58 protein-coding genes and 1 pseudogene (1 of these 59 cut by a window edge) are annotated in these 55327 nt (G+C 60.3%); 31 read left to right on the plus strand and 28 right to left on the minus strand.

Annotated elements, in window-relative coordinates; translation table 11 throughout:
- Positions 1-402: 402 nt before the first annotated feature.
- Positions 403-624 (minus strand): hypothetical protein, encoded by a 222-nt coding sequence (locus tag U862_RS30845; protein WP_177327314.1) that lies wholly within the window; start codon positions 622-624, stop codon positions 403-405.
- Here U862_RS30845 and U862_RS0105040 point away from each other — a divergent pair.
- Together U862_RS0105040 and U862_RS0105045 are read left to right on the plus strand one after the other, a co-directional pair.
- The gene (locus U862_RS0105040) at positions 593-1567 is read left to right on the plus strand and encodes a D-glycerate dehydrogenase (RefSeq protein WP_025109386.1); all 975 of its coding nucleotides are present in this window, start codon (positions 593-595) and stop codon (positions 1565-1567) included. The genes U862_RS30845 and U862_RS0105040 overlap by 32 nt on opposite strands.
- A gap of 156 nt (positions 1568-1723) precedes the next feature.
- A complete protein-coding gene (locus U862_RS0105045) occupies positions 1724-2233 on the plus strand; it encodes a DUF2165 domain-containing protein (RefSeq protein WP_025109387.1) in 510 nt (169 codons plus the stop codon).
- A 24-nt stretch (positions 2234-2257) separates the two neighbouring features.
- Here the strand turns inward: U862_RS0105045 and U862_RS0105050 are convergent, their stop codons facing one another.
- Positions 2258-3157, minus strand: coding sequence for a DMT family transporter (locus U862_RS0105050; RefSeq protein ID WP_025109388.1), 900 nt, complete (start codon positions 3155-3157; stop codon positions 2258-2260).
- A gap of 139 nt (positions 3158-3296) precedes the next feature.
- Here U862_RS0105050 and U862_RS0105055 point away from each other — a divergent pair, with 139 nt between their 5' ends.
- Complete coding sequence (locus U862_RS0105055; RefSeq protein ID WP_025109389.1) at positions 3297-4172, plus strand: AraC family transcriptional regulator; 876 nt, start codon at positions 3297-3299, stop codon at positions 4170-4172.
- Positions 4173-4329: 157 nt separating this feature from the next.
- Here the strand turns inward: U862_RS0105055 and U862_RS0105060 are convergent, their stop codons facing one another.
- From U862_RS0105060 to U862_RS0105085, 6 genes are all read right to left on the minus strand, one after another.
- Positions 4330-6759, minus strand: coding sequence for a TonB-dependent receptor (locus U862_RS0105060; RefSeq protein WP_025109390.1), 2430 nt, complete (start codon positions 6757-6759; stop codon positions 4330-4332).
- A 213-nt stretch (positions 6760-6972) separates the two neighbouring features.
- Positions 6973-7962 (minus strand): FecR family protein, encoded by a 990-nt coding sequence (locus U862_RS0105065; protein WP_025109391.1) that lies wholly within the window; start codon positions 7960-7962, stop codon positions 6973-6975.
- A complete protein-coding gene (locus tag U862_RS0105070; protein ID WP_029977467.1) occupies positions 7959-8525 on the minus strand; it encodes an RNA polymerase sigma factor in 567 nt (188 codons plus the stop codon). The genes U862_RS0105065 and U862_RS0105070 overlap by 4 nt, the downstream gene beginning before the upstream one ends.
- A 2-nt stretch (positions 8526-8527) precedes the next feature.
- Entirely contained in the window at positions 8528-8854 is a 327-nt protein-coding gene (locus U862_RS0105075) for a DUF3325 domain-containing protein (protein WP_025109393.1), read from the minus strand.
- Positions 8854-10443 carry a PepSY domain-containing protein gene (locus U862_RS0105080; protein ID WP_025109394.1) on the minus strand — a complete coding sequence of 530 codons (1590 nt, stop codon included), beginning with the start codon at positions 10441-10443 and terminating at the stop codon, positions 8854-8856. The genes U862_RS0105075 and U862_RS0105080 overlap by 1 nt, the downstream gene beginning before the upstream one ends.
- The gene (locus tag U862_RS0105085; RefSeq protein ID WP_025109395.1) at positions 10440-10745 is read right to left on the minus strand and encodes a DUF3649 domain-containing protein; all 306 of its coding nucleotides are present in this window, start codon (positions 10743-10745) and stop codon (positions 10440-10442) included. The genes U862_RS0105080 and U862_RS0105085 overlap by 4 nt, the downstream gene beginning before the upstream one ends.
- Before the next feature lie 178 nt (positions 10746-10923).
- On the opposite strand from U862_RS0105085, the gene U862_RS0105090 reads away from it, so the two are divergent.
- The 3 genes from U862_RS0105090 to fecA all read left to right on the plus strand — a co-directional run bounded on the left by U862_RS0105090 (position 10924) and on the right by fecA (position 14763).
- Positions 10924-11412: a sigma-70 family RNA polymerase sigma factor gene (locus U862_RS0105090; protein WP_025109396.1), complete on the plus strand. Its 489-nt coding sequence runs from the start codon at positions 10924-10926 to the stop codon at positions 11410-11412.
- Positions 11409-12341 carry a DUF4880 domain-containing protein gene (locus U862_RS0105095; RefSeq protein ID WP_025109397.1) on the plus strand — a complete coding sequence of 311 codons (933 nt, stop codon included), beginning with the start codon at positions 11409-11411 and terminating at the stop codon, positions 12339-12341. Before U862_RS0105090 ends, U862_RS0105095 begins: the two co-directional genes overlap by 4 nt.
- Positions 12342-12432: 91 nt before the next feature.
- Positions 12433-14763, plus strand: a complete 2331-nt coding sequence (fecA, locus tag U862_RS0105100; protein ID WP_025109398.1) for a TonB-dependent Fe(3+) dicitrate receptor FecA — start codon at positions 12433-12435, stop codon at positions 14761-14763.
- Between the two features lie 288 nt (positions 14764-15051).
- On the opposite strand, the gene U862_RS0105105 is transcribed toward fecA, so the two are convergent.
- On the minus strand, positions 15052-15459 hold the full coding sequence (locus tag U862_RS0105105) for an HPF/RaiA family ribosome-associated protein (RefSeq protein WP_025109399.1): 408 nt from the start codon (positions 15457-15459) through the stop codon (positions 15052-15054).
- A gap of 198 nt (positions 15460-15657) precedes the next feature.
- The gene (locus tag U862_RS0105110; RefSeq protein WP_025109400.1) at positions 15658-16605 is read right to left on the minus strand and encodes a LysR substrate-binding domain-containing protein; all 948 of its coding nucleotides are present in this window, start codon (positions 16603-16605) and stop codon (positions 15658-15660) included.
- Positions 16606-16740: 135 nt separating this feature from the next.
- Between U862_RS0105110 and U862_RS0105115 the strand changes: the two genes are divergently transcribed.
- The 3 genes from U862_RS0105115 to U862_RS0105125 all read left to right on the plus strand — a co-directional run bounded on the left by U862_RS0105115 (position 16741) and on the right by U862_RS0105125 (position 20121).
- The gene (locus U862_RS0105115; RefSeq protein WP_025109401.1) at positions 16741-18117 is read left to right on the plus strand and encodes an L-serine ammonia-lyase; all 1377 of its coding nucleotides are present in this window, start codon (positions 16741-16743) and stop codon (positions 18115-18117) included.
- An 86-nt stretch (positions 18118-18203) separates the two neighbouring features.
- Positions 18204-19505, plus strand: coding sequence for an HAAAP family serine/threonine permease (locus U862_RS0105120; protein ID WP_025109402.1), 1302 nt, complete (start codon positions 18204-18206; stop codon positions 19503-19505).
- A 298-nt stretch (positions 19506-19803) separates the two neighbouring features.
- Positions 19804-20121, plus strand: a complete 318-nt coding sequence (locus U862_RS0105125) for a DUF3509 domain-containing protein (RefSeq protein ID WP_025109403.1) — start codon at positions 19804-19806, stop codon at positions 20119-20121.
- On the opposite strand, the gene U862_RS0105130 is transcribed toward U862_RS0105125, so the two are convergent.
- Both U862_RS0105130 and U862_RS0105135 read right to left on the minus strand, forming a co-directional pair.
- Entirely contained in the window at positions 20118-20618 is a 501-nt protein-coding gene (locus U862_RS0105130) for a phosphate-starvation-inducible protein PsiE (RefSeq protein ID WP_003221775.1), read from the minus strand. The two genes, U862_RS0105125 and U862_RS0105130, sit on opposite strands and share 4 nt — an antisense overlap.
- Before the next feature lie 324 nt (positions 20619-20942).
- Complete coding sequence (locus U862_RS0105135; protein ID WP_025109404.1) at positions 20943-21662, minus strand: autoinducer binding domain-containing protein; 720 nt, start codon at positions 21660-21662, stop codon at positions 20943-20945.
- A 155-nt stretch (positions 21663-21817) separates the two neighbouring features.
- On the opposite strand from U862_RS0105135, the gene U862_RS0105140 reads away from it, so the two are divergent.
- The 5 genes and pseudogenes from U862_RS0105140 to U862_RS0105160 all read left to right on the plus strand — a co-directional run.
- Positions 21818-22372: an acyl-homoserine-lactone synthase gene (locus U862_RS0105140; protein ID WP_025109405.1), complete on the plus strand. Its 555-nt coding sequence runs from the start codon at positions 21818-21820 to the stop codon at positions 22370-22372.
- A 135-nt stretch (positions 22373-22507) separates the two neighbouring features.
- Positions 22508-23752 (plus strand): AfsA-related hotdog domain-containing protein, encoded by a 1245-nt coding sequence (locus U862_RS0105145; RefSeq protein ID WP_025109406.1) that lies wholly within the window; start codon positions 22508-22510, stop codon positions 23750-23752.
- Positions 23749-24897, plus strand: coding sequence for an NADH:flavin oxidoreductase (locus U862_RS0105150; protein WP_025109407.1), 1149 nt, complete (start codon positions 23749-23751; stop codon positions 24895-24897). The genes U862_RS0105145 and U862_RS0105150 overlap by 4 nt, the downstream gene beginning before the upstream one ends.
- 13 nt (positions 24898-24910) lie before the next feature.
- Positions 24911-25681 (plus strand): SDR family NAD(P)-dependent oxidoreductase, encoded by a 771-nt coding sequence (locus U862_RS0105155; protein WP_025109408.1) that lies wholly within the window; start codon positions 24911-24913, stop codon positions 25679-25681.
- A 187-nt stretch (positions 25682-25868) separates the two neighbouring features.
- Positions 25869-26123, plus strand: a pseudogene (locus U862_RS0105160) (YebG family protein); the annotation flags it as partial.
- Positions 26124-26274: 151 nt separating this feature from the next.
- Here the strand turns inward: U862_RS0105160 and U862_RS0105165 are convergent.
- Positions 26275-27294, minus strand: a complete 1020-nt coding sequence (locus U862_RS0105165) for a Glu/Leu/Phe/Val dehydrogenase dimerization domain-containing protein (protein ID WP_025109410.1) — start codon at positions 27292-27294, stop codon at positions 26275-26277.
- A gap of 172 nt (positions 27295-27466) precedes the next feature.
- On the opposite strand from U862_RS0105165, the gene U862_RS0105170 reads away from it, so the two are divergent.
- Entirely contained in the window at positions 27467-28270 is an 804-nt protein-coding gene (locus U862_RS0105170) for a SirB1 family protein (RefSeq protein ID WP_025109411.1), read from the plus strand.
- Between the two features lie 579 nt (positions 28271-28849).
- On the opposite strand, the gene U862_RS0105175 is transcribed toward U862_RS0105170, so the two are convergent.
- From U862_RS0105175 to hmgA, 4 genes are all read right to left on the minus strand, one after another.
- Entirely contained in the window at positions 28850-30220 is a 1371-nt protein-coding gene (locus U862_RS0105175; RefSeq protein WP_025109412.1) for an aromatic acid/H+ symport family MFS transporter, read from the minus strand.
- Between the two features lie 159 nt (positions 30221-30379).
- Positions 30380-31015, minus strand: a complete 636-nt coding sequence (gene maiA, locus U862_RS0105180; RefSeq protein WP_025109413.1) for a maleylacetoacetate isomerase — start codon at positions 31013-31015, stop codon at positions 30380-30382.
- Positions 31016-31027: 12 nt separating this feature from the next.
- Positions 31028-32332, minus strand: coding sequence for a fumarylacetoacetase (gene fahA / locus U862_RS0105185; protein ID WP_025109414.1), 1305 nt, complete (start codon positions 32330-32332; stop codon positions 31028-31030).
- A gap of 3 nt (positions 32333-32335) precedes the next feature.
- Positions 32336-33640 carry a homogentisate 1,2-dioxygenase gene (gene hmgA / locus U862_RS0105190; RefSeq protein WP_025109415.1) on the minus strand — a complete coding sequence of 435 codons (1305 nt, stop codon included), beginning with the start codon at positions 33638-33640 and terminating at the stop codon, positions 32336-32338.
- A gap of 165 nt (positions 33641-33805) precedes the next feature.
- Between hmgA and U862_RS0105195 the strand changes: the two genes are divergently transcribed.
- The 3 genes from U862_RS0105195 (at position 33806) to U862_RS0105205 (ending at position 37508) form a co-directional block, all read left to right on the plus strand.
- A complete protein-coding gene (locus U862_RS0105195) occupies positions 33806-34600 on the plus strand; it encodes an IclR family transcriptional regulator (RefSeq protein WP_025109416.1) in 795 nt (264 codons plus the stop codon).
- Positions 34601-35187: 587 nt separating this feature from the next.
- Positions 35188-37254 carry an S-type pyocin domain-containing protein gene (locus tag U862_RS29390; protein WP_025109417.1) on the plus strand — a complete coding sequence of 689 codons (2067 nt, stop codon included), beginning with the start codon at positions 35188-35190 and terminating at the stop codon, positions 37252-37254.
- Entirely contained in the window at positions 37251-37508 is a 258-nt protein-coding gene (locus U862_RS0105205) for a hypothetical protein (RefSeq protein ID WP_025109418.1), read from the plus strand. The genes U862_RS29390 and U862_RS0105205 overlap by 4 nt, the downstream gene beginning before the upstream one ends.
- Before the next feature lie 51 nt (positions 37509-37559).
- Here the strand turns inward: U862_RS0105205 and U862_RS0105210 are convergent, their stop codons facing one another.
- The 5 genes from U862_RS0105210 to U862_RS0105230 all read right to left on the minus strand — a co-directional run bounded on the left by U862_RS0105210 (position 37560) and on the right by U862_RS0105230 (position 41503).
- The gene (locus tag U862_RS0105210) at positions 37560-38471 is read right to left on the minus strand and encodes an SDR family oxidoreductase (RefSeq protein WP_025109419.1); all 912 of its coding nucleotides are present in this window, start codon (positions 38469-38471) and stop codon (positions 37560-37562) included.
- Between the two features lie 153 nt (positions 38472-38624).
- Positions 38625-39527 (minus strand): alpha/beta fold hydrolase, encoded by a 903-nt coding sequence (locus U862_RS0105215; protein ID WP_025109420.1) that lies wholly within the window; start codon positions 39525-39527, stop codon positions 38625-38627.
- Entirely contained in the window at positions 39527-40309 is a 783-nt protein-coding gene (locus U862_RS0105220; RefSeq protein WP_025109421.1) for a class II aldolase/adducin family protein, read from the minus strand. The genes U862_RS0105215 and U862_RS0105220 overlap by 1 nt, the downstream gene beginning before the upstream one ends.
- A 131-nt stretch (positions 40310-40440) precedes the next feature.
- A complete protein-coding gene (locus U862_RS0105225; RefSeq protein WP_025109422.1) occupies positions 40441-41127 on the minus strand; it encodes an LrgB family protein in 687 nt (228 codons plus the stop codon).
- A complete protein-coding gene (locus U862_RS0105230) occupies positions 41117-41503 on the minus strand; it encodes a CidA/LrgA family protein (protein ID WP_025109423.1) in 387 nt (128 codons plus the stop codon). Before U862_RS0105230 ends, U862_RS0105225 begins: the two co-directional genes overlap by 11 nt.
- A 96-nt stretch (positions 41504-41599) precedes the next feature.
- On the opposite strand from U862_RS0105230, the gene U862_RS0105235 reads away from it, so the two are divergent.
- On the plus strand, positions 41600-42487 hold the full coding sequence (locus tag U862_RS0105235; protein ID WP_025109424.1) for a LysR family transcriptional regulator: 888 nt from the start codon (positions 41600-41602) through the stop codon (positions 42485-42487).
- Here the strand turns inward: U862_RS0105235 and U862_RS0105240 are convergent.
- On the minus strand, positions 42477-42932 hold the full coding sequence (locus U862_RS0105240) for a flavodoxin (RefSeq protein ID WP_025109425.1): 456 nt from the start codon (positions 42930-42932) through the stop codon (positions 42477-42479). The genes U862_RS0105235 and U862_RS0105240 overlap by 11 nt on opposite strands.
- A 153-nt stretch (positions 42933-43085) precedes the next feature.
- On the opposite strand from U862_RS0105240, the gene U862_RS0105245 reads away from it, so the two are divergent.
- Positions 43086-43562 carry a PAS domain-containing protein gene (locus tag U862_RS0105245; protein ID WP_025109426.1) on the plus strand — a complete coding sequence of 159 codons (477 nt, stop codon included), beginning with the start codon at positions 43086-43088 and terminating at the stop codon, positions 43560-43562.
- 55 nt (positions 43563-43617) lie between these two features.
- Positions 43618-44223, plus strand: a complete 606-nt coding sequence (locus U862_RS0105250) for a hypothetical protein (protein ID WP_025109427.1) — start codon at positions 43618-43620, stop codon at positions 44221-44223.
- 3 nt (positions 44224-44226) lie between these two features.
- On the opposite strand, the gene U862_RS0105255 is transcribed toward U862_RS0105250, so the two are convergent.
- On the minus strand, positions 44227-45186 hold the full coding sequence (locus tag U862_RS0105255) for a MerR family transcriptional regulator (RefSeq protein WP_025109428.1): 960 nt from the start codon (positions 45184-45186) through the stop codon (positions 44227-44229).
- A gap of 211 nt (positions 45187-45397) precedes the next feature.
- Here U862_RS0105255 and U862_RS0105260 point away from each other — a divergent pair, with 211 nt between their 5' ends.
- The 6 genes from U862_RS0105260 (at position 45398) to U862_RS0105285 (ending at position 48508) form a co-directional block, all read left to right on the plus strand.
- Positions 45398-45967, plus strand: a complete 570-nt coding sequence (locus U862_RS0105260; RefSeq protein ID WP_025109429.1) for an antibiotic biosynthesis monooxygenase — start codon at positions 45398-45400, stop codon at positions 45965-45967.
- 180 nt (positions 45968-46147) lie between these two features.
- Entirely contained in the window at positions 46148-46858 is a 711-nt protein-coding gene (folM, locus tag U862_RS0105265) for a dihydromonapterin reductase (protein WP_025109430.1), read from the plus strand.
- Positions 46859-46879: 21 nt separating this feature from the next.
- Complete coding sequence (gene folE, locus U862_RS0105270) at positions 46880-47440, plus strand: GTP cyclohydrolase I FolE (protein WP_025109431.1); 561 nt, start codon at positions 46880-46882, stop codon at positions 47438-47440.
- Complete coding sequence (folX, locus tag U862_RS0105275; RefSeq protein ID WP_025109432.1) at positions 47441-47812, plus strand: dihydroneopterin triphosphate 2'-epimerase; 372 nt, start codon at positions 47441-47443, stop codon at positions 47810-47812.
- 68 nt (positions 47813-47880) lie between these two features.
- Positions 47881-48177 carry a DUF1244 domain-containing protein gene (locus U862_RS0105280; RefSeq protein ID WP_025109433.1) on the plus strand — a complete coding sequence of 99 codons (297 nt, stop codon included), beginning with the start codon at positions 47881-47883 and terminating at the stop codon, positions 48175-48177.
- Positions 48170-48508 carry a HopJ type III effector protein gene (locus U862_RS0105285; protein WP_025109434.1) on the plus strand — a complete coding sequence of 113 codons (339 nt, stop codon included), beginning with the start codon at positions 48170-48172 and terminating at the stop codon, positions 48506-48508. The genes U862_RS0105280 and U862_RS0105285 overlap by 8 nt, the downstream gene beginning before the upstream one ends.
- A 186-nt stretch (positions 48509-48694) precedes the next feature.
- Here U862_RS0105285 and trxB read toward each other — a convergent pair whose 3' ends face one another.
- Positions 48695-49657, minus strand: a complete 963-nt coding sequence (gene trxB / locus U862_RS0105290) for a thioredoxin-disulfide reductase (RefSeq protein WP_003221727.1) — start codon at positions 49655-49657, stop codon at positions 48695-48697.
- Positions 49658-49968: 311 nt separating this feature from the next.
- On the opposite strand from trxB, the gene cysZ reads away from it, so the two are divergent.
- Positions 49969-50721, plus strand: coding sequence for a sulfate transporter CysZ (gene cysZ / locus U862_RS0105295; RefSeq protein ID WP_025109435.1), 753 nt, complete (start codon positions 49969-49971; stop codon positions 50719-50721).
- 55 nt (positions 50722-50776) lie between these two features.
- Entirely contained in the window at positions 50777-51976 is a 1200-nt protein-coding gene (locus tag U862_RS0105300) for a glycosyltransferase family 1 protein (RefSeq protein ID WP_025109436.1), read from the plus strand.
- 121 nt (positions 51977-52097) lie between these two features.
- Here U862_RS0105300 and U862_RS0105305 read toward each other — a convergent pair whose 3' ends face one another.
- From U862_RS0105305 to U862_RS0105320, 3 genes are all read right to left on the minus strand, one after another.
- Positions 52098-53201, minus strand: a complete 1104-nt coding sequence (locus U862_RS0105305; RefSeq protein ID WP_025109437.1) for an NADH:flavin oxidoreductase — start codon at positions 53199-53201, stop codon at positions 52098-52100.
- A gap of 158 nt (positions 53202-53359) precedes the next feature.
- The gene (locus U862_RS0105310) at positions 53360-53842 is read right to left on the minus strand and encodes a glutathione peroxidase (RefSeq protein WP_025109438.1); all 483 of its coding nucleotides are present in this window, start codon (positions 53840-53842) and stop codon (positions 53360-53362) included.
- A gap of 123 nt (positions 53843-53965) precedes the next feature.
- Positions 53966-54451: a peptidylprolyl isomerase gene (locus tag U862_RS0105320; protein ID WP_025109439.1), complete on the minus strand. Its 486-nt coding sequence runs from the start codon at positions 54449-54451 to the stop codon at positions 53966-53968.
- Here U862_RS0105320 and U862_RS29400 point away from each other — a divergent pair.
- Together U862_RS29400 and pta are read left to right on the plus strand one after the other, a co-directional pair.
- Positions 54420-54746, plus strand: a complete 327-nt coding sequence (locus U862_RS29400; protein ID WP_081794848.1) for a DUF3565 domain-containing protein — start codon at positions 54420-54422, stop codon at positions 54744-54746. The genes U862_RS0105320 and U862_RS29400 overlap by 32 nt on opposite strands.
- Positions 54747-54807: 61 nt before the next feature.
- A protein-coding gene (pta, locus tag U862_RS0105330; RefSeq protein ID WP_025109441.1) for a phosphate acetyltransferase crosses the window boundary here: on the plus strand, positions 54808-55327 show its 5' end (the start). The gene runs 1580 nt beyond the window's last position; only the first 520 of its 2100 coding nucleotides appear in the window; it begins with the start codon at positions 54808-54810; its stop codon lies off the right edge, out of view.

Raw genomic sequence — 55327 nt, forward strand, 5'->3', positions numbered from 1 at the left:
CGCCTTCGCTGGCAGGCCAGCTCCCACAATTGGATTTGGGTGTGTTCAGTTGGGGGGGGTGGTCGGCTCGTAGGCCGCCATCGCGAGCAGGCTCACTCCTACAATTGGACTGGGTGTGTTCAGGTGGGGATTGGTCGGCTGTCAGGCCGCCTCCATGCGGCAAAGCCGCCCCACTCAACAGGATGAGCGCAAGCTCGGCTGCAGCTTTTGATCTGCAGGCCCCTTCGGCAGGCTGAGTGGAGGGGTTTATCCGGGGGTGGGAGCGCAGCGACCGTTTGGCGCAGCCAAACACATCGAGAGGAGGTGCAGCGAAGCAAACCGTAGACGATGCCCCCGGATGAACCCCGCAACGAAGGAACCCGAGCCTAAGCGAGGGCCGAACGCCGGGGCCCAGCCTTTTGGTTACTTTTTGGCGTCTGAAAAAGTGACCCTCTGTAAGAGCGGAACCGCCAGCAGCAACCCCCAAAACAACGGATATACACCCAAAACCCCAAGAACATGGTCGGCCCAGAGGCCGCCAAGACAAGCCAACCCCCCCAAAGAAATGTTAGCTTGCTTGGCAATAAAGCCCAGAAGCCCGAGCCCCAGCCCAATGAAAAAAACAGTCCTGGCCTTCAGCCGCATCACCCCCCCCATGATCGAACGCCTCCAGCAAGAATTCGACGTCATCGTCCCCAACCCAAAAAACGGCGACATCAACGCCCAATTCAACGAAGCCCTCCCCCACGCCCATGGCCTCATCGGCGTCGGCCGCAAACTCGGCAAACCCCAACTCGAAACCGCTACCCGACTCGAAGTGGTCTCCAGCGTCTCCGTCGGCTACGACAACTACGACCTCGACTACTTCAATCAACGCGGGATCATGCTCACCAACACCCCCGACGTCCTCACCGAAAGCACCGCCGACCTCGCCTTCGCTTTGATCATGAGCAGCGCCCGCCGCGTCGCCGAACTCGACGCCTGGACCAAGGCTGGCCAGTGGCAAGCCAGCGTCGGCGCACCGCTGTTCGGCTGTGACGTCCACGGCAAAACCCTCGGCATCGTCGGCATGGGCAACATCGGCGCCGCCGTCGCCCGCCGCGGCCACTTCGGCTTCAACATGCCGATCCTCTACAGCGGCAACAGCCGCAAGACCGAACTGGAACAACAACTCGGCGCGCAATTTCGCAGCCTCGACCAACTGCTCGCCGAAGCCGACTTCGTCTGCCTGGTGGTGCCGCTCAGCGACAAGACCCGCCACCTGATCAGCCACCGAGAACTGGCCCTGATGAAGCCCGGCGCAATTCTGGTCAACATCTCCCGTGGTCCGGTGGTCGATGAACCCGCGCTGATCGAAGCCCTGCAAAACAACCGTATCCGCGGCGCAGGCCTGGATGTCTACGAAAAAGAACCGCTGGCCGAATCGCCGCTGTTCCAGCTGAAAAACGCCGTGACATTGCCGCACATCGGCTCGGCCACAAACGAAACTCGCGAAGCCATGGCCAACCGTGCCCTCGCCAACCTGCGCAGCGCGCTGCTCGGCGAACGCCCGCAAGACCTGGTCAATCCGCAAGTCTGGCGCGGCTGACAAAACGGGCAAGTGCTGCATCGGCACCTGCCCGTTCAACCCGATTGCGGGCCAGGCGTTACATAACTTGCAACTCAAGCATCAACTAAAAGCCCAGCGTCAAACATTAAACTCTCCGGACTTATCGAACGCACGACAAACTCCCCGGAGAAAACCTTGAACAACCTGAACACGCAAAAAATCATTCGCTACAGCAAAGTAATTCTAATGGCTTACATAAGTTTTTTCGGCCTGCTGGTGATGTACAGCAACTTCACCGATTACACGTCGAACTACGAATATGTCGGTCACATTCTCAGCATGGACACCACCCAGACCCACCCCGGCATCCGTTACCGAGCAATCGAATCACCGATACTGCACCACCGCATCTATTGGTTCATCATCACCCTGGAAGTGACCTGGACTGCATGTTGCCTGATCGGCACCTACCACCTTCTACGCAAGATAAACGCGTCAGAACAAGACTTTCATGAAGCCAAGCGGTTTTCGATTGTCGGGTTATTAATGGCAATGTTTGTTTATTACATCTGCCTGCAAGTCATCGGCGTGGAATGGTTCGACATGGACACTTCGCAAACCTGGAATGCCAAGGACTGGGCGCGACATATTGTTGATTTTTTATTCCCGCTTTTAATTTATATCGTAATCAAAGTGGAGCGCTGAGGCACTAACGCTCCAACTGAATATTCACGCTAATTTGGTTTTTGTCAGTACCGCCGCGCGCGGCTTACGAAACACCAACACATTGCCGAGCATCACCAATACCAACCCAAGCAACGCCGGCGCCGTCCACTGATAACCTTCGGCAAACGCTGACACGTTCAGCGCCACCACCGGAAACAACACCGTGCAATACGCTGCCCGCTCCGGCCCCATGCGCCCAACCAGCGTCAGGTACGCGGTGAAGCCGATCACAGAACCCGGAATCACCAGGTACAGCAGCGCGCCGACGTAACGCGGCGACCAGTCCATGTCGAACGGAATGCCTTTGACCAGACACCACACCGACAACATTGCCGCGCCATAGGCCATGCCCCAGGCGTTGGTGGTCAGGGGTTTCAGACCGGCTTTCTGCTGCAGGCTCGACAGCATGTTGCCCGCCGAGAAACACAGCGTGCCGCACAGCGCCAGACCAAGACCGAGCAAGGTCTGCGGGCTGGCGTGATGGCCGGCCAGTTCCGGCCAGAACAACATGCCCAGACCGAACAAACCGAGCGCGCCGCCCATCAGCACGTTGCGCGCAATGCGCTGGCCGAAGAACACCCGTGCATTGAGCGCGTTCCACAACGTGGCCGTGGAAAACACCACCGCCACCAGACCGCTGGGAATCCACTGGCTGGCCGTGAGGAAACACATGAAGTTGACGCAGAACAGGCACAAGCCCTGTGCCACGCAAATCAGATGGCCACGGCGGTTCATCGGTTGCAGCCGGCGGCTGAGCAGCAACACCACGAACAACACCAGCGCGGCGAGGCCGAAGCGATAGACGATCGACACAGGAATCGCCACCACCCCCAATTGCCATTTCAGGGCAATCCAGGTGGTACCCCAGATCAGCACGGTCAGCAGATACAGCGAAAGGTTCATGGCGCACACTCCTCAATTGGCTTTCAGTGTCCGCCACCCCCTCTAGGCCTCGCTTGCAAAATCTTGCGCTTTTGTTGCCCGACAGGTCGGCAGCGCGAAGGCTACGGAGTAGGATGCAAGGCGTTGGAGAGAACCGAACATGGCCGCTATCGATACCCTGCAAGTCTTTCAAGCCCTCAACCGCTCGCAGAACGCACGCCTTGTGCACAGCGCCGAGCTCGGTGACGGCTTGTCTGCGGCCGTGTGGACCAACCACCACGACGCCCAGGAATACCAGGCGCCGAGCCATCACACCCTGTCCTGTTACATCGCGGGTGGCACCGGCACCTTTCGCCGTGACCAACCCGGGCAAAAGGGTGGGCCGGACAAGCTGTGCATCCTGCCTGTCGATCACCAGTCCGGCTGGGTGATCAATGGCGACATTCGCCTCGCTCATCTGTATTTCAGCGCCGAGCAATTTGCCCTGGGTTGCGTCACCTTGCTGGATCGCGAGCCGCGAGAAATGCAGTTGCGCGAGCAGACTTTTCTCGAAGACCCGCAACAGGCGCGGCGCTTTCGGCAGTTACTGACGCTCAATTGGGATGAGCCGGCCGAGCGCCTGCTGACCAGCAGCCTCGCGCATGAATTGATCAGCCATACCTTGCTCAGCCAGGTCGGGGCCCGTCAGGGCTTGCGCCTCAAGGGCGGACTGGCGCCCCATCAGCGTCGACAACTGGTGGAGTTCATCGACAGTCAGCTGGCCGAACCGATCAGCCTCGGGCAACTCGCCGGGCTGTGCGCGCTGTCGGAATACCACTTTGCGCGGATGTTCCGCACCAGTTTCGGTTTGCCGCCGCATCAGTATGTGCTGGCGCGACGCTTGAGCCGGGCGCGGGAGTTGTTGCGCAGCACGGCGTTGCCGCTGGGGGAGATTGCGCTGGCGTGCGGATTTGCCAGCGCCAGTCATTTCACCAACCGGTTTCGGCAGGTGCTGGGCGGGACACCGGGGGAATATCGGCAGGCGTTTTTGCGTTAACGCCGAGACTTTTATCGCCTGTTATGACCTCTTCGCGAGCAGGCTCGCTCCCACGGGTGAACACATGTCCAATGTGGGAGCGACTTACTCCCACGGGTGAACACATGTCCAATGTGGGAGCGGGCTTGCTCGCGAAGAACGATGACGCGGTCAGGGATCAGAACTCCAGCGTGCTCGACAACGAAATCTGCCGCGAATCACCCATCGACACAAAGAACCGGCTCGCCGCCGAGGTGTAGTAAGTGCGATCGAACAGGTTCTTCACATTGAGCTGGAACTTGACCTTCTGCCCTTCGAGCCTGGTGTCGTAAGTGGCAAACGCGTCGGCCACGGTGTAGCTCGGCAGGTCGAAATCATTCACCGCGTTGCCCGCTCGCTCGCCGACGTACCGCGCCCCGGCGCCGACCCGCAGTTGATCGCCACCGATCACGCTGCCGAAGTCATACACCGCTGACAAGGAGCCGCTGTTCTTCGCCACGTTTTGCAGGCGATTGCCTTTGTAGTCCGGGTCTTCGGTGACTTCGGCGTCAGTGTAGGCATAGGCGCCGATCATGCTCCACCGGTCGCTCAGTTGGCCGGTCAGGTCCAGTTCCAGCCCCCGGGAACGCACTTCGCCGGCGGCGCTGTAGATCGTGGTCGGACCTTCTGAGTTGGCCACCAGCACGTTGCGTTTCTTGATGTCGAACAGCGCGATATTGCCGGTGATGCGCCCCGGCATGTCCAGCCGCGCGCCCAGCTCCCACGACTTGGCTTCTTCTGGCGCAATGCTGCCGTCGAGCACGGTGCTGCTGCCGCTGAGCGGTGCGATGGTCGAGTTGGGTTTGAACGACTCGGTGTAGCTGCCGTAGAACGAAAGCTCGTCGGTGTAGCGATACACCAGACCGGCGCGCGGCACGAATTTCTGCCCGTTACTGTCGGTGTTGGCCTTGAACGGCACGCCTTTGCCGGCGTACTGGTCGTACTCCTGGAAGCGTCCGCCGGCGACCAGGATCCACTGGTCGTTGAGGTGGATCGAGTCCTGCAGGAACACCGAATCGCTGCGCAGCAGATCGGTCTGTGCGCTGTCGGCCGGGCTGACCGTGGTGCCCTCAACTTCACGGCCATACACCGGATTGACGTAACTGAAGGTGCTCAGGCTTTTTTGGCGGATCAGGTCGGCGCGGTAGATCTTGCGGTACTCGTCGTCGACGCCGAACACCAGGTCATGCTGCATGCCCAGCAGATTGACCTTGCCTTCGAGGCTGGCGGTGGTGAAGCGGTCGGTGCTGATCGCGCCTTGCGTGCCGTCCATGCTGCGGGTCAGCGTGCCTTTTTTGGTGTCGATGGCGGTCACGCGCACTTGGCTGGCGTCGTAGGTTTCGCGGTTCCAGCTGTAGCCGAAGTGGGCTTTCCAGTCATCGTTGAGTTCGTGGTCGGCCTCGAAGTGGTACAGGTCGGAACGGCCTTCCATGTCGTTGAACGGCTCGTCCAGACGCTCGTTGCGCGAGATGTCCAGCGGATGGTTGGTGCGTGGATCGATCACCGTGCCACGGTCGAACGGCGTGAGGAACTCGCGATGTTCGTAGCCGAACGACAGCTTGGTGCGCTCGCCGAACCAGGCCAGCGACGGCGCGATCAGCGTCTCGCGGTGGGTGCCGTAATTGCGCCAGTAATCTTCGTCTTCGTGATCGAGCACCAGCCGATAGGCCAGCCCGGACTCACCGAGTGCACCGGTGCTGTCGAAAGTGCCGCCGCTGCCATTCTTGCCGTCGCCGTAGCTCGAGCCGCGCAGGGTCAGGGCGTTGTATTGGGTCAATTCCGGCTTCTTGCTGACCAGGTTGACCACGCCACCCGGGTCCTGGATTCCGTAGAGCAAAGACGCCGGGCCCTTGAGCACTTCGACACGATCGACCGTGGCGTTCATGCCGCGGCCCTGCACGATCGGCATGCCGTCACGCATGATCGAGCCGTTGCGGTTGTCGCCGAAACCGCGGGTCATCACCGAATCCTGAGTGCTGCCCAACGTGTTGCCCTGGGTGATGCCGCTGACGTTGGCCAGCGCATCGTCGAGATTGCGCGGAGCCTGATCGCGGATGACCTGAGCCGGGATCACGTTGACGGTCTGCGGGATCTCCTGCAGCGAGGCCGAGGAGCGCATCACCGAACTGGTTTCCGGCGGCTGGTAGCTCATCGACTCGTCGCGCATCGAGCTGATGGTGGTGGCGCCGAGATTGAGCGTACCCTCGGTGGGTTGCGGCTCCAGCGCCAGGGTGTGGCTGTCGGTGCGGCGGAAGGTCATGCCGGAGCCGCTGAGCAAGCGTTGCAACGCTTGTTCCGCGCTCATCTGGCCGCTGACGGCCGGGGCGTTAATGCCGTAAGGCGCTTCGTCGGTGTAGACCACGCTTTGCCCGGTAACGCGGCTGAAGTCGCTCAGGGCTTGCGGCAACGGTTTGGCACTCAGGGAGAAATTGAACTGCTTTTGCGCAGGGCTGCTGACCGTTTCAGCGGCGAGCGCCACGCTCATCGGCAACAGAGCCAACGCGGAAAAACTCAATGCCGAAACGCCCAACCACTGTTTGACCGAACCCGATTTTGCCCTGGACTTCATTGCTCAATGACCTGTGTAGAACCGCAACGGATGCGAATGACTCGCAGTTTCAGTCACTACACGGATGGGCCTGTGGTTTACCTCACCACAATTTTGAAAATATTTTCAGAACGTTGTGTTGTCGGGTCTGGCGCCATCGCGAACAGGCTCACGCCTACAGGGGAATGCACTTCAAATGCAGGAGTGAGCCTGCTCGCGATGGCACCAGTAGCGTCAACGCAAAATGATCAGATGCCCCAGAACCTGATGCTGCTCAAACCCCAAAACACCCTGCAAAGAACTCAACACAACCTGCGGATCCTTGCTCGGAAAACTCCCGCTGACCTTGCGCGCGCCCAATTCATCGTTGAGCAGCACTATCCGCCCCGGGTAGTGGCGCCGCAAATCCTGCACCACCTCGGCCAGCGACGACTTGTAGTAATTCAGCCAACCCTGACGCCAGGCCAGTTGCGCATCGCTGTCCACGGCCTGCAGTGTTCCTGCGCGGCCCTGCCCGTAAACCACTTGCTGGCCGGCGGTGAGAATCTGCTGTTCAACGTTGCGATCCGCCGTCACGCCAACGCGTCCGGACAACACTGTGACCCGCGCGCCATGCGGTTGCAGACGCACTTCAAACTGCGTGCCGAGGACCTGCGCCTGACCTTTTTCAGCCGCGACCACAAACGGCTCGCCGGTGTGCGTCACACTGAAAAACCCGGCGCCACGACGCAACTGCACCCGCCGCTCGCCATGGCTGAAATCCACGGCAATGGCGCTGTCGGCGTCCAGCGTGACTTGCGATTGATCGGCCAGGATCACTGTGCGGATTTCCCCCGGTGCCGAGACGTAATCGGCACCCAGATCATCAATCCAGCGCTGCGGCTGCCATCCCGTGCCGAGGCTGATCATCAGCAACAGACACGCGGCCATTGCCAGCGCACCCGACCAGCGCACCAGCGGTGAGCGACGCGGACGATCCATCGCATTGAGGTAGCCCTGCAACGCAAACGCTTCTTCATCGGCCAGGGTGCGCGCCGGGCTTTCACTCAATTCCCAGAGCACCTGCGCCTGGGCATAGGCTTCGGCGTGGGCCGGATCGGCGCGCAGCCATTGGCTGAACGTCAGTTGATCGCCGGTGCTTGGGCGGTCGTGCAACAGGCTCAGCCAGGCGAGCGCGGCGTGTTCCTGAGCGGGCGTCGGGGTGACGCGGTCGGTGTGCTTCACGGTGCTTTCCCTGGCAGGCGTGGCGCGGGTTCGCGCAGGCTGGCCTTGCAGGCCTCGAGGGCGCGCATCATATGTTTTTCCACGGCGCTTTGGGACAGGCCCATGGCCTTGGCGATGTCCGCGTACTTGCGGCCGTGGATGCGATTGAGCAAAAAGATCTGCCGGGTACGCTCGGGCAAGGCGCGCAACGCCGCTTCGACATGGCGCAAGTCATTGCCCGCTTCAAGTGCGGCTTGCGGCTCGCTGCCGTGGCTGTCCGGCTCGTCCGGTTGCCAGCCCTCGTTGACCCGCACCCGCGTGCCTTCGCTGCGCAAATGATCGATGGCAATGTTGCCGGCGCAACGCAAAAGGTAGGTGCTGAGCTCCTCGACCTGCACCAGCGGCCGACGCCAGAAGCGCAGGAACAGATCCTGCACCAGATCCGCCGCCGTGGCCCGGCAGCCGACGCGCCGGTTCACCAGCGCTTCCATCTGCGAGCGCTGCGACAGGAACACCTGAAGGAAATGCGCACGCGCGCCGTGTGGCTCGTCGTCGCGCGATTCCGGGGGATGACCGATCAGCATGTTCAGCACTGCGCCCAGGTGACGATCGGAGTGGCCAGCAGACAGAGTGCCGCCAGCATCAAGGCCAGTTTCGGTCGGTATGGCATCAGCAGCACCAGCGCCAAGGCGCTGCACATCAACACCGCGAACCAATCCACCAGGCCGAAGCCCCAGCCATTGGCAGCCACCGCAGCCCACAGTGAACAACCGAGCATCAGCCATCCGACAAGTTTCAGATGTCGTGCGCGTCGGGTCGAAGGTTTGTGGCCCAGCAATTGATCGTGGTGGCGCGGCATCGACAGACACAACGCGGTGAACCCGGCATAGCACAGCAGAAGCGCCAGCAGCATCAGTGGCTCCCCTGCTCAAGCGTGTTGGACCGGGCCGCTGCGCGAGGGGATTTTTTCACCCGCACGCTGTGGCTCGCGCGCTGCATTTTCCAGGCGGCCCACGCCAGGAACAGACCCGCGCCGAAGCAGGTCAGGTCGAACCCGGCCAGTGCCCAGTCACCCTGCGCCAGCGTGACGCCAAGGTGATGCGCGGTGGTCAACGCATTGAGCAGTGGCACGCTGATGAACAACACCGCTGCCAGCGTCAGTTGCTCGACCCAGGCCTTGCGCCCCGGGCGCAGTAGCGCGTGGAGCACGCTCAACCCCCAGGCGATGAAGAATCCGTTCACTTCCCAATCCGCGCGCCCGCTCAAGCTCAGCGGCAACAGACGGTTGCCCCAGAAGAACACCGCCACCGCCACAACCAGTCCGGCCATGCTGGCGATGTTCAGCACTTCCACCAGCCGCAACTCGAACGGCATCACGCCGCTCTTGGCATGCTTGAGCTGTCGCTTGCCGAGCCAGATCACCAGCCCGGTGCCAATCATCGCCGTGCCGGCCAGGCCACAGATGAAGTACAGCCAACGCAGGGTCGGCCCGGCGAAGTGGCCGATGTGCAACCCGTAGAAACCTCCGGCAATGGTCATCGGCAACGGCTTGTCAGGCGTGGCACCGAGCATTTGCCCGGTGACGCCGTTGAAGGTCACATCGCTACCGTATTCATAGGCGATCTTGTCGGAACTGGCGCGCGACACCTGCACCGAGGCATTGGCGTCCCCCGGATTGATCACCGACACGCGTGTGGCGTGGCCACCGGCCCAGTGCTCATTGGCGCGAGCCAGAAGCGGCGCGATCGGCGGCAAGCTCACGGGTTGAGCCGCACGCTCGGGAATCGGCGTCTCTGGAAACACCTCCTCGTAAAACGCCCCGAGGTTGTTGCCGTAGGACGCCAGAATGCTCGCCGGCATGACCATCGACATGAAAATCACCAGGCTGCTGTAGGTGATCATCAGGTGAAACGGCAGCACCAGCACACCGACCGCGTTATGCCCGTCGAGCCATGAACGCTGGCCCTTGCGCGGGCGGAAGGTGAAGAAGTCCTTGAAGATTTTCTTGTGGGTGATGATTCCGCTGATCAGCGCGACGAACATCACCATCGCGGCAATCGTCGCCAGCCAGCGGCCCCACGGATAGGGCATTTGCAGCTGAAAGTGGAAGCGGTAGAAAAACTCGCCGCCCATGCTTTCCCTCGGTTGTATTTCAGCACCGGTCTGCGCATCGAGGGTCTTTTGCGTGAAGCGTCCACGTTTACCGGGCTCGGCGGGAGCGTCCTGCCAACGCACGGATAGCGCGGGATCACGGGCGTTCGGCAGATCGATCAGCCAACGCGAGGCATCAGGGGCGTGCTGCTGCAGATAACCTTGCGCCAGGCTCAGGCTGGCCACTGAGTCGATCGCATGCGCGGGGATCTCCGGCTGCATCCAGTGGCTGATCTCATCCTTGAAATAGGCCAGCGTCCCGGTCAGGAAAATCGCGAACAGCAGCCAGCCGAACACCAGGCCGGTCCAGGTGTGCAGCCAGGCCATGGCCTGGCGGAAACCTTCTTTCATGCGTAGCCCAAGCCCCGCGCAGCACCGGAAACTGTCGCCAGAATCACGCTCGGCACCAGCAAACCGACCCACGCCGACCACGCCGTGCGACAGGCGAAACACCAGAGCACTGCGACCAGATAGACCAAAAAGGAAATGGTCATGCCGGTCACCACCGCTTCGGCGCGGCTCAACGGCAGCCACAGCGTCAGGGTGACACTGGCCAGCGCCGCGACCAGATAGCCGCCAAACACCGCTGCCAGCACCCGTGAGGTGACGGCCAGACGATAGGACATGGGAAGTGAGGCGAGTTTGCCTTTCATGTTTCGACCCTGAAACGAAAAAACGTCCGGCCGACAAGCCGAACCAACAGGCGAGCAATATTAATGATAAATATTCTCATACGCAAAAGCATCTGATTGCCGGGCGACCACGCACCCCCATACAATGCGAACAGTTCTTGTTCTCTAACGCGTGTCGCATGCGCCCGGAGTAGTACCGTTGCCGTCCGTCCATCCCGTCGAATCGCTCTACCACGACCACCACAGCTGGCTCACCGGCTGGTTGCGGCGCAGACTCGGCTGCCCGGACAGCGCGGCGGATCTGGCCCAGGACACTTTCATTCGTGTGCTCAGCGCCCGCGAGCCAGCGCTGATCATCGAGCCGCGCGCCTTCCTCACCACCCTCGCCAAACGCGTACTGTTCAATCATTACCGCCGCCAGGACCTGGAACGCGCCTACCTCGAAACCCTGGCGCAGATGCCGGAAGTAGTCGCGCCTTCGGAAGAAGACAAAGCGATCATTCTGCAAACACTGATCGAGCTGGATCAGTTGCTCGACGGCCTGCCGCGCCTGGTCAAGCGCGCCTTCCTGCTGGCGCAGGTCGATGGCCTGACCTACCCGCAGATCGCCGCTGAACTGGACATCTCGGTGGCCACGGTCAAACGTCATCTGAACAAGGCAGCGATGCGCTGCTACTTCGCCCTATGAGCCGCGTCCCGGATTTCTCTGCACAAGTGGCCGAGCAGGCCGTGCACTGGCTGATGGAAATGCAGCAAGGCACGCTGACCCCGCGCCAGCAACAGGCCTGGCAACAATGGCTGGACGCGCACAGCGAGCATCGCCGGGCGTGGGAACACATTCAGCGGGTCAATCAGCGCTTGCGCGGTGTGTCCTCGCCGCTGGCACATGCGGCGTTGAACGGGCCGAAATCCAGCAGCCGCCGTCAGACGCTGAAACTGCTGCTGATTCTCGGCGCGGGCTCGGCCGTCACCTGGAGCGTGCGCGAGCACAATCCGCTGCCGGCGCTGCTCGCCGATTACCGCAGCCCGGTGGGTGAGCGACGTACGGTGGCGCTGGGCGCAGGTAATCAGTTGCAGCTCAACACCGCGAGTGCGGCGGACGTGGACGGCGTACAACGGCTGATCCGTTTGCGGGAAGGCGAGATTCTGCTGACGGCTGCACAAGCGTTCGAAGTACACACAGCACAAGGTGTGTTGAAAACCCAGGCAGCCCGACTCAACGTGCGGCAATTTGCCGATCGCACGCAGGTGGCGCTGTTCGAGGGTCAGGTCGAACTGATCAGCCACGAGCGCGCGCCGATGCGGTTGCCCGTCGCCCGTCAGTTGAGTTTCAGCGCGACGTCGATCAGCGAAACCCAACCGCTGGACGCCAACAGCGGCGCCTGGGCCGATGGCATGCTGGTCGCCGCGCACATGCGCCTGGGCGACTTCCTCGAAGAGCTCGGCCGTTACCGTCGCGGCCAGCTACATTGCGATGCAAACGTGGCCGACCTGCTGATCTCCGGCACGTATCCACTGGACGACAGCGAACGCATTCTGGACCTGCTGCAAATCAGTTTGCCGGTGAAGGTGCGGCGCTTTACCCGCTATTGGGTGAGCGTCGAAGCGCGGGTTTGAAACAAGATCAAAAATAAATGAGCCGTTTTTCAGATCTGGCGTGACAGAGAAGGAAAGCCCCCTTGATACAACCTTCTCAGGATCATCGTTCATGCACCCCACCCGCCTCACGCCACTGGCCCGCAGCCTGCGCAATCTCGTCCTGGGCGCCAGCCTGAGCTTCAGCGCCCTGCCCGTTTTGGCCACCGAAACCAAGGCTTACCACATCGCCCCGGCGTCGCTGGAAACTGCCCTCAACCAGTTTGGTCGTGAGGCGGGCGTGCTGATTTCTTTCGGTTCACAGATCACCAGCGGCGTGCAAAGCCGTGGCCTGGAAGGCAGCTACACCGCCGCACAAGGTCTCGACGCACTGCTCGAAGGCACCGGTCTGCAAGCCCGCGCCGAAGGCAACAATGCATTCAGCCTGCAACCTGTGGCCGACACCGCACTTGAGCTGGACACCTCGAAAGTCGTTGGCGACTGGCTCGGCGATGCGGCGCAGGTCAACGTCTTCGAACATCCGGGCGCCCGCGACGTGATCCGTCGCGAAGACTTCGAACGCCAGGGCGCGACTCAGGCGCGGGACGTGCTCAACCGCATCCCCGGCGTCAATGCCCCGGAAAACAACGGCACCGGCAGCCACGACATGGCGCTGAACTTCGGTATTCGCGGCCTCAACCCACGGCTGGCCGCGCGCTCCACAGTGCTGATGGACGGCATTCCCGTGCCGTTCGCCCCTTACGGTCAGCCGCAGCTGTCGTTTGCGCCGATCAGCATGGGCAACATGGATGCGGTGGACGTGGTACGTGGCGGCGGCGCGGTGCGTTACGGCCCGCAAAACGTCGGCGGCGTGGTCAACTTCGTGACCCGCGCCATTCCCGACGAACAGACGGTCAAGGGCGGTTTCCAGACCGAAACCAGTCCGTCGTCGAGCCATGACGGCTTCAAGACCAGCGCCAACCTGCTGGCCGGCGGCACCAACGAAAATGGCCTGGGCGGCGCGCTGCTGTACTCCGGCACCCGTGGCGGCGACTGGCGCGAGCACAGCGACACGGAAATCGACGACCTGATCCTCAAGGGCAAATACCAGCTCGACGAGGCCAACAGCTTCAATGCCATGGCCCAGTATTACGAAGGCAAGGCCGACATGCCTGGCGGTCTCAATGTTGCCGATTACGACGCCGACCCGTACCAGTCGACCCGTCTGAAAGACCAGTTCTGGGGCCGCCGGACGATGTTCAACTTCGGCTACCGCTATCAGGAAGATCGCCGCGAATTCACCGCCAACACCTTCTTCACCAAGACCCTGCGCAGCGGCTATCTGGATCAGGGCAGCTTCCTCTCGCTGTCGCCGCGCGAGTATTGGGTGCGCGGTTTCGAAACCCGTTTTGCCCAGGGCTTCGATCTCGGCCCGACCAGCCATGAAGTCGGCGTCGGTTATCGCTACATCAACGAGGCCGGCCACGAGTTGCGCTATCGCACGCCAATCAGCAGCAACGAATACCCGACCACCAACAGCCGCAACGACCGCGATACCCGCGGTGGCACCGAGGCCAATGCGTTCTTCGTCGACGACCGCATCGACATCGGCAAATGGACCATCACCCCGGGCGTGCGTTACGAAATGATCGAGTCGCAGCAAACCAACAATCTGACCAACGTCAAATACAAGGGTGACTACAACACCGCGTTGCCAGCGCTGAACGTGCTGTATCACCTGACCGACAGCTGGAATCTGTACGCCAACACCGAAGGCTCGTTCGGCAGCGTGCAGTACAGCCAGATGCCCAATCGCGTCAGCAGCGGCGAAGTGAAACCGGAAAAGGCCCGCACCTGGGAACTTGGCACCCGCTACGACAACGGCGCATTGCGGGCCGAGATCGGTGCGTTCCTGATCAACTTCGACAACCAGTACGAAAGCAACCAGACCAACGATTCGGTGATTGCCCGCGGCGAAACCCGCCATCAGGGCATCGAGACCAGCGTCAACTACGCGCTGGATGACTTGAACCCGGCGCTGGCCGGTTTCGATGTGTACGCCACTTACGCCTATGTTGACGCGACCATCCGCGAAGACGGGCCGAACAAAGGCAATCGCGTGCCGTTCTCGTCGAAACACAAAGGCACGATTGGCGTCGGCTACACCGAAGGGCCGTGGAAGCTCAACTTCGACAGCAGCTTCCAGAGCGACCAGTTCGCCGACAACGCCAACACGTCCAGAGAAAGCGCCGACGGCAGCACCGGCAAGATTCCGGGTTACATGCTCTTCAGCAGCCGCGCCGGTTACGACTTCGGCCCGCAATTGTCGGATCTGAATGTGGCGGTAGGCGTGAAGAACATCTTCAACACGCAATACTTCACGCGCTCGTTCGATGACAACAATAAGGGCAAGTATGTGGGTGAGCCGCGCACGGTGTATGTGCAAACGTCTGTAGCGTTTTGAGGATTGAAAAGCCCCTCACCCTGACCCTCTCCCATAGGGAGAGGGAACTGATTGCGGGATGCTTCAGAAATTCATCGACCTGAAGGAAATGTGCCGAATCTGTAATCGACTGGGTCGTTCAGGTCGACGAGCCTCTTCACACACCTTGGTCGGCCCCCTCTCCCGGAGGGAGAGGGCTGGGGTGAGGGAGTGCCTTTCAAGCCCGACCTGAAACCACCTCATCACCAACAAAAAACGGGCCTGCATTCGCAGGCCCGTTCTTTTTGGGTGGCTTATGAAATCAGCGCATCAACTGTTGATCGCTGCCTGTTCATTCTCGTCAAACTCTTCCGCCAACAGCTTGTCGTTGGCCTTGCCGGTGAATGGCACCACAGCGGCACGGGGTTTACCTCGCAGTTTGCCGAAAAGGTGCTCCAGTGCGTGCTCGAGTTTTTCGGCTGCACCATCGATTGCCTGTTCCAGCGAATCGGCTTTATGGGTGACGGAAATCGGTTGATGGCCTTTTGGCCGCGCTTCCAGTTGGCAGCGCAAGTCATGGGGACCTGGTTTATCGCCGTTCTCGTCGCTCAGGTGGACTTCGACACGGGTCAGGTCTTCTTCATAACGGTCGAGCGTGCTCTCAATGGTTGTACGTACCCACTCCTCCAGTCGTTTACTGCTTTGAATATGGTTATCGCTGTTGACTTGGATTTGCATAGTTCATCCCTTATTTCAGCTAGCTCGCGAGAGGCCTGAATTGAATTTCCTGACCTCTTGGTTACAACAATCGGCCCGACTGACGAACATTTCAACCCCTGAAAAAAGATAAATATTCATACGCAAAAAAGCCGGACAACCGAGCAAGTCGCTGGTAAGGTCGGGAGTTGGGTCGCCTCGCAACCCTGAAAAATTTGCTCACAATTGCCCGTCATTCAACGGGTGCAGGCTGCGGAAAATCCCCGCCTCCTCCACCAGCCAGTCATGCACGGCACGCACGCCCGGATGGCTCAACGCCCCCGGCGCATACAGCAGCACGTAACGCTTGTGGTTGGGCACCGACAGCCCGAACGGCACAATCAAAGTCCCCCGCTCCAGCTCATCGTTGAGCAGCGTGCGCCGGGCAATCGCCACGCCCATGCCGGCGATTGCCGCTTCGATGGTCAGGTGATTGCGATTGAAGGTGTGGCCGCGCCGAACATCGGCGCCTTCGAAGCCGATCGCGTTCAGATAAAACTCCCATTCCGCATATTCGTAACTGCCGCGCCAGGCGGTGATGTCGTGCAACAACGGGAAATGCACCAGATCCGCCGGCCCGTGCAGCGGCGGGCGGCCACGCAGCAGGCTCGGTGCGCACACCGGAAAAATCTGCTCATCAAGCAAGGCTGTGGATAACAGCCCCGGGTAACTGCCGTCGTTCAGGTCGATTGCCAGGTCAAAATCGCCCTCGTGCAACGGCACACTGCTGTCCTCGGCGACCAGCCGCAGCTGGATGTCCGGAAAACGCTGTTGCAGGCGCGGCAGACGCGGGGTCAGCCATTTGCTGAGGAACGACGGAATCGAACGCACGCGCAGAATCCCGCTGATCATCCCGGCATCCAGTCGACGCAATTCGGCATCGATGCTGCCGTAGGCCTCATTGACCGTAATCGCCAGCCGCTGCCCTTCTGCGCTCAACTCCACGCCCCGTGCACGACGGTGAAACAGGCGAAAACCGAGGCGCTCTTCCAGTTGACGGATCTGCTGGCTGACCGCCCCCGGGGTGATGTGCAATTCCTCTGCACAGCGGGTGAACGACAGGTGCCGCGCGGCACAGGAAAACACCTGCAGCCAGACGTAGGTCTGGGCATGCAATTGACGACTCATCGTTTAGTCCTGCTAAAGGCTTTCTTAGGAAGTTTCGTTGGTCACGTACGACCGAGGTAGGCAGTATCGCCGACATTGCGCTTGTCCTACAAAAAATGGCGGCGATTCCTACTCCATTGCTTGTAAGGCTTTAGCATGGCTATCAGTGTTTTCGATTTATTCAAGGTCGGCATCGGCCCGTCCAGTTCCCACACCGTCGGCCCGATGCGTGCCGCCGCGACCTTCGCTCAAGCGCTGATCGACCAACGGTTGTTGAACGATGTGCGTCGGGTGGAAATCCGCTTGTACGGTTCGTTGTCGGCCACCGGTGTCGGCCACGCCACCGACCGAGCCACGGTCATGGGCCTGATGGGCGAATGGCCGGACAGCATCGATCCGTCGACCATCGACCCGCGCATCCAGCAATTGCGCGAAAGCGGCCGGCTAGCTCTGGCCGGTCAGCGAGAAATTGCCTTCAACTGGCAACACGATCTCCTGCTGCTGGACGAGAGCCTGCCCTACCACCCTAACGCCATGTCGCTGACAGCCTTTGGCGAAAGCGCCGAGCTGTTCACACAAACGTACTACTCGATCGGCGGCGGTTTCATCATCGAATCGGCGGAAGCCGAGTCCGGTGTGGCGCCGGCCGGCGATGTGCTGCTGCCGTACGATTTTTCCAGCGCCGCCGAACTGCTGAGCCTGTGCAAGCAGCACAACTTGCGGGTCTCGGAACTGATGATGGCCAACGAACGCGCCTGGCGCAGCGACGATGAAATCCGCAAAGGCCTGCTGCACATCTGGTCGGTGATGCGCGAATGCGTCGAACAGGGCCTGCGTCACGAAGGCATCCTGCCCGGCGGTCTGAACGTGCCGCGCCGCGCGGCGAAACTGCACCGCAGCCTGTTGGAAATCGGCAAGCCGAATGTCATCAGTTCGACGCTGTCAGCGATGGAGTGGGTCAACCTGTTCGCCCTTGCCGTCAACGAAGAAAACGCTGCTGGCGGGCGCATGGTGACCGCGCCGACCAACGGTGCGGCCGGGATCATTCCGGCGGTTCTGCACTACTACATGAAATTCAATCCGGACGCGTCCGACGATGACGTGGTCGCGTTCTTCATGGGCGCCGCCGCCGTCGGCATTCTGTGTAAGAAAAATGCCTCGATCTCTGGCGCCGAAGTCGGCTGCCAGGGCGAAGTCGGTTCGGCCTGCGCCATGGCCGCTGCAGGCCTGGCCGAAGTGCTCGGTGCGACCCCGGAGCAACTGGAAAACGCCGCTGAAATCGGCCTTGAACACAACCTCGGGCTGACTTGCGATCCGGTCGGCGGACTGGTGCAAGTGCCGTGCATCGAGCGCAACGCCATCGCCGCGGTGAAGGCGATCAACGCCACGCAAATGGCTCTGCGCGGCGACGGCAAACACTTCATTTCCCTCGACCGGGTGATCCGCACCATGCGCGATACCGGCGCCGACATGCACGACAAATACAAAGAGACTTCACGGGGCGGCCTGGCCGTGAGCTGGGTGGAGTGCTGACGCGCATTCCCTGACCGCCCCGGCAGGCCGCGAACAGCGGCCTGCCAACCGTGAGCCCGAGCAAAAATAATAACGAGGCAAAAACGATGACCGATGTACGTACACCTGCTGCCGAAAATCCCGCTGTAGATCTCACCCGCAACACCGAAACGGCCCACAAGGGCTGGAGCAAATCCGACACCACCTGGATGCTTGGCCTGTACGGCACCGCGATTGGCGCCGGCACCTTGTTCCTGCCGATCAACGCTGGCATCGGCGGTTTCTGGCCGTTGCTGATTCTGGCGCTGCTGGCGTTCCCGATGACCTTCTTCGCCCACCGGGGCCTGACCCGTTTCGTGCTGTCCGGACGTTCGGGCGACATCACCGAAGTCGTCGAAGAACACTTCGGCATCGGTGCCGGCAAGCTGATCACCCTCCTGTATTTCTTCGCGATATTCCCGATCCTGCTGGTGTACAGCGTCGCGCTGACCAATACCCTGAGCAGTTTTCTCGAGCACCAATTGCACATCGCCCCGCCGCCCCGGGCGATTCTGTCGCTGGCGCTGATCCTCGGCCTGATGGCAATCGTGCGTTGCGGGCAGAACGTGATCGTCAAGGCCATGAGTGTGCTGGTCTACCCGTTCGTCGCCGCCCTGTTGCTGCTCGGTCTGAGCCTGATCCCCAACTGGAACGGTGCGTTCTTCGCCAGCGCCCAGGAGGCGATGCCGCTGTCGACGTTCCTCAAGACGATGTGGCTGGCGATCCCGGTGATGGTGTTCTCGTTCAACCATTCGCCGATCATCTCCGCATTCGCGGTTGACCAGAAGCAGCGCTATGGCGCCCAAGCCGAACGCAAGAGCAGCGGCATCCTTGCCATCGCGCACGGCATGATGGTGGTGACCGTGATGTTCTTCTGCTTCAGTTGCGTGCTGGCGCTGTCGCCGGCCGATCTGGCCGCCGCGAAGGCGCAGAACATTTCGATCCTGTCGTACCTGGCGAACCATTTCCAGACGCCGGTCATCGCCTACGCCGCGCCGCTGATTGCGCTGGTGGCGATCACCAAATCCTTCCTCGGCCACTACATCGGCGCCAGCGAAGGCTTTCAGGGCATGATCGTCAAAAGCCTGCGCAGCCGTGGCAAGGTGATGTCGGCGAGCTGGCTGAACCGTGCGACCGCACTGTTCATGATCCTCAGTTGCTGGGCCGTGGCGACCTTCAACCCGAGCATCCTGGGCATGATCGAAAATCTCGGCGGGCCGGTGATTGCCTGCCTGTTGTTTCTGATGCCGATGTACGCCATCCGCCGCGTGCCGGCCTTGCGCCAGTACTCGGGTCAGGTGTCCAACGTGTTCGTGGTGCTGATCGGCTTGATTGCACTGTCGGCGATCATCTACTCGGTTCTGCCCTGAAACGGGCCACAAATGAACAAGGCGAGCCCTGTGCTCGCCTTTTTTCTGCCGTATCCATTGTGTGAAAAATTTCCCGGCATAGCCCTTGCTACACACCTGCAAGCGCTGCCGCAGGCCCGCGATCCCTGGCTCTTGATGACCTGCGTCAACGCACGGCAGAGCAAAAGACCGCAGCCTTCCACAGCACTTACAGAGGCAAATGGCGAAATGGCCACGGAATGGCCGATGGTCCGGTATGGCGAACCAACCCGATCACGGCCGGTCAACAACTGCACGTTCAATCAGGCGGTGACGCATCATGGACAACCCTTTTCAGATCATTACCGATGCCTTCGCGCCGGACTATCAGATCAACCTGAGCATTCAGGGGCTGGACGGCTGCATCATGCTGACCCTGTCGAACAGCGGCCGCATCGTGGCCAAACGCATGATCAGCAGCGAACAACGTAACGATCCAGAGCGCCTGAAGCGCTTGGTGCAAAGCATTCAATTCGGCATCGCCATCGAACAGGGCCACAGCGCCATGGCGATCCTCGAAGCGATGACCAACGGCGCCGGGCTGCCGCCGCCACCGCAGCAAATCGACGGCCGGTCACGACCGTCGGCAGGTCTTTAAAGCTCGCCCTTCTCGATTTCGGGGTGCTCACCGGAACCGGCACCGAGCTTGCGCTGCGGCTTCTCGATCTTCACCGAGGGAAATTGCGACGAGGCGTAACGCACCACCAGGATCGAAAATGCCAGCAGCAGAATCCCGCCGCACAGGTAGATGATGCCCATGTCCGGCGGGTTGTGGTGCGAGACGTTGGAGATCAGCAGGCGGGTCAGCGCCGTGATCGCCACGTAGATCAGGAAGCGCACTGGCATGTGGTTGGTCTTGAAATAAATCCCGACCATCGCCCCCAGTTCGAGATAGATGAACAGCAGCAGAATGTCATCGATCTTGATGTGGCCTTCTTCGAGCATGCCGAGAAATTCCATCACCGCCGCCCACGCGGTCACCGCACCAATGGCGAACAGCGCCAGGTAGTGGAAGGTCTCGACGAACAGGTTGCCCAGGGACTCGGCCAGTTGATGCACGTTTTGCCGCAGTTTCTCGGCCCAGTTGATTTTCACGATGATGTTCCTTAGCCCGATGCGAGCGGATGATGCCGGTTGGACGTGACGGTTTTCTGTATGCGCTTTGTGCCATGCAGAAACAAGGCCACGCATCATGGCGAGCGGGCATAAATCCTGCGCCGTGGCGTTTGGTCGCACCGTAGAACAAGTACCGTCAGCCGGAATGATTGTGACGGTATAACTTAAATTTATTGATGAATTAATGACGATCGAAAAGGCATTAGCTTATAAGCGAAATATTATTAACCGGCTCAACATGTGAACTTGCTCACATTCACCCCGATTATTGACCAGGCAGTCATTAATAAATGGCTGTTGTAATTATTTCCAGAGCAGCCCCATCAAAGAAGCTTTAACCGCCGCGGCAATCTTGTTTTGGCAACCGAGTTTCTTCAGGCAATGATTTATATGGAAGTTAACCGTCCTTTTGCTGATGCCGAGGATCACCGAAACATCGTCCGATGACTTTCCGTCAGCCGTCCATTGGAGGATTTCCTTTTCGCGCAGAGACAACTCGATCGGCACCGGCAGAACAGCATCCGCCCCGCGCATCTGTAATCGGGTGAGGCCCAAATGGGTAATCTGCGCCAGCCACGACAGCTCAGCCTGTTTGGTCTCGAGTTCCAGCGCGGTGATCGTCTCGCCGCCCCGCGCAAACGTCACCAGCCCTTGAGTTTCGCTGTTGAGCAGCGTTTGCCCCCAGCCCTCCGAGAGTCCGTGAGACTGCGCTTCCTGCCAGAATTCGGGTGCCTGAGCCTTGAGTTCGGCATCCCACAGCACCGGTTTCACACTGCGCATTGCGCGTATGACGTAAGGGTCGATTTCCAGGTAACGATTGGCGGAATAGGCAGCTTGCCAGGCGGGGGAATAGTTATTGGCGAGAAACAGGCAAGGTTTGGTGATAGGAAAAAGCCTGCGTGAACCATAGGCCACATAATCAAACTCCAATTGCCTGGCAACGGCCTTGATATTGTCGAACAATAATTCGACATCCGTTGCAGACATGGCGTTTTCCAACAGTTCGGCCTGCCAGTACGACATAGAGATTCCTTTCTCACCGTTATTGCTGTCGGCCTCTTGCCAACATGCCTAGCATATTTCCAAATGTTTCCGCTAGCTGTCAAGGGTGACAGGTAGTCTGCGATCGCAGTGTGCACTTTAATCGCCACCTAACCAATCACTAAACGGAATCTGTGATGGATTACTTGTCAGGACGTTATGACCAGTTGACGACAGTAAAGCGTCAACGCTTGGCTCAATATCGCTATCAGGTCTTTGTCGAACGCCTCGGCTGGCAATTATCAACACCGGACGATTTCGAGTTCGACCAGTTTGACCACAGTGGCACCCATTACATCGTCGCTGAAGAAGACGACGGCAACATCAAAGGTTGCGCGCGCCTGCTGCCGACCACCCAACCATACCTGCTGAGTGAGGTATTCACCTCGCTGCTCGGCGACACGCCTGCCCCGTGCGGCGACGACATCTGGGAGCTGTCGCGGTTTACCTCCCTGGACCTTGATGCCGAGGGCGGAAAAAATGAACAGGTGATGTCCGACGAAAACACCGTCGGCCTGTTCATGGCCACTCTGGAATACGCCAGGACTTGCGGCGTCTCGCACCTGGTGTCGGTTTCACCGGTGGCGATCGGACGTCTGTTGAAGCGTGGCGGCATTGAGTACAAGTGGCTGGCACCGCCGCAGGTTCTCGACAACCGTACCCTGGGCGCCTGCTACATCACGGTGCAGTAACCCTTCCCGGCCTACCACATGCGCACATCCAGTGAAGCTGCTGACAGCCGTCGAGCAGCTCACATCGGTGTGGGTCGATTTCACGACATGGATAGCAACCGCAGCACAACCAACGTTCAACGCAGAGGGATGATCATGATCGACATGCAAAGGAAAGTTGCCAAAGACATCGTCCACAAGGGCCATGATGACGATGTATTGATTTACGACGCCCACCACTTGTTGCCAGCCTGGCTGCCTGCCGCCATCGTGCAGCAGGCCAACCTTGATCCGGCGGATCTGGAAATCGTCAATCAGGCCTATCGTCTGGACAGCAATCGTCTGGTACTGCGCTCGCTGCCAACGATCATCGACCTCGAAGAACTCGAACAGGCGGGCCTGTCGGACTGTCTGCCGGAGCTGCTGACGAACTACGAAAAAGCCACTGACCACCTGATTCTCAGTGGCGCCTGGGTACTGGAAAGCACCGAGGCCAAACTGGCCCAACTGCCTGGCCAGCAATCCTTGCTCGACCTCGCTCAGCGTCGACGCGTACACCAGGTCCTGAAGCAGATCGACGGTTGCCCGCAGCAGGGCCTGCTTTACTTCACGCTGTTCAACGATACCGCCAACTACTTCTTCTACCGCAAACACCACGAGCACGTTCCCGGCCTGATGCTGATCGAAGCCGCGCGCCAGGCAATGTACGCGCAGTTCTATGAGCACAGCGGCTACGCCCGGGGTGAAGTGTCGATTTCCATCGTTGACCTGTTATCCAGCTTCCCCCGTTACACCGAGTCGTCGTTTCAGGTCGACGTACTCGTCGGTGATTACGAAGGCATGGCGCCACCTCGGGGGCGCAAGGTCGACAAGCGTGCGCGCTTCTTCCAGCGCGGCGAGTTGGTGGCCGACATCCGTCTGCACGGCGAAGTGATCAAGATGCCGGTGTTCAAGCGCATGCGTAACATCAGCATCGACCCGGCATGCTGGTTCCGTCCGCTCAAGGGCATCCGCCATGAAGTGCTGGTGCGCCTGGATTCCGGTCGCCATCTGTCTGCGCGCCTGGAGTTGCTGTCGATGGCCGGCTTGCAAGTGCAATGCGACAGCCCGCTCGACGCATCCGAGCGCGGCCACGTCTATCTGTATCTGGAAAGCGAAGGCATGATCAGCCTGCCGCTGCAGTCGCTGTACGTCAGCGATGCGGCCAATGCCGGCACACTCAGACTGCAACTGGCAGAACTGGATTCACCCCTGCGCTTCAAATGGCGCGAAGTGCTCAAGCAGTTCGCCTACTTCTCCCACGAAGAAACGGCGCCAGCGTCCGTGGCGGCCCTCGGGCAGCCGCTGTGGATGACGTTCGACCAGGCCTGCGCCATGCCCGAGCAAAGGAAGGAAGCATGATGTCGCGCTATCCCCATGTGCTTGAGCCTCTGCACCTTGCCGGCGGGCTGGAGTTGCGCAATCGGTTGTTCTTCGCCTCGATGGGCGTTGACCTGGCCGATCAGAGCGGGTGTGTGACGCCCGCCATGATCGAGTTCTATCAGGGCATCATGGAGGGCGGATGCTCCATGGCGTTTCTGTGCAACGCCACCGTCTCGCCGCAATCACGCTTGCAAAGCACCGGCCTGGGTCTGTTCGAGGCGCATCAGGGCGAATCGCTCAAGGCCATGTTCGCCATGGCCAGGCGCGTCAATACGCCGATAGGTGTGCAGTTGCAGCATTACGGCGGTCAGGGCACCACCACGCACACCGGCGTTGCGGTGCTGACACCCAGTGGCGTGCCCTGCCCGCGCGTGTCGAAGCTCGATCCGGACTATCGGGTGCGGATCATGGACGAAACCGACATCGCCCTGGTGATCGAACAGTTCGCCCATTCCGCCTGGCTGGCCTGGACCAACGGCGCGCAACTGGTGCAATTGCAAGCGTCCAATGGCTACTTGCTGAGCAGTTTTCTCTCGCCGCACACCAACCATCGCACGGATCGCTACGGTGGCAGCGAAGAGAATCGCGCGCGCCTGCTGCTTGAGGTGGTCAAGGCCATTCGCGAGCGCACCGAGGGCCAGTTGATCGTCACCATCAGGCTCGGCATCGATGATCGCCTGGGTGATGCAGGGCTGCAGTTTCCCGACATCAAGGAAACCGTTCAGGCCCTCTGCCAGGCAGGTGTCGCTGCGCTGGAATGTTCGATGTGCATGGGTGCGACATTCGGTCAGTTGATCATGCATTCCGAGACCATGGATGAGTACCTGCAAGCCGGCGTCCGGGCGATCAAGGCCGTGTCGACGGTGCCGGTGGGCTATGCCGGCTTCATCGATGGCCTGGACAAGGCTGAACAATTGCTGGCCGATGGCGTATGCGACTGGGTGGGAATGTCACGGGCGCTGTTTGCCGACAACGATCTGATCAACAAAACCCTGCAGGGCCGCTCCGCCGACATCCATAAATGCCGATGGGACAGCCAGTGCTTCAGCGATAAAAGCAACCCACGTCTGGACCGCGTGTATTGCTGCGTGAACCCCAAATATTTACGCCCCGCGTTGGCATAAGGAGATGCGACACATGTACGATTTTCTGGGAAAAGTATGCCTGGTCACCGGCGGCACCAGCGGCATTGGCGAGACTGTCAGCGAGCGCCTGATCAGGGCGGGAGCCGAGGTGATCGTATTCGGCAGAGACGAGGAAAAAGGCGCGGCCCTGGCCGATCGGTTGGGTGAACACTGCCGGTTCATCGCCTGCGATGTCGGTGATCCGGCGCAGGTCGAGCAGGCCTTCGCGACCATTCGTTCGGTCTACGGCAAACTCGATTGCGCGTTCAACAATGCCGGCGTCACCGCACGTTACGGCGCACTGGCGGACTCGTGCCCGGAAGACTGGATGAAGGTGATGAACATCAACGTCAATGGCACCTACCATTGCATGCGTCATGAATTGCAACTCATGCTCACTCGCGGTACGGGCGCCATCGTTAACACCTCGTCCTGCGCCGGCGTCGTGCCGATTGGCGGCCAAGTGGCGTACGTTGCCAGCAAACAGGCAATCAACGGCATGACCCAGGTCGCGTCGATTGAAAACGCCCGGCTCGAAGAGGGTGGCTGCATTCGCGTCAATGCGGTCGCGCCGGGGCCGATTCTCGGCGGGATGAACAGCGAGGCGCGCCTCAGGGCCGCGCCGGAAAACACCCAGCGCAAAATCAACGTGACTTCGATGAAACGCTTCGGTACGGCGGATGAAGTGGCCAACGCTGTACTCTGGCTGCTCAGCGAGCAGGCGGCTTACGTCACCGGGGTGATCATGCCCATCGATGGAGGCTACGCCAGCGGCAAGTTCTGACCACAAGAAAACCGAACGACCCGCCATGCGCGGGTCGTTTTGTTCAGCGCCGGAATCAGAAAAAACGCCAAATCCGGTCTACATTGAAAAGCCACTACCCAAAGCGCAGGGATTCGCTTATCCTTTCGCTGTATATAAATACAGTAGTCGCCAAGACAACTAAATGTAAAGGCATGTGAGGTGGTGAATGGCCGTCGAAGTGGTATACCGCAGCAGCCGAGATCTGGAGCGCTTGTTCATGGATAAAGCCGAAGCTGACCGTCATGACAAAATGCTCGAACTGGCCGAAATGCTGTCCGAAGTGTTGCAAAAAGCCGTTCCGTCGCTGAACGAGCAGCAGGTTGAAGAAGTCGGGATCTACATGGCGAAGAATCGCGATGTGTTCGCCAAGGCCTTCAAGAGTCAGCCTGACGCCCTGTCGGAGCTGATCAACGCACCGGCCGAGCCGGTGGCAGAAGTGGCTGAACCGGCAGAGTCTGCCGAAGCACCGGTCAAACCGGCAAAAACTGCGAAAGCGGCCAAGTAAGCGTTACCTGAATTGAACAGGCCCCGAGTCAAATGGCTCGGGGCCTTTTTCATGCTCGCTGAACAGCTCAGCGGTACAACACTTTCTCCGCCAACTCATCCGCCACCCGTGCCGGCGAGCGCTTCTCGGCCTGTGCATGGGCGAACACTTCGGTCAGGCGCGAGCAGATTTTCGACAGGTGTGCGGTAATCGTCCCCAGCTCTTCACCGCGATGCTTGAGCGAGACATAGATCAAGCCACCGGCATTGATCACGTAGTCCGGCGCATAGAGGATGCCGCGTCGCTCCAGTTGATCGGCAACGTCCAGATGCGTCAGCTGATTGTTGGCCGAGCCTGCCACCGCCGAGCAACGCAATTGCGTCACCGTGTGGCTGTTGAGCACGCCACCGAGACCGCACGGCGCAAGGATGTCGCAAGGCGTGCTGAGCAACGCATCGTTGGCGATCGGATGCGCGTTGAGCTGCTCCATCGCCAGTTGCACCTTGCCGTGATCGATGTCGCTGACCAGCAATTCGGCGCCCGCCGCGTGCAGTTGCTCGGCGAGTGCGTAACCGACGTTGCCCAGGCCCTGAATCGCCACGCGCAGGCCCTCGAGATTGTCACTGCCCAGCCGCGCCATCGCCGTAGCGCGAATCCCGGTGAACACGCCCATCGCCGCATGCGGTGCCGGGTCGCCGGCCGAGGTGGTGCTGGTGACATGTTGGGTCTGCTGGGCGATGCAATCCATGTCCGCCACCGAGGTGCCGCTGTCGATTGCGGTGATGTAGCGACCGTCGAGCTGATTGATGCAGCGACCAAACGCTTCGAACAGTGCCGCGCGGTTTTCCACATGCGCCGGGCGCACGATCACCGCGACGCCACCGCCCTGGGCAAGACCGGCCAGCGCAGCCTTGTAGCTCATGCCTTGTGCGAGGCGAATGGCATCCTCGACCGCGGACTCGTCGTTGGGATAGGCAAGATAACGGCAACCGCCCAGGGCTGGCCCGAGACGACTGTTATGAATGGCAATGACCGCCTTCAACCCGGTGACCGGGTCAACGCTGAGGTGCAGCGATTCCAGGCGAGTGCTTTGCATGAGAGCGAACATCGGCAGGCTCCCGAATCACTTCTGGTAGACGCCAGTATAGGCTTGCGCCCAAAAATTGCTGAAGCGCACCGGAATAAGCGCCCGCCTCGACGGTGACTTTGCGGCATAACCTGGTCGGTACTGGACGAATGCCACGGACGGGGCTAAAACGAGGCATTCCCCGGAGATTCAGATGAGCCCGCGCCAACGTTTTTTCGAGTGTCTGCACCGTTCACCGCCCGCGCTGTTCGAAGCCGCGCTGTGGATGGCCGCCGAGCACGAAAAAGGCCTCGATGTCGAAGCGTTGCAGCAAGACTTCAAGGAGCTGCAGCAGCGCGTCAGCTACGGTTTGCCGATGTTGCCGGTCAGCGAACTGGCGCAGCCGTTGTTGCGGCGGATGAATGATCTGGGGTTTGCCCAGGACGATTTTCTGCCGCTGCGCCCGCAGGCGGCCTTGCTGCACAAGGTGTTGCAGACACGGCGCGGGCAGCCGTTGGCCCTGGCGCTGATTGCACTGGAGCTGGCGCGCGGTCTGGAGATTCCTTTAGTCGGGGTGAACTTCCCCGGGCATTTCCTGCTGCGAGTGCCCGGCGCCGACCATTTGCTCGACCCCTGTGGCGGGCGTCGTCTGTACCCTAACGATTGCCGTGATTTGTTGCAGCGCCAGTATGGCGCGCACCTCAAACTCAACGCCGATCACTTGGCCACCGCCACGCCGCTGCAGATGCTCCAGCGCCTGTCGCGCAACCTGCGGCAGTTGCATCTGGCCCATGAGGATTACATCGCCGCGCTGATCGATGCCGAACGCGTGCTGCAACTGGGCACTGCCAGCGCGGCCGATTACCTGGCCCGCGCCAGCCTGTACCAACGCCTCGACTGCCCGAACGCCGAGCGCTTCGATCTGGAACATGCGCTGATGCTCAGTGACGATCCGATCCAGCGCCTGCGCCTGACCGAACGCCTCGGCCACCTGCCCCCGAACTCCGTGGTCCACTAAACGCTTTTTTGTAGGAGCGAGCCTGCTCGCGAAGCAGACGCCGCCGTTTTTCCAGTCAGACCGCGTTATCGTTCTTCGCCAGCAGGCTGGCGCCCACAGGGCTTGGCGTAAACCTATCCATCTGCATCACACAGATCCCGCGTGGGAGCGAGCCTGCTCGCGAAGCAGACGCCGCCGTTTTTCCAGTCAGACCGCATTATCGTTCTTCGCCAGCAGGCTGGCTCCCACAGGGTTAGGCGTAAACCTATCCATCTGCATCACACAAATCCCGTGTGGGAGCGAGCCTGCTCGCGAAGCAGACGCCGCCGACGGCTCTGTCAGACCGCATTATCGTTCTTCGCCAGCAGGCTGGCTCCCACAAGGTTTGGCGTAAACCTATCCATCTGCATCACACAGATCCCGCGTGGGAGCGAGCCTGCTCGCGAATCAGACGCCGCCGTTTTTCCAGTCAGACCGCATTATCGTTCTTCGCCAGCAGGCTGGCTCCCACAGGGTTAGGCGTAAACCTATCCATCTGCATCACACAGATCCCGCGTGGGAGCGAGCCTGCTCGCGAAGCAGACGCCGCCGTTTTTCCAGTCAGACCGCGTTATCGTTCTTCGCCAGCAGGCTGGCTCCCACAGGAGGGTGCGTGGTGTCCGAGGGGGCGCGCACCTGAATGATCAACAGCGCCGCGATGACCGCTGGAATCGCGCAGAAGAAGAAAATCTGCGCCACCGGAATGTGCATCGCCAGCAGCATGCTGCCGAACAGCGGCCCGAGTATCGAACCGAATCGCCCAACGCCCAACGCCCAACCTGTGCCCGTGGCGCGAACGTGGGCCGGGTAGAAGTTACTGGCGAAGGCGTTCAGGGTCAGTTGTCCACCGATGATGCAGAAGCCGGCCGCAAACACGCAGGCCACCAGATAACGCGGGTTGTCGTGGTTCAAACCCAGCAGAATCGTGCACACAGCCGCGCCGGCCAACACCGCACAGAGCAGCCGTACCTTGCGCTTCAGACGGTCGGCGAACCAAGCCATGCAGACGGCGCCCACGGTGCCGGCGAACAGGAACATCGAGGTCACCAGGTTCGCTTCATTGAGTTTCAGGCCGCTTTCCAGCAGCAACGTCGGCAGCCAGCTGATCATGAAATACAACAGAATCAGGCTGACAAAAAATGTCGCCCAGATCAGCAGGGTCGGCCGTGCGTAGCCGTTGCGGAACAATTCGACCACCGTCAGTTTGCTGCCTTGCTCGCGTTCGTTCTGCTCAACCGAAGCGGCCGGCGGTTGCCAGTCCGGCAGCATCCGCGCAGTGACCTTGCGCAAGCGCGTATAGGGCGGTGAGTCGCGCAGCAGGCGCGGTAGCGATTCGGGCAGCATCCACCACAGGAACGGAAACAGCAGCAGCGGCGTCACGCCACCGGCGAGAAATACCGCTTGCCAGCCGAAGCGGTCGATGAATCCCGCCGCGACAAACCCACCTGCCGCCCCCCCGAAGGAAAAACCACAGGCCGCCAGCGTCACCATCAACGTGCGCAGACGCGGCGGCGAGTATTCAGACATCAGGGCCATGGCACTGGGCATTGCCCCACCCATGCCGATGCCGCAGATAAAACGCGCGATCATCAGGGTGTTCAGGGAATTGGCGAACACCATCAGCACCGTCAGGCTGGCGTAGATCAGCACGCACGCGAGCAAAATCCGCCGCACGCCAAAGCGGTCGGCCAACGGTGTCACTGCGAGCGAACCGAGGGTCAAGCCCAACAGGTTGGCGCTGAAAACAGGCCCGAACGCGGCTTTTTCCAGCCCCCAGTCCTGCGCCAGGGCAGGTACCACATAACCCAGCACCTGGGCGTCATACCCGTCAGTGACCAGCAGCAAGGCGAGGAGGATCAAGAGCAACCACTGATAGCGGGACACAGGACGGGCGTCGAGTGCCGCCCGGAAGCTGGCAATCTGGTTGTGCATCGCAAGGTACCTGTTTTGTTTTTATGATTTTTTAGGTGCAACACGGACAATGTGTGGGAGCGGGCTTGCTCGCGAATGCGGTTTGTCAGTCAACATCCCCGTATCTGACACTCCGCATTCGCGAGCAAGCCCGCTCCCACATTGGAGTAGCGTGAAGCTCTAAGGGGTATCCGGCTGGTTGGCCGGATGCGCCTTGATGAATGCCGGATGCTCAGCCGCCAGCGCCGCCACCCGCCGAATCCGTGGGTAAGCTTCCAGCGAAACATTGAAGCGCTCGGCCGCATACAACTGCGCAATCAGATAGACGTCCGCCACACACGGCCACTCGCCGAAACAGAAACCGCTGTCACCGATCAACTGCTCCACTGTCGCCAGCCCTTGACCGATCCAGTGCGCAATCCACTCCACCACCTGCGGCTCTTCGTGCCCCGACTGACGCAGGCGATTGAGCACGCTGACGTTGTGCAGCGGATGCACGTCGCAACCGATCACCGCCGCCACACCGCGCACATGGGCGCGGGCGGCGAGGTCTTCGGGCAACAACGGCCGTTGTGGATAACGCTCTTCCAGGTACTCGATGATCGCCGGCGACTGAATCAGCAACTCGCCTTCATCGGTGCGCAAGGCCGGCACCCGGCCTTGCGGGTTGATCGCCAGATAGGCTGCCTGCCGATGCTCGCCACCGGGCGGCGCGATCAGGTTGACCGGCAGCGCAGTGTAGTCGAGCCCCTTCAGCGCCAGGGCAATGCGCACCCGATATGACGAAGTGGAGCGGTAGTAAGTGTAGAGTTCCATAAGCCGCTCCTGTCAGCGCGCCGCCAGCACTTTGCCACGGCATTCGCCGAAGCCGATCGAGGCAAAACCGTCACGGGCGCAACGCGCGCGCAGGATGATTTCATCACCGTCTTCGAGGAATTTGCGCACTTCGCCGGAAGCCAGTTCGACCGGCTTTTTGCCGCCCTCGGTGATTTCCAGCAGGCTGCCGAACTGACCGCTTTGCGGACCGGACAAGGTGCCCGAACCAAACAGGTCACCGGCCTGCAACTGGCATCCGTTGACGCTGTGGTGCGCGACCATTTGCGCGACAGTCCAGTACATGTAGCGGGTGTTGCTCAGGGTCAGGCGATGGGCCGGCAGGTTCTGCTCGCGCATGGCTTCGGTGAGCAGCAGTACTTCCAGCTCGATATCGAAGGCGCCACCCGCCTGGTCGCGCTTGTCGAACAGATACGGCAACGGCTGCGGATCACCTTCAGGACGCGCCGGTTGCGCAGTACGGAATGGCTCCAGCGCTTCAGCTGTCACCACCCAGGGAGAAACACTGGTGATGAAACTCTTGGACAGGAACGGCCCAAGCGGCTGGTATTCCCAGGCCTGGATATCGCGGGCCGACCAGTCGTTGAGCAGGCAGAAACCGGCGATGTGCTCAGCAGCGTCACCAATGGCAATTGAATCGCCCATTTCGTTGCCCTGACCGATCCAGATGCCCAGCTCCAGTTCGTAGTCCAGACGTGCGCAAGGGCCGAACGTCGGCTCGCTCGCACCAGCCGGCAACGTCTGGCCTTTCGGGCGGCGTACGTCGGTGCCGGAGGCACGTACCGTGGAGGCGCGACCGTGATAACCGATCGGTACGTGCTTGTAGTTCGGCAGCAATGGATTGTCGGGACGGAACAGTTTGCCGACATTTTGGGCGTGCTCGATGCCCACATAGAAGTCGGTGTAATCGCTGATGCGCGCCGGCAGGTGCATCTGGCAATCGGTAGCCAGTGGCAGCAGTTTTGCGCCCTGGGCTTCGATAGCGCCGCGGTGGCTGCTGCCCTCGCTGAACAATTCCAGCAAGCGCGAACGCAAAGATACACGGGCTTGGCGACCGAGGTCGAAGAAGGCGTTCAACAGACCGCCGTGCATGGCTTCGACCGCACTGCGAGCGGCGCCGTCGAACAGGCCGGCTTCGAGCGCCACCTGCAGATCGAAAATGTGATCACCGATCGCTACACCGGCGCGCGGCGCCGAGCCTTTGAGGCTGAAAACGCCCAGCGGCAGGTTCTGCAACGGGAAATCTGTATGGCCGTTGGCCGAAGCAACCCAGCTGCGGGTGATGGAATTCTGAGTCATGGGTTATCTCCGGGTCGGGTCGAACGTGGCGGGCAGCGTGGCCCAGCAAGCGTCGTAATTGGATTGCAGTTGCGGGCAGTCGAGGGCGAAACGGCTTGGGCGCAGCACCTGACTGGTTTCGAACATGAAGGCCATGGTGTTGTCGATTTTCGCCGGCTTGAGCTCGGCGTTGATCGCTTTGGTGCAGGTTTCGCCGTCCGGGCCATGGGCGCTCATGCAGCTGTGCAGGGACGCACCGCCGGGCACGAAGCCTTCAGCCTTGGCGTCGTATTCGCCCTGGATCAGGCCCATGAATTCGTTCATCAGGTTGCGGTGGAACCACGGCGGACGGAAGGTGTTCTCCGCCACCATCCAGCGCGGCGGGAAGATCACGAAGTCGAGATTGGCAAGGCCATGCACGCTGGTCGGCGAGGTCAGCACGGTGAAGATCGAAGGATCCGGGTGATCGAAACTCACGGTGCCGATGGTGTTGAAACGACGCAGATCGTATTTGTACGGCACGTTATTGCCGTGCCAGGCGACCACGTTCAGCGGCGAATGATCGAGCTCGGTCCCCCACAACTGGCCGAGGAATTTCTGCACCAGCGTCGTCGGCTGCTGCAGGTTTTCGTAAGCGGCAACCGGGGCCAGGAAGTCTCGCGGATTGGCCAGACCGTTGCTGCCGATCGGCCCCAGGTCCGGCAGGCGCAGCGGTGCGCCATGGTTCTCGGCCATGTAGCCACGGGCCTGCGCATCGAGCAGCTCGACGCGGAACTTTAAACCGCGCGGCAGCACGGCGATCTCCAGCGGCGCCACGTCCAGCACACCGAGTTCGGTGGCAATGCGCAGCCGTCCCAGTTGAGGCACCAGCAGCAGTTCGCCGTCGGCGTTGTAGAACACCCGCTCCATCGAGCGGTTGGCGGCGTAGTTATAGATACTGATGCCGGCAGGCTTTTCCGCCGCCGAGTTGGCGACCATGCCAACCAGGCCGTCGATGAAATCGGTCGGCTCGTCGGGCATCTTCAGCGGATTCCAGCGCAGGCGATTGGGGGTCACTTCACCCAACGGGCCGCCGGCCAGTTGCCGCTCCAGTTTGACGAACGCCGGATGATTGGCCGACGGCTGAATCCGGTACATCCAGGTGCGCCGCGCTTCGCTGCGGGTCATGGTGAACGCGGTGCCGGAGAGCAATTCGGTGTACAGACCGTACGGGGCTTTTTGTGGCGAGTTCTGGCCGATGGGCAAGGCGCCGGGCAACGCTTCACTGCTGAACTCGTTGCCGAAACCGGACTGGTACGCCAGCTCCGACGCGTTTGAATCGAGGTTCATGGAGCCTCCTGAACAGGGAGTCGGCAGTGGCCCATCGCTCTGGTTCAGAGGTTTCGGCACGCCGGGGTTGTTATTATCGTAATTCGATTACGCATAACGTAATTTGCTCGCTATCCAGCGTCAAGCTATAAAGACGCCCATTCGTTTTCGGATCCCGGCCGCACCATGGAAAAAACCAGCGACAGCAACGGCAAACAGAAAGTCCGCTCCGCCGAGGTTGGCACCGACATCCTAAAGGCTCTGGCCGAGTTGTCGCCCTCCACCTCGCTGTCGCGTCTGGCCGAACATGTGCAGATGCCGGCAAGCAAGGTGCACCGCTATCTTCAGGCACTGATCGCCAGCGGCTTTGCCGAACAGAACGCCGCCACCAACCATTACGGCCTCGGCCGTGAAGCGCTGCGCGTGGGCCTGGCCGCGCTTAACAGTATGGACGTGCTCAAAGTCGCCGCCCTGCCCTTATCCGAGTTGCGCGACGAGTTGAATGAAACCTGCTTTTTGGCGGTATGGGGCAATCAGGGCGCGACCGTGGTGCACATCGAACCCGCAGTGCGCGCGGTGACAGTGGTTACGCAACTGGGTTCGGTGCTGCCATTGCTCAGCTCGTCCACCGGGCTGGTGTTCAGCGCCTACCTGCCGCACCGGGAAACCGATGAATTGCGCGAGCAGGAAATCGCCGTCGCCGGCCATCCGCTGGCCAACGAAAAAATCTATGCGGATCTGTGTGAACAGATCCGCACCCGCAGCCTGCATCATGTGCACGGTTTGCTGATGCCGGGCGTGGATGCATTGTCGGCCCCAGTGTTCAACGCGGTCGGACAGATCGCCGCCGTGCTGACCATCGTCGGCCCGACCTCGCTGTTCCACGCCGACGAAAACGGCCCTGCTGCCCAGCGCTTGCTGGCAGCGGCGCGCGCGGTCAGTTGGCGAATGGGCTACCAGGCCGACGACCTGCGACCTTGACGCAAAGGCCGCCATCCATTCAGTGATGCACCGCCGCAGCCGGACACGACTGTTGCATGCCCCGTAACAGTGCATGTCCGGAATCGCTATTTTTCCTTCGGGCTCAAGTCCTTATTCTGAGCGGGCTTTCACGGCACATGCCGCAAAGCACGAAGCCCCTGGCCGCTGAGCAATTCGCGCCATGCGCCGACCGATTTCAGATGAGTCGAATCGTCGATTTATCGCCCCGGTGTTCACTGACGTTGATTTGTAGCTCCTTGATCCAACGTCTTACCTTGGCCGCTGCGTTTGCAGCGGCCTTTTTTATGCCTGCTGAAAAGCAGGCATCCCGTCCTACAAGAAATCTCCGAAGATTCCATCAGAAACTTCTTATTGCAAAGAAGTACAGCACCCCGCCCTTTTCCAAAGCCTCGAAAGTTCATTCAAGACAACAAGCATTAACTCACGAACTTATCAGACTTCTTAACTCAGGCTTTGTTGTAACTTAAAACGATTCAAACATCCTCTGACAACAAGGGTCGCTTGTCAGCGGCATGGCTATGCCACAGCACCACAACTTCATCACGCACATTCAAAAGGATATGAATATGCAAAACCCACCGAAGCCGCCCAATACTTCCAGGCCAGGTTTTCTTGAAATCGATACCGCACTCGAAATAAAAGGTGTGGCGCCTGACCATATGCGGCCTGGCCCACGCACTTCGAATGACAATCGCGCTGGCCCCATCGGTCACGGCGTTAGTGCCTACAATCAGAACCTGCAAAAAATACGTACAACTAATCAGGTACTCGAGCAGGACTATCAAAACAGACTTGGCCAACTACCTAATGCCATTGAAAGCGAACTTGCAACCGTCCGATCCGAAGGCGCCACTCATCCACTGGCACCCGTGCAGTCCATCATCAGGGAGCTTGGCGTACTGCACACACTGGCCCAACGCAAGGCAAACGAGTTTCACCGCAAGACGGTGACAGCCCATGAGTTTTATGGCGGCGATCCATTCAATCGGCATGTCAACGAATTCATGGTCAAGGCCACGACGATGGAGAAATGGCCGGGGCCCAATGGCATCGCCATGCAAGCGCTGCAAAGGTCGCTGCAGGCAGCCAATGATGCCCGCGTGGCGGCCCACGTTCTGCAGTCACTCAACCAGCGCACGACCGACCTGCAAAATACCCTGGCGATGTTGCAAGCGGCGGAACAGTCGCGACTGGCGGCAGAACGTATTGCCGCCGAACAGGCCCGAATCCAGGCCCAAGCCAAAGCGCAGGCCGAGGCGCTGGCTCAGTTGCAGGCTCGCGAAAACGCGCGCCCTGCAGCCTTGGCGCAAACGCAGGAACGGGCTGCCGAACAGGCCCGGATCGCTGCTCAAGCAGCAGCCCGGCAAGCGGCGCAAGAACAAGCGCGGCTTGCAGCTTTGGCCGAAGCAGAACGGCAGGCGGAATTGCTCAGGACCGAAGCTGAGCGACTGAAACTCGATCGGCAACTGGCAACACTTGAAATCCGCAGCGTCTTTCCTGCTTCAGCCATTGCTACTTCGGTCCCGAGCTTTGCTATCGCCGCGACGGCCATAACACTCTCACCCGAAAAAGGCCTCGCGATACAAACGGCATTGCGCTCTGCCGTGCAAATCGTCACTGCAGCCAGTACTGCAGCGTTGGGCTCAGCGCTCCTCGGTTTCGCGGCACTGCTGATGCCATCTCGATTGGGTAACGGCGAACGCTTCGTGATGAGCGTGCCGCTCGCAGAACTGACAATGGAAAACACCGAGACCCTGCGAGAGATCGCCGATCGTCAGGGCTCCGTGGATCTTCCAGTAGGACTGGGCTTCAGATCCATCGGCAGCGGCACAGAAATGTTCGCTGTTACCACCGACGGATTCGACCTTCATACAGATGTTCCCGTGCTGAGCGCCGACTACAACGGGCAGAGCGATCTTTACCAGATTGCCATACCGGGTTCGCCTGACGATTTCCTGACCTGGACGCCAGCAGTCACACCGGACAACAGTTCCACTCTCCTGCCGTCCGCTGAAACGCCGATCACGCCATACAGCGGCGCCTCGATCATTCCCATTGAAGGACGCCTGGATCTGCATCCCATCGTAGTGGAGGGCTGGGAGCGTTTCATCATCGTCTTTCCGGACGACTCGGGGATTGCACCGCTGTATGTGGTGTTCAGCAGTCCATATGAGGGTGCCACCGTCAAAGGTAAATTCAGTGGCCGAGCATTCAATCCGGAGCAAGCGGGTGGATCGATACTTGATCTGGATTGGCGTGCGACTGCCATCACTCGCAAAGGGATCGATGCGGTAAAACTGCACACCGCCCGCTTAAGCCAATCGGATGCCAACGACATCATGATTGAACGTCTGGAAAAAATACTGGGTGGGTACTGGGAGATTACTGATACAGACTTGCGCTACTACACTCATGAAATAAGAGAACTTGAGCGTTACAGGGTATTCGGTTACAGCGACGAAACATCACCTTCCGACCAGTCCCCAATATGGAACAACGCGCACACGGCGACCTTGGAAGACTACAAGCTCGGCAGCGAACTGACACTTCTCTATACCGAGGGCGCCATGAATGCGATGAATATGCAAGATCAAAGAGAATACGAAAAAGACATCAGGAGTTTTGGCCAATGAACACTGTCGAAAAAATAATCAGAAATGAGCCCGTGTCCGAGGTAATTTCACTCTTTGCCCTGATGTGGCCGGCGATGCGCATTGACAATATGTATGGACGATATCGCACCGAGGTAATTTCAGAAGGCATATTGATGGACACTTACAACTCGTTATTCAAAAACGGAGTACTTTCTATTGATGCGAATGGGAAAACCGTTAAAGGTCCGAACTGGATAGCACCGACGTTCGTGACGGAAAAGCGCTACGAGTAATCAACAAGAAACCACCCGGCAATTATCTGGAAGCCGGGTGGCCCTGCATGCCTAAAGCGAATACTTCTGCAAATTCGCCATCATTTCCTTCAACGCCTCGATATTGTCCTTCGGGTGCGCCGCGCCTTCGAAGTCGCAGATCTGCCGCCAGTGCGCCGCCACATCTTCCGGCGAGAAACCCACCCGAGGATCGAACCCGGCGCCGAGGCTGCGCTCCCAGCGCACCTTGCCCATCCAGCCACCCCCTACTTCGAACAAGCCGGACGTTTCCTGGCACTGCTCGCTGGCCAGGTACACCACCAGCGGGCTGACCAGTTCTGGCTTGAGCTGTTCGAACACTTGCGGCGGGATCAGGCCTTCGGTCATGCGCGTGCCGCCAGTGGGTGCAATGGCGTTGACCAGGATGTTGTTCTTGCGACCTTCGATGGCCAGGGTTCGGGTCAGCCCGTAAAGGCCGAGTTTGGCCATGCCGTAGTTGGACTGGCCGAAGTTACCGTAGATGCCCGAGGTCGAAGCGGTGAAGATCACCCGGCCATAGTTTTGCTCGCGCAGGTGCGGCCATGCGGCACGAGTCACTTTGTAGGCGCCTTCAACGTGAACGCGATAGACCAGATCCCAGTCGGCGTCATCCATCTTGTGGAAGGTCTTGTCGCGCAGAATTCCGGCGTTGTTCACCACCACGTCGACCCGGCCATAGACATCGAGGGCGTTCTGCACCAGTTTGTCGCCGTCGGTGACCGAGTCGTGGTTGGCCTCGGCGATACCGCCGGCCTGACGAATTTCCGCCACTACGCGATCAGCGGCAGAGGCGTTGGCACCTTCACCCTGGGTCGAGCCGCCAAGGTCGTTGACCAGCACTTTGGCGCCGTGCCGGGCGAACAGCAAAGCGTGCTCCCGACCCAGGCCACCACCGGCTCCGGTGACGATCACGACTTTATCTTCGAAGCGTACGGACTCATTCATCGGGGGCAACTCCAGCAGGCCGAGGGACAATGACCCCGAGTGTCAGGCACGGGGCTTTGGGTCACAACGAACACGGCTGGGGCTGAATGGTGGGCGATAAGGCAGGGGGATGATGAGCAGCGTGGCGGGAGGAGCAAACTCCTCCCGGTGTCATCACGAGCACGCGACCTTGCGCGGCGGCAACTCCAGGCGCTCGCGAAACGCCAGATAATGCTTGAGCACCTGAACCGGCGCTTCGATCTGCGGGTAGTGGCCGATGCCCGGTAACAACACCGTGTCGGCGTCAGCAATCAACTCGCGGTAACGCTTGACCATGTGCGCACCGGAGATCGGATCGACTTCGCCATCGATCACCCGCAGCGGCACTTCATCGCGCTGCATGGCCGTCACCCAGCGGTCGCGCTGCACCCGGCGCTCGGGAATGTAGCTGATCAGTTTGTGCATGATGCGCGGACCGCGATGGGTCTCGATCAGGCTCCAGAAATCATCCAGCTCGCTTTCCGTGGGGCTGGTCTGCGGACCGAAGATCTGGCGAAAACTTTTTACCAGGCCATCACGGGTGAAGGCACGGCCGATCATCCAGCCCAAAGGGCTGAGCAACAGCTTTTGCATCAGCACCGGGCGATGGGTTTCCGGGAACAGCCCGCCGTTGAGGAACACGCAACTGGCGACTTCGATCTGGTTTTCGTAATGCCGGGCAAGCAACTCCTGGGCAACGCTGTCGCCGTAATCGTGCGCCAGCACATGGATCGGTTGTTCGACCTGCAGATACGCCAACAACGCTTGCTGCAGGTCGGCCTGTTCCAACAGGCTGTAGCTGTGATTCAACGGTTTGGCCGAATCACCGAAACCGAGCATGTCGCAGGCAATCACCCGATAACGCTGGGCCAGTGGCTGCCACAGGTAATGCCAGTCCCAACTGGCCGTCGGGAAACCGTGGATCAGCAGCAGCGGCTCACCCTGCCCCGCCGTCCAGTAACGGATCGACTGGCCACGAAAGACAAACGTCCGGCTGCGTTTGCGCCAGACACACAGAGGAATCTCGGCAAGAGGCATCAGAGTTTATATCCGGGGTCTTGTTTATCGAGTTTGCGCAGCAGCGCCGGCCAGGCCAGCGCGCCACCCATGCCTTGAGCACTTTTGGTGACGCCGGCAATCATCGCTTTGGCGCCCGCGAGAATCTGCGGTTCGATGGCGATCAGTTCAGCGCCACCGGTCTGCGCCATGACCTGAATGTCACAGGCGCGCTGGAAGGTGAACATCATCAGAAACGTGTCGGCGATGGTGCCGCCACAGGTCAGCAACCCGTGGTTGTGCAGCATCAGGAAATTGTTCTCGCCCAGATCGGCCTGCAAGCGGGCCTTTTCTTCGTGATTCAGCGCCACGCCTTCATAGGCGTGACAGGCCAGGCTCGACAGCACGAACAGCGACTGCTGACTGATCGGCAGCACGCCCTGCTTTTGCGCCGACACTGCGACACCCGAGGCGGTGTGGGTATGCAGCACACACACCACATCGTGCCGCACTTCGTGCACGGCGCTGTGAATGGTGTAACCGGCGGGATTGATTTCGTAAGGGCTGTCCATGAGCTTGTTGCCGGCCTGATCGACTTTGACCAGGCTCGACGCGGTGATCTCATGGAACATCAAGCCGAACGGATTGATCAGGAAATCTTCGGTGCCCGGGACCTTGGCGGAAATGTGGGTGAAGATCAGATCGTCCCAGCCATGCAGCGCGACCAGACGATAACAGGCGGCGAGATCGACCCGGGTCTGCCATTCCGCGGCACTGACCTGATCTTTGACATTAAGGGACGATTGGACGGGGGCTACGCTCACTGTATGCACCTCTGCGTTCTTGTTGTCTGGCACGTGTCAGCAGTCTAGTCAGCTCCCGGGACTCACGTAGTTGCATTGCCAGCCAGCTTGATGACTGAACGAGTCAGCAATGCAGACAGCTTGGATCCATGTCAAAGCAGCGACGCCAATAAAGGTGCGGCGAACAGATTGAGCAACCCGGTCAGGACCATCACCAGCCCCGCCACCGAACCTTCTTCACCGCCCACTTCATGGGCCCGGCTGACGCCAGCACCGTGCGCGCCGACACCGAACAATGCACCACGCGCCAAGGCACTGCGCAATGGCAACCACTTGAGCAACACCCCGCCGAGCATCGCGCCGAAGACCCCGGTGAACATCACGAACACGGCGGTCAGTTCCGGCACGCCACCCAGATCCTGCGCCAGCGGCATGGCGAACGGTGTGGTGATCGAGCGCGGCACCAGCGACATCGTTACCGAACTGTCCAGCGCCAGCGCCCTGGCCAGGCCAAACGAGGTGGCGATCGACGCGGCACTGCCAGCGAGCATGCCGAGCAGCAGCGCTGACCAATGCTGCATCAGCAACCGTCGTTGCTGCCAGATCGGTACGGCGAAGGCGACCGTGACCGGGCCGAGCACCAGCATCAACCAGTGGGTGTTGCTGGCGTATTCGGCATACGCGGTGTGCAGCGGCACGGCGAGGGCCAGCAACAGCGCCGGCACCAGAATCAGCGGCGACAGCAAATAACGTCCAGTGCGCCGATAAATCCAGCGACTGAACAGGTACGCCAGCAAGGTGAAGGCGAGCCAGAACATCGGCATCAATTCAAGCTTCATGGGAACGCCTCATTCGCACGGCCAGTTCCACCGTGAACGCGGTCACCAGCATCACCATCAGGGTACTGGCAGCGATCACCAGCACGATCCGCCAGCCGTCATTGCGCAGCAGCGCGCCGTAGTCGAGCAGGCTCATCAACGCCGGAATAAAGAACAGCAGCATCTCGGCCATCAGCAGCCCCGCGCCCAGTTGCAGCGCCGCCGGTTTGACCCAGCCGAAGGCGAACGCCAGCAGCAACAGGGCCATACCAATCACCCCACCGGGAATCGGCCAGGCCAGCCATGCGGCGAGTTGGCAGCCGAGCAGGTAGAGGCCGAGCAACACAGCCAGTTCGACCAACAGACGGGAAAGATGCTTTAGGGGGGCGGGTTTCATGGTTTTGGCTCCTGACAGGGGCTTATTTTACGAAGCCGACTGCCATCCCTGAAGCGAATTGTTAGACTCAACACCATTCCAAAATGGAATCAGGCAATGGAATTCAAACAGCTACGCAGTTTTGTCGAAGTCATGCATCAGGGCGGCTTTACCCAGGCGGCGAAAACCCTGCACATCAGTCAGTCGGCGGTGAGTAAACAAGTCGCGCAGCTCGAACAGAGTTTGGGCACGCCGCTACTCGAGCGGCTGGGTTCGCAACTGCGCCTGACCGCTGCTGGCAGTGTGGTGCTGCAACGCGCCGAAGGCATGTTGCGCCTGCGCAATGAACTGCTCAGGGAGCTGGATGATCTGAGTCACCTGGCGCGCGGCGAGTTGCGGCTCGGCTTGCCGTTACTGGGCAGCGACGCGCTGTTCGCCGGGCTGTTTGCCGAATACCGGCGGCGCTATCCGAACATCAGCATTCAACTGCTTGAAGGAGGCAGTCGCAACGTTGAGCAGGCGGTGCTGAGTGGCGAACTGGAATTGGGCGGCAGCCTGTTGCCGAAAGACCCGCAATTCGACTTCCAGCCGTTCTGTGACGAGAAACTCGATGCGCTGCTACCGGTGGATCATCCGCTGGCGGCACGTGGCGAGATCGGACTGGAAGAATTGGCCGAGACGCCGTTCCTGCTGTATCAGCGCAGCTTCGTGCTCAACGATCGGCTGCTGCAGGCCTGCCAGCAAATGGGTTTTACACCAAAAGAAGGCGGGCGCAGCGGACAGGCGGATTTTCTCGTGGCACTGGTGGCCGCCGGGCAAGGCGTGGTGCTGCTGCCCAGCGTGGTCGCCCGCGCACTGGAGCGCCCGGGCGTGGTGCGCCTGACCTTGCGCGCGCCGGATTACCTGCGCTGGGACATCGCCTTCATCTGGCGTCAGGGCGCCTATCTGTCGAAAGCCGCCCAGGCCTGGCTGGCATTGTTGCGCGAGCGCGCGATCAGCCCTTGAGGGCGCTGATCAATTGCGCCAGCCATGGCTCGGCGTCGGTTTCCGGCGTCACGCTTTCGCTGGCGTCCAGACGCAGCATCTCCTGCACTTCGCGCACGCCCAGTTCAGCGAACAACTCGCGCAGCATCTCACCGCCGCCACAGAAGGTATCGCCGTAACTGGCATCGCCCAGACCGATCACCGCACCCGGCAGACCGCGCCAGGCCATTGGCAACTGATCGCGAATGCTGAAATACAATGGCTGCAGGTTGTCCGGCAGTTCGCCCATGCCGGTGGTCGAAGTCACCGCAAGAAACGCTTCCGGGCCAAATGTCTGGATATCGGCCAGGCTGGCGCGTGGGTTGTAGAAGGTTTCAAAACCGGCGTCTTTCAGCAGGTTCTGCGCGTGACGGGCGACTTCTTCGGCCGTGCCGTAAACCGAGCCGGAGAGGATGGCGACTTTCATCAATCTGATCCTGAAGCTGAAAAAAATGAGCCGGGATAGTAGCAGCCCGATACAAAAGCCGCGATCCGCACTCAATTAGCGGTGATGGCCAGTAGACAGCGGCGTTGGAACTTCTAGAATGCCAGCCACCATCAACACTGAATGGATTCATTGATGATCAACGCCAGTCTGCTGCAAATGGTGATCAACGCGTCGAACGACGGGATCGTGGTCGCAGAGAAGGAAGGGGAACAGGACAACATCCTGATCTATGTGAACCCTGCCTTCGAGCGCCTGACCGGTTATACCAGCGAAGAGATTCTCTACCAGGACTGCCGTTTTCTGCAGGCCGGAGACCGCGATCAGGCCAGCTTGACGCGGATTCGCGAAGTGTTGCGCAACGGCGGCTCATGCCGGGAAACACTGCGCAACTATCGCAAGGACGGCGCGCCGTTCTGGAATGAACTGTCGCTTTCGACGGTGAAAAATGCCGATGACGGAATGACTTACTTTGTCGGCGTACAAAAGGATGTGACCGTTCAGGTGAAGGCGCAGCAACGCGTCGCACAACTGGAAGCGCAGGTTGTCGCCTTGCAAGCCGAACTCGCCGCGCTGAAAACGACGAACGGCGCAAACAAATCTGCGAACTAAGTGTCAGTAACTACAATCACCAATGACTTTGTAACTATTTCTTTCGAGCCAGGCCATGCAACGCGACGCACTCCTGACCCAGGATGAGCTGGATTTCATCCAGACCATGCAGCACAACCCGCAGCTCAATGTGCGGGATGCAACGTCGAGCCTGCTGGTCAATGGTGGTTCGCAGATTCGTGACCTGCTCACGCGCCTGGCCGCTCACGAACAAGTGACGATCCAGGCCAACTTCGAAAACCAGCAAATGACTTTTCCGCTGCATTTGGTGGAAGACGAATTCCACGCGTTGCACTTGCGCCTGGGCGTGCCAAGCATTTACGAGGACGGGCCGATGGTTCGCCCGTGGCGGCTGACCCTGGAAGAGCCGGTGGCGCTGGAAAACGCCAAGGGCCAACCGGGCATGATGTGGGTGCACGAGGTGTCGCACAAAGGCGTGCTGCTGGAAATGCGCAACAAGACCAAACCGCCGAAGCATTTCGCCTTGTGGTTCAGTCCCTCAGGTTATGAGCGGATTTCCCTGCGCGGCAATTTCGAGCGGGAAACCGAGCACGGCTTCTACGCCTATGAGCTGAGCCAGACTGATGCCGATGAAACCGAACGTCTGCGCCAGTTCATTCTGCAACAACACCGTCTGACCCATCCCGCCCTGCACACCTGAGTTTCAGGTATCGAGTTTGCCCGCAAGGAATTGCGCCATGCGCTGCTGCATTGTCGCCCCTTCGTTACCCAGGCAGCCGATTGAAGAACCGGCCAATGCGTCTTGCGCCAGGTCTGCCGCATCCCCGGCCAGCAACAACTGACAATCGAGACTCAGCGCCAGCCGATTCAGACGTCGCGGCAGTTCCGTCGTCGGTGCATGGTTGGAAAACAGCACCAGCGCCTGGGGTTTGATCTTCTCGCAGACCAGCGTCAATTCGTCGAACGGCTGCCCCGTCGTCAGCACGCGCACACCGGTTTCTCCACCGCTGAGAAACAGCGCAGCCACCAACAACTCGAGTTCACGGCACTCCCCGGCCAGGTCACTGACGATGATCCTGCGCGGCTGCGACTTGCGTAACACCATGATCCGCCCCAGCACCCGGGTACGCAGGAAGCCATCGAGAAACAGCCATTCACTGGTTTGCCCGAAGGCTTCACGATGCTGGAGCAGGCGTCGCCAGAGCGGCAACACAATGTCCTGAAACACCACCGGCAACGGGTAGGAAGCAAAGATCTGCGAGTAGACCCGATCCAGTTCCAGATCGTCGAAAGCGCTGACCGCGCACTGCATCTGGTCTTGCCACTGTTGATAGTCCGCCGTCACCTGGTCATCGGAAATGATGTGCGCCAGTGCCTTCAGCGGCTCGGTCTTGGCCAGAATCTTGCCGACCTTGCTGACCGCCACTCCACGGTCGATCCACTCGACAATGCTGCGCACACGCTCAATATCGGTCATCGAATACAGCCGATGCCCACTATCGGTGCGTACCGGCTCAATCAAACCGTAGCGACGCTCCCATGCCCGCAGCGTGACCGGATTCACCCCGGTCAGCCGAGACACTTCACGAATGGGGAACAGCTCTTCACGCTCGAGCGCGACAGATGCCTGCGAGGCAGGGTTAACGTCCGTGATAACAGCCATTTGCAGGTGAGTCCGCTCGATTGATTTGGATCCCATTCTACATCCGATGCACGTCATCGGTTCAACCCATGAACAGAGACGAAAGTCTCTGAAACTGTCATCAAAATCAGGAATAATCCTTGCTTGTTGAAAAGCGCAGGCACCTACCCCCAGCCTGCGTATTGCGAAACTCCTACCCGGAGCGACGCACTCGGAAATACGGAGATACACAATGTCTACTTCCCCTGTCACGCTGATGGTTGCGCGTCGCGTCGCCGACGGCCGCTATCAGGACCTGATTGCCTGGCTGCGCGAAGGCGAACAACTGGCCACTGACTTTCCCGGTTACCTGGGTTCCGGCGTGCTCGCTCCGCCGCCCGGTGACAACGAATTCCAGATCATTTTCCGCTTCGTCGACGAGCAGACGCTGCACGCCTGGGAGCACTCGGCCTCGCGCACCGCCTGGCTGGCGCGGGGCAGCGATCTGTTTGCGCATCCCAAAGAGCATCGGGTCAGCGGCATCGAAGGCTGGTTCGGCGCAGTGGACCAGCGACCACCGCGCTGGAAACAGGCCGTGGCGATCTGGCTGGCGTTCTTCCCGGTGTCGCTGCTGTTCAACTTTGTCCTCGGGCCCTTGCTCGGCGAGTTGAGCCTGTTGCCTCGCGTATTGATCAGCACGGCGTGCCTGACACCGCTGATGGTTTATTTCTTTATTCCGCTGTCGACACGATTGCTGGCAGGTTGGCTGAACAGCGTTCCGGCACGTCGACTGCCTGTTGAACCGGTCTCTCAAAACCGTTGAGATTCCATGTGGGAGCGGGCTTGCTCGCGAAAGCGGTGTGGCATTCAACAATGCCGATGACTGATACACCGCTTTCGCGAGCAAGCCCGGCTCCCACAAAAGCACAACACCCGTCTTGCGATAGGTCGGCAACCCACGTCGCTGTTATAGTTTTTACTCTCACCGCGACGCGAGCCGTTCATGACCACTTCTTCCGCCCCGATCCTCATTACCGGTGCCGGCCAGCGTGTCGGTCTGCACTGCGCGCGGCGCCTGCTCGAAGACGGCCATCGCGTCATCTTCACTTACCGCAGCGAACGTCCGGGCGTGCAAGCCCTGCGTGATCTTGGCGCTGTCGGGGTGTTCGCGGACTTTTCCAGCGAAGCCTCCATTCTTGCCTTCATCGAAGAATTGAAAACCCGTACCGACAGCCTGCGCGCCATCATCCACAACGCTTCCGAGTGGCTGGCGGAAACTGCGGACAACGAAGCCGACGCCTTTGTGCGCATGGTCAACGTGCACATGCTCGCGCCGTACCTGATCAATCTGCACTGCGCCGACCTGCTCAAGCGCTCGACGCCTGCGGACATCATCCACATCAGCGACGACGTCACCCGCAAGGGCAGCAGCAAGCACATCGGTTATTGCGCCAGCAAGGCCGGGCTCGACAGCCTGACCCTGTCCTTCGCCGCGCGTTATGCGCCAGTGATCAAGGTCAACGGCATTGCGCCGGCCCTGCTATTGTTCAATCCCGACGACGATGCGGCGTACCGTGCCAAGGCCCTGGCCAAATCCGCGCTGGGCATCGAGCCCGGCAGCGAAGTGATCTACCAGAGCCTGCGCTATCTGCTCGACAACCCCTATGTCACCGGCACGACCCTGACCGTCAACGGCGGACGGCACGTCAAATAAGCTGCTGCGCGAGGACCTCCCATGACCCGTTCCCTGCCCGAGAATTACCGCGAGATCCTGATCGGCCTCGGTGAAGACCCCGACCGCGAAGGCCTGCTCGATACGCCCGTGCGCGCGGCCAAAGCCATGCAATACCTGTGTCATGGCTACGAACAGAGTGTGGATGAGATCGTTAACGGTGCGCTGTTCGCCTCCGACAGCGACGAGATGATCATCGTCGCCGACATCGAGTTGTACTCGTTGTGCGAACATCACCTGCTGCCCTTCATCGGCAAGGCGCATGTGGCTTATATTCCAACGGGCAAGGTGCTGGGGCTGTCGAAGATCGCGCGACTGGTGGACATGTTCGCCAGGCGCCTGCAGATTCAGGAAAACCTCACCCGGCAAATCGCCGATGCAGTACAGCAAGTCACCGATGCCGCCGGCGTCGCGGTGGTCATCGAGGCCCGGCACATGTGCATGATGATGCGCGGTGTCGAGAAACAGAATTCGACCATGAACACCTCGGTCATGCTCGGCGCGTTCCGCGACTCGAGCAACACCCGCCAGGAGTTCCTGCAATTGATTGGACGGAGCAAGTAAATGTCACAACTTCAACCGGGAATGGCGCGCATCCGGGTCAAGGATCTGCGCTTGCGCACCTTTATCGGGATCAACGAGGACGAGATCCTCAACAAACAGGACGTGCTGATCAACCTGACCATCCTGTACGCCGCGCAGGAAGCGGTGCGTGACAACGACATCGACCACGCGCTGAACTACCGCACCATCACCAAGGCGATTATCGCCCACGTGGAGGGCAATCGCTTTGCGTTGCTCGAACGTCTGACCCAGGAATTGCTGGATCTGGTGATGACCAACACCGCCGTGCTGTACGCCGAAGTCGAAGTCGACAAGCCGCATGCACTGCGGTTTGCCGAGTCGGTGTCGATTACCCTCGCCGCCAGCCGCTGAGTGCGTCTGGCGCTTCAAGCGTCAGACTTTTATCATCCGCGCCACGATTTGACTGCACAGAGCCCATCATGACCGAGCAACAACGCCTCGAACTCGAAGCCGCCGCCTTCCGCCGGCTGGTCGCCCACCTGGACAGCCGCAAGGATGTGCAGAACATCGACCTGATGAACCTTGCCGGTTTCTGCCGCAATTGCCTGTCCAAGTGGTACAAGGCCGCCGCCGACGAGCGCCAGATCGAGGTCAGCCTCGACGACGCCCGTGTAGTGGTATACGGCATGCCCTACGCCGAGTGGAAAGCCCAATACCAGCAAGAAGCCAACGCCGAACAACAGGCGGCGTTCGCCAAAGGAAAACCCAATGAGTGATTTGAACACCCTGCGCGCCAGCCTCAAGAGCGGCGAACACGTTTTCGCCGACACCCTGGCCTTCATCGCCGACGGTTACGACTACCAGCCGCAAGCATTCAACAACGGCGGCGTGGAAAACGCCGCCGGGCAGAACGAAGGTTCGTGCAAGACGTTGGGTCTGGCGCTGCTGGAAGGCCTGAGCGATGAAGAAGCGCTGCTGGCATTCGGCGAGCATTACCGCTCGGTACTGGCGACGCCTGAAGGCAGCGACCACGGCAACATTCGGGCGCTGATCCAGCACGGTCTGGCTGGCGTCAAATTCACCGCCCAACCCCTGACCCGCCGCTGATTTCAGTCGCAGCCCCAATCGCCCAGTGGGAGCGGGCTTGCTCGCGAAAGCGCTGTGTCAGACACCCAAAATATTGCCTGACACGACGCCTTCGCGAGTAAGCCCGCTCCCACACTGGTCAGGCGGTGTAGCTGAAAATGAGGACATAAAAAAACCGGCCGAAGCCGGTTTTTTTGTATCTGCGATTTAGAACGAAGCGTTCTGCAGACCGTCCAGGTAACGCTCGGTGTCCAGTGCCGCCATGCAGCCGGCGCCGGCCGAGGTGATGGCCTGACGGTAAACGTGGTCAGCCACGTCACCGGCGGCGAAGATGCCTTCGACGCTGGTTGCAGTGGCGTTGCCGTCACGGCCGCCCTGCACCACCAGATAACCGTCTTTCAACGTCAACTGACCTTCGAACAGCGAAGTGTTCGGGGTGTGGCCGATGGCGATGAACACACCGTCGACCTTGATTTCGTCGAAGCTGCCATCGTTGTTCTTCAGGCGCGCACCGGTTACGCCCATGTTGTCGCCCAGCACTTCGTCGAGGTTGGCGTTCAACTTGAGGATGATCTTGCCTTCGGCCACACGGGCGTTGAGCTTGTCGATCAGGATCTTCTCGGCGCGGAAGGTTTCGCGACGGTGGATCAGGGTCACGGTGCTGGCGATGTTGGCCAGGTACAGCGCTTCTTCAACAGCGGTGTTGCCGCCGCCCACCACAGCCACTGGCTTGTTGCGGTAAAAGAAACCGTCGCAGGTTGCGCAGGCCGAAACGCCTTTGCCCATGAACGCTTCTTCCGACGGCAGGCCCAGGTAGCGAGCGCTGGCGCCGGTGGCGATGATCAGCGCATCGCAGGTGTAGGTCGCGCTGTCGCCGGTCAGGGTGTATGGCTTGGCGGCGAAGTCCACGGCGTTGATGTGATCGAAAACGATCTCGGTTTCAAAACGCTCGGCGTGCTCGCGCATCCGCTCCATCAGTGCCGGGCCGGTCAGACCGTGCACGTCGCCCGGCCAGTTGTCGACTTCGGTGGTGGTGGTCAGTTGACCGCCAGCCTGCATGCCGGTGATCAGCAACGGCTTGAGGTTGGCACGGGCGGCGTAGACCGCAGCGCTGTAACCGGCAGGGCCGGAACCGAGAATAATCACTCGCGAATGACGGACTTCAGACATGACCTGCTCCTGTTGACCGGGCCGAAAGACTGGCGCGGAACGCCGGACTGCCGGCGGGAATAAAAAAGGACTGTGGATAACCTTGGGGAAGGCATGAGCTCGACAGTCCTGTAAAAAGTTGGGTGCAGCGTATCGAGGGGGGCAAGATTAAGGAAATACGGTTTAACAATCCAGCTCATAGGTGGTCTCTATGCGCAGACACTGACGAGATGGACGTCTTTGTTACAGTCAATGTCGATCGCTTTGCCGCGCTTTCGCACGTGTTGCAAAGCCGGTAAGGTCGGCGCGTTTTCCCTTGCTCGGAGCACCCTATGCCCGCCCCTGTCCTGTCCGGCCCGCAATACCTGCGCGAAGGCCTCAAACTGGTCCTCAGCCCCGGCCTGCGCCTGTTCGTGTTGCTGCCGCTGGCGATCAACCTGGTGCTGTTCGTCGGATTGATCTATCTGGCCGGCCATCAGTTCAGCCTGTGGGTCGACAGCCTGATGCCGTCGCTGCCCGACTGGCTGAGCTTCCTCAGCTACATCCTCTGGCCGCTGTTTGTGGTGCTGGTGGCACTGATGGTGTTTTTCACCTTCACCATGCTGGCCAACGTCATCGCCGCGCCGTTCAACGGCTTTCTCGCGGAAAAGGTCGAAGTGGTGGTGCGCGGCACCGACGACTTCCCGGCGTTCAGCTGGGGCGAACTGATCGCGATGATCCCACGCACCCTCGCCCGGGAAATGCGCAAACTCGGCTACTTCCTGCCGCGCGCGATCGGCCTGTTCATCCTCTCGTTCATCCCGGTGGTGAACATCGTCGCCGCGCCGCTGTGGCTGCTGTTCGGCGTGTGGATGATGGCGATCCAGTACATCGACTACCCGGCAGACAACCACAAACTGGGCTGGAACGAGATGCTCGCCTGGCTGCGCCAGAAACGCTGGCAGAGCATGAGCTTCGGCGGGATCGTCTATCTGGTGCTACTGATCCCGGTGGTCAACATCCTGATGATGCCAGCCGCTGTAGCGGGTGCGACGTTGTTCTGGGTACGTGAACGCGGTGCGGAGAACCTCGTCACCCAGCGCTGAACCGGTCACGGACAGCCCGGTCACAAATCCATCATCCGAACGTCACAGGCACGACATGGCCTCAGCCGACACTGAGGTCATGACGACAGCTCTACATATCACCCTGATCAGCGAAACCTTCCCACCGGAAATCAACGGGGTGGCCAATACCCTTGGCCGCTTGTGCGATGGATTGCGCGCGCGTGGGCATCAGGTGGAACTGGTGCGGCCGCGTCAGGCGGGCGATCCGCAGCGCACCGAGGATGACGCGCTGTTGCTGTGTCGGGGTTGGCCGCTGCCCGGGTATCCGGGGCTGCAATGGGGCCAGTCGTCGATGCACAAGCTGTTGCGACGCTGGAAACGCCATCGCCCGGACGTGCTGTACATTGCCACGGAAGGCCCGCTCGGCTTGTCGGCATTGCGTGCAGCGCGGCGCCTGGGGATCTCGGTGGTCAGTGGCTTTCACACCAATTTCCAGCAGTACACCAACCAGTACGGGCTGGGTTTGCTGACGCGCTTGCTGACCCATTATCTGCGCTGGTTCCACAACCGTTCGGCGATGACTCTGGTGCCGAGTGTCAGCCAGCGCCTGGAGCTGGAGCGCCGGCATTTCGACCGCCTCGCCTTGCTCTCCCGAGGCGTGGACAGCCAGTTATTTCACCCGGCCAAGCGGCTGAACGGATTGCGTGAGCAATGGGGCCTGAGCGAGCAGGACATTGCGGTGATTCACGTAGGACGTCTGGCCCCAGAGAAGAATCTGGGCCTGCTCAAGCGCTGCTTCGACAAACTCCGCAGCACTTATCCACAGCGCAACCTGAAGCTGATTGTAGTCGGCGACGGACCGCAACGGCTTGCGCTGGAAAAGGACCTGCCGGAGGCGATTTTCTGTGGTTCGCAACGCGGCGAAGCGCTGGCGGCGCACTACGCCTCGGGCGATTTGTTTCTGTTTCCGAGCATGACCGAAACCTTCGGCAACGTGGTGCTCGAAGCACTGGCTTCAGGTCTGGGCGTGGTGGCTTACGATCAGGCGGCAGCGGCGCAGCACATCCGCCATGGCTACAACGGCGTGTTGGCGATGCCCGGTGATGAAGAGGCGTTCTGCGATGCGGCGGCGTGGTTGCTGGAAGAGGATGAAACGTTGCGTTGCGTGCGCCTGAATGCGCGCCAGCATGCCAGTCGCCAGGGCTGGGCGGCGATCATCGAGCAGTTTGAAAAGCATTTGCGCGGGGCGTGTGTCGGGGAGCAAGTGGTGCCGCATGCGCAGACATTGCCCTGAATCCTTGCAGACTTTAGAACCGCCTTCGCGAGCAGGCTCGCTCCCACATGTGATCTTCGGTGAACACCAGAGAAACCTGTGGGAGCGAGCCTGCTCGCGAAGGGGCCAGTGAAACCGCCGCTTAAACCAGCGTCATCAACGCCTCACGGCTGAACGGCAAGATGTCCTGCTCACGCCCTTCGCGGACTTTCAGCGCCCAGTCCGGATCCACCAGCAGCGCGCGGCCTACCGCCACCAGGTCGAACTCGTCGTTGTTCAGACGCTCCAGCAGTTTCTCCAGACTGGCCGGCTGCGCGACCTTGTCGGTGTTGACCATGAACTGCAGGAACTCGCCATCCAGGCCGACGCTGCCGACGGTAATGGTCGGCTTGCCGGTCAGCTTGCGCGTCCAGCCGGCCAGGTTCAGCTCGGAACCGTCGAACTCCGGCTCCCAGAAGCGCCGCGTCGAGCAGTGAAAAATATCCACACCGGCCTCGGCCAGCGGTTTGAGGAACTCACCCAACGCCTCCGGGGTTTGCACCAGCCGCGCGGTGTAATCCTGCTGTTTCCACTGCGAGAAGCGGAAGATGATCGGGAAGCCTTCACCGACTGCCGCGCGCACCGCTTGAATCAATTCGATGGCGAAACGCGAACGGTTGGCCAGGCTGCCGCCATACTCGTCGGTGCGCTGGTTGCTGCCTTCCCAGAAGAACTGGTCGATCAGGTAACCGTGGGCGCCGTGGATTTCCACGCCGTCCATGCCGATGCTTTGCGCATCCCTGGCGGCTTGTGCGAACGCTGCAATCACATCCCGAATGTCTTGTTTGGTCATGCCGTGCACCACGACCTGACCTTCCTTGAGTTTTTCCGACGGACCATAACCCGGCACGCTGGCGTCCGGCTCGGTGCCGATGCGGCGAACGCTGCCCACGTGCCACAGTTGCGGAACGATCTTGCCGCCCTCGGCATGCACCGCGTCGACGACTTTTTTCCAGCCGGCCAACGGTGCTTCACCAAAGAACTGCGGCACGTTCGGATAGCCGTTGGAAGCGATGTGGCCAACGGTGGTGCCTTCGGTAATGATCAGGCCGACGCCGGCAGCAGCCCGACGACGGTAGTATTCGATGACTTTTGAGTTCGGTACGCCGCCCGGGGAAAACGAGCGGGTCATTGGCGCCATGACCACACGGGTCGGCAGTTCGAGGGCACCGAGATGGAATGGTTTGAACAGGGCTTGAACAGGCATCGGGAAGCTCCACGAAAACGTTATCGACAGGCATGAACCTATATGACGGCGATAATATGCAGGACTGCACCCGGGCGATAGCACTATTGATCAGAATGATTAAGGCTCAAAAGGCAGGCGAAAAAAAATCGCAGCCCAAGGGCTGCGATCCGCTTGTTTCAGCTCAGCGCTTTTTCAATCGCATGAACAATGCTCGGATCATCCGGCGCCGTGCGCGGTGAGAACCGCGCCAATACACGGCCGTCCTTGCCGAGCAGGAACTTCTCGAAATTCCAGGTGATGTCACCGGGGAACTCCGCGCCCTCGCCCGCCAGCAGGCGGTAGAGCTGATGGCGCTCGTGGCCGTTGACTTCGAGCTTGCTCGACAACGGAAATGTCACACCGTAGTTGAGGCTGCAGAACTCTTGAATTTCCTGTTCTGTACCGGGTTCCTGACCGGCAAACTGGTTGCACGGCAGGCCCAGCACACTGAAACCTTTGCCTTTGAACTGCTGATAGAGGTTTTCCAGCGCCGCGTACTGTGGGGTCAAGCCGCATTTGGAGGCGACGTTGACCACCAGCACGACTTGGCCCTTGAAAGGCGCCAGCGGTAGCTCCTGACCATCCAGGGCTGTCAACTTAAGGTCGTGAAAAGCACTCATGACGTACTCCAGGATTCCCGTGTTCTACTCGAAACAGCCACTTGGCGAGACCACCAAGGACAGCCGCGGACTAAAAAGGCGCCCGCAGGCGCCTCTCCAGTACTCGAAGCTTAGCGCAGAAAATCAGTGGTGATGGCCACCTTCGCCATGGACGTGACCATGAGCGATTTCTTCCTGGCTGGCGTCACGGATATCAACGACCTTCACTTTGAAGTTCAGGCGCTGACCGGCCAGTGGGTGGTTGCCGTCGACGGTAACGTCGTCGCCGTCCAGGTCACGGATGGTCACGATCTGCATCTGGCCGTCCGGCGCCGAAGCGTGGAACTGCATGCCGACTTCCAGCTCGTCAACGCCTTCGAACATGCTGCGGCTCAGGGTGCTGACCAGTTCGGCAGCGTATTCGCCGTAAGCGTCTTCCGGTTCAACGGAGACTTCCAGTTCGTCACCAACAGCTTTACCTTCCAGGGCTTTTTCCAGGCCCGGGATGATGTTGCCTGCGCCTTGCAGGTAGACCAGCGGAGCGCCGCCGGCGGAGCTGTCGATGACCTCACCAGCGTCGTTGGTCAGGGTATAGTCGATGGAGACAGCCTTATTGGCGGCGATCAGCATGGGGCGAGACCTTTTGCATAAGAATATAGAAAGGCCAAGTTTAGCGAAGCAATCGCGCGAAAGCGAACACAACCCTGACAAACGGGGTTCGACGATCGAAGGCTTCCATCAGGACGAAGACGGACACTGGGTGGCCGAGCTTTCCTGTGGCCACACTCAGCACCTTCGTCATCAGCCGCCATGGCAATCGCGCACCTGGGTTCTGGACCCGGCGCAACGTATTGAAAAAATAGGCCAACCCTTTGCCTGCGGTTGGTGCGCACAAGGCTCGGTTAGCGATAACCTTGGCGACTGAATTTCGGTAGATGGCCAGCCATAGGGCCTTCACCATTGCCATGCACCCTTAGAGAATCCGCATGCAAACTTTTTTTATCGCGCCCACCGATTTTGGCGTGGGTCTGACCTCCATCAGCCTCGGGCTGGTGCGTACCCTGGAGCGGGCCGGACTGAAAGTCGGCTTCTTCAAACCGATTGCCCAGCCACATCCGGGCGACACTGGCCCTGAACGCTCCACCGAACTGGTAGCGCGTACCCACGGCCTGAAACCGCCGCAGCCACTGGGCCTGGCGCATGTCGAGCGGATGCTTGGCGACGGCCAGCTCGATGAACTGCTCGAAGAAATCATTGCCCTGTATCAGCAGGCCGCCATCGGCAAAGACGTGCTGGTGGTCGAAGGCATGGTGCCGACCCGCACCGCCAGTTATGCCGCGCGGGTCAATCTGCACCTGGCGAAAAGCCTGGATGCCGAGGTGATTCTGGTCTCGGCGCCAGAAAACGAAGTGCTCGCCGAACTCTCCGGTCGCGTCGAATTGCAGGCGCAATTGTTCGGTGGCCCGAAAGACCCGAAAGTCCTCGGCGTGATCCTCAACAAGGTCA

Source organism: Pseudomonas sp. H1h, from assembly GCF_000633255.1.
Classification (GTDB): domain Bacteria; phylum Pseudomonadota; class Gammaproteobacteria; order Pseudomonadales; family Pseudomonadaceae; genus Aquipseudomonas.

What these genes read in the sequence shown, in the direction of transcription:
- U862_RS0105040 (WP_025109386.1), top strand. Translation starts at nt 593, where the DNA reads ATGAAAAAAACAGTCCTGGCCTTCAGCCGCATCACCCCCCCCATGATC.
- U862_RS30845 (WP_177327314.1), bottom strand. Translation starts at nt 624, where the DNA reads ATGCGGCTGAAGGCCAGGACTGTTTTTTTCATTGGGCTGGGGCTCGGG.
- U862_RS0105050 (WP_025109388.1), bottom strand. Translation starts at nt 3,157, where the DNA reads ATGAACCTTTCGCTGTATCTGCTGACCGTGCTGATCTGGGGTACCACC.
- U862_RS0105055 (WP_025109389.1), top strand. Translation starts at nt 3,297, where the DNA reads ATGGCCGCTATCGATACCCTGCAAGTCTTTCAAGCCCTCAACCGCTCG.
- U862_RS0105060 (WP_025109390.1), bottom strand. Translation starts at nt 6,759, where the DNA reads ATGAAGTCCAGGGCAAAATCGGGTTCGGTCAAACAGTGGTTGGGCGTT.
- U862_RS0105070 (WP_029977467.1), bottom strand. Translation starts at nt 8,525, where the DNA reads ATGCTGATCGGTCATCCCCCGGAATCGCGCGACGACGAGCCACACGGC.
- U862_RS0105075 (WP_025109393.1), bottom strand. Translation starts at nt 8,854, where the DNA reads ATGCTGCTGGCGCTTCTGCTGTGCTATGCCGGGTTCACCGCGTTGTGT.
- U862_RS0105080 (WP_025109394.1), bottom strand. Translation starts at nt 10,443, where the DNA reads ATGAAAGAAGGTTTCCGCCAGGCCATGGCCTGGCTGCACACCTGGACC.
- U862_RS0105085 (WP_025109395.1), bottom strand. Translation starts at nt 10,745, where the DNA reads ATGAAAGGCAAACTCGCCTCACTTCCCATGTCCTATCGTCTGGCCGTC.
- U862_RS0105095 (WP_025109397.1), top strand. Translation starts at nt 11,409, where the DNA reads ATGAGCCGCGTCCCGGATTTCTCTGCACAAGTGGCCGAGCAGGCCGTG.
- fecA (WP_025109398.1), top strand. Translation starts at nt 12,433, where the DNA reads ATGCACCCCACCCGCCTCACGCCACTGGCCCGCAGCCTGCGCAATCTC.
- U862_RS0105105 (WP_025109399.1), bottom strand. Translation starts at nt 15,459, where the DNA reads ATGCAAATCCAAGTCAACAGCGATAACCATATTCAAAGCAGTAAACGA.
- U862_RS0105110 (WP_025109400.1), bottom strand. Translation starts at nt 16,605, where the DNA reads ATGAGTCGTCAATTGCATGCCCAGACCTACGTCTGGCTGCAGGTGTTT.
- U862_RS0105115 (WP_025109401.1), top strand. Translation starts at nt 16,741, where the DNA reads ATGGCTATCAGTGTTTTCGATTTATTCAAGGTCGGCATCGGCCCGTCC.
- U862_RS0105120 (WP_025109402.1), top strand. Translation starts at nt 18,204, where the DNA reads ATGACCGATGTACGTACACCTGCTGCCGAAAATCCCGCTGTAGATCTC.
- U862_RS0105125 (WP_025109403.1), top strand. Translation starts at nt 19,804, where the DNA reads ATGGACAACCCTTTTCAGATCATTACCGATGCCTTCGCGCCGGACTAT.
- U862_RS0105135 (WP_025109404.1), bottom strand. Translation starts at nt 21,662, where the DNA reads ATGTCGTACTGGCAGGCCGAACTGTTGGAAAACGCCATGTCTGCAACG.
- U862_RS0105140 (WP_025109405.1), top strand. Translation starts at nt 21,818, where the DNA reads ATGGATTACTTGTCAGGACGTTATGACCAGTTGACGACAGTAAAGCGT.
- U862_RS0105145 (WP_025109406.1), top strand. Translation starts at nt 22,508, where the DNA reads ATGATCGACATGCAAAGGAAAGTTGCCAAAGACATCGTCCACAAGGGC.
- U862_RS0105150 (WP_025109407.1), top strand. Translation starts at nt 23,749, where the DNA reads ATGATGTCGCGCTATCCCCATGTGCTTGAGCCTCTGCACCTTGCCGGC.
- U862_RS0105155 (WP_025109408.1), top strand. Translation starts at nt 24,911, where the DNA reads ATGTACGATTTTCTGGGAAAAGTATGCCTGGTCACCGGCGGCACCAGC.
- U862_RS0105165 (WP_025109410.1), bottom strand. Translation starts at nt 27,294, where the DNA reads ATGTTCGCTCTCATGCAAAGCACTCGCCTGGAATCGCTGCACCTCAGC.
- U862_RS0105170 (WP_025109411.1), top strand. Translation starts at nt 27,467, where the DNA reads ATGAGCCCGCGCCAACGTTTTTTCGAGTGTCTGCACCGTTCACCGCCC.
- U862_RS0105175 (WP_025109412.1), bottom strand. Translation starts at nt 30,220, where the DNA reads ATGCACAACCAGATTGCCAGCTTCCGGGCGGCACTCGACGCCCGTCCT.
- maiA (WP_025109413.1), bottom strand. Translation starts at nt 31,015, where the DNA reads ATGGAACTCTACACTTACTACCGCTCCACTTCGTCATATCGGGTGCGC.
- fahA (WP_025109414.1), bottom strand. Translation starts at nt 32,332, where the DNA reads ATGACTCAGAATTCCATCACCCGCAGCTGGGTTGCTTCGGCCAACGGC.
- hmgA (WP_025109415.1), bottom strand. Translation starts at nt 33,640, where the DNA reads ATGAACCTCGATTCAAACGCGTCGGAGCTGGCGTACCAGTCCGGTTTC.
- U862_RS0105195 (WP_025109416.1), top strand. Translation starts at nt 33,806, where the DNA reads ATGGAAAAAACCAGCGACAGCAACGGCAAACAGAAAGTCCGCTCCGCC.
- U862_RS29390 (WP_025109417.1), top strand. Translation starts at nt 35,188, where the DNA reads ATGCAAAACCCACCGAAGCCGCCCAATACTTCCAGGCCAGGTTTTCTT.
- U862_RS0105205 (WP_025109418.1), top strand. Translation starts at nt 37,251, where the DNA reads ATGAACACTGTCGAAAAAATAATCAGAAATGAGCCCGTGTCCGAGGTA.
- U862_RS0105210 (WP_025109419.1), bottom strand. Translation starts at nt 38,471, where the DNA reads ATGAATGAGTCCGTACGCTTCGAAGATAAAGTCGTGATCGTCACCGGA.
- U862_RS0105215 (WP_025109420.1), bottom strand. Translation starts at nt 39,527, where the DNA reads ATGCCTCTTGCCGAGATTCCTCTGTGTGTCTGGCGCAAACGCAGCCGG.
- U862_RS0105225 (WP_025109422.1), bottom strand. Translation starts at nt 41,127, where the DNA reads ATGAAGCTTGAATTGATGCCGATGTTCTGGCTCGCCTTCACCTTGCTG.
- U862_RS0105230 (WP_025109423.1), bottom strand. Translation starts at nt 41,503, where the DNA reads ATGAAACCCGCCCCCCTAAAGCATCTTTCCCGTCTGTTGGTCGAACTG.
- U862_RS0105235 (WP_025109424.1), top strand. Translation starts at nt 41,600, where the DNA reads ATGGAATTCAAACAGCTACGCAGTTTTGTCGAAGTCATGCATCAGGGC.
- U862_RS0105240 (WP_025109425.1), bottom strand. Translation starts at nt 42,932, where the DNA reads ATGAAAGTCGCCATCCTCTCCGGCTCGGTTTACGGCACGGCCGAAGAA.
- U862_RS0105245 (WP_025109426.1), top strand. Translation starts at nt 43,086, where the DNA reads ATGATCAACGCCAGTCTGCTGCAAATGGTGATCAACGCGTCGAACGAC.
- U862_RS0105250 (WP_025109427.1), top strand. Translation starts at nt 43,618, where the DNA reads ATGCAACGCGACGCACTCCTGACCCAGGATGAGCTGGATTTCATCCAG.
- U862_RS0105255 (WP_025109428.1), bottom strand. Translation starts at nt 45,186, where the DNA reads ATGGCTGTTATCACGGACGTTAACCCTGCCTCGCAGGCATCTGTCGCG.
- U862_RS0105260 (WP_025109429.1), top strand. Translation starts at nt 45,398, where the DNA reads ATGTCTACTTCCCCTGTCACGCTGATGGTTGCGCGTCGCGTCGCCGAC.
- folM (WP_025109430.1), top strand. Translation starts at nt 46,148, where the DNA reads ATGACCACTTCTTCCGCCCCGATCCTCATTACCGGTGCCGGCCAGCGT.
- folE (WP_025109431.1), top strand. Translation starts at nt 46,880, where the DNA reads ATGACCCGTTCCCTGCCCGAGAATTACCGCGAGATCCTGATCGGCCTC.
- folX (WP_025109432.1), top strand. Translation starts at nt 47,441, where the DNA reads ATGTCACAACTTCAACCGGGAATGGCGCGCATCCGGGTCAAGGATCTG.
- U862_RS0105280 (WP_025109433.1), top strand. Translation starts at nt 47,881, where the DNA reads ATGACCGAGCAACAACGCCTCGAACTCGAAGCCGCCGCCTTCCGCCGG.
- U862_RS0105285 (WP_025109434.1), top strand. Translation starts at nt 48,170, where the DNA reads ATGAGTGATTTGAACACCCTGCGCGCCAGCCTCAAGAGCGGCGAACAC.
- trxB (WP_003221727.1), bottom strand. Translation starts at nt 49,657, where the DNA reads ATGTCTGAAGTCCGTCATTCGCGAGTGATTATTCTCGGTTCCGGCCCT.
- cysZ (WP_025109435.1), top strand. Translation starts at nt 49,969, where the DNA reads ATGCCCGCCCCTGTCCTGTCCGGCCCGCAATACCTGCGCGAAGGCCTC.
- U862_RS0105300 (WP_025109436.1), top strand. Translation starts at nt 50,777, where the DNA reads ATGGCCTCAGCCGACACTGAGGTCATGACGACAGCTCTACATATCACC.
- U862_RS0105305 (WP_025109437.1), bottom strand. Translation starts at nt 53,201, where the DNA reads ATGCCTGTTCAAGCCCTGTTCAAACCATTCCATCTCGGTGCCCTCGAA.
- U862_RS0105310 (WP_025109438.1), bottom strand. Translation starts at nt 53,842, where the DNA reads ATGAGTGCTTTTCACGACCTTAAGTTGACAGCCCTGGATGGTCAGGAG.
- U862_RS29400 (WP_081794848.1), top strand. Translation starts at nt 54,420, where the DNA reads ATGGAGACAGCCTTATTGGCGGCGATCAGCATGGGGCGAGACCTTTTG.
- U862_RS0105320 (WP_025109439.1), bottom strand. Translation starts at nt 54,451, where the DNA reads ATGCTGATCGCCGCCAATAAGGCTGTCTCCATCGACTATACCCTGACC.